This window comes from Polymorphospora sp. NPDC051019 (assembly GCF_040683055.1).
Lineage (GTDB): Bacteria > Actinomycetota > Actinomycetes > Mycobacteriales > Micromonosporaceae > Polymorphospora > Polymorphospora lycopeni.
Window position 1 is genome coordinate 309848 of the sequence record NZ_JBFBCH010000004.1, and the last position, 56468, is coordinate 366315.

General features: G+C 72.0%; 53 protein-coding genes and 4 tRNA genes (2 of these 57 running past the window's edge). 44 read left to right on the forward strand and 13 right to left on the reverse strand.

Features of this window, described 5'->3' with window-relative positions:
• From AB0M79_RS10525 to AB0M79_RS10545, 5 genes are all read left to right on the forward strand, one after another.
• Positions 1 to 92, forward strand: the 3' end of a protein-coding gene (locus tag AB0M79_RS10525; RefSeq protein WP_364210657.1) for a DUF305 domain-containing protein. The gene continues 616 nt to the left of window position 1, outside the view; 92 of the gene's 708 nt are visible here — the last part of the coding sequence; the start codon falls outside the window, past its left edge; the stop codon is at positions 90 to 92.
• A 79-nt stretch (positions 93 to 171) separates the two neighbouring features.
• Complete coding sequence (locus AB0M79_RS10530) at positions 172 to 2310, forward strand: DEAD/DEAH box helicase (protein ID WP_364210660.1); 2139 nt, start codon at positions 172 to 174, stop codon at positions 2308 to 2310.
• 68 nt (positions 2311 to 2378) lie between these two features.
• A complete protein-coding gene (locus AB0M79_RS10535) occupies positions 2379 to 2699 on the forward strand; it encodes a metal-sensitive transcriptional regulator (RefSeq protein ID WP_364210662.1) in 321 nt (106 codons plus the stop codon).
• 12 nt (positions 2700 to 2711) lie between these two features.
• On the forward strand, positions 2712 to 2930 hold the full coding sequence (locus AB0M79_RS10540) for a cation transporter (protein WP_364210665.1): 219 nt from the start codon (positions 2712 to 2714) through the stop codon (positions 2928 to 2930).
• Positions 2923 to 3921: a hypothetical protein gene (locus AB0M79_RS10545; protein ID WP_364210668.1), complete on the forward strand. Its 999-nt coding sequence runs from the start codon at positions 2923 to 2925 to the stop codon at positions 3919 to 3921. Before AB0M79_RS10540 ends, AB0M79_RS10545 begins: the two co-directional genes overlap by 8 nt.
• Positions 3922 to 3993: 72 nt before the next feature.
• Here AB0M79_RS10545 and AB0M79_RS10550 read toward each other — a convergent pair whose 3' ends face one another.
• The gene (locus tag AB0M79_RS10550) at positions 3994 to 4440 is read right to left on the reverse strand and encodes a helix-turn-helix domain-containing protein (RefSeq protein ID WP_364210996.1); all 447 of its coding nucleotides are present in this window, start codon (positions 4438 to 4440) and stop codon (positions 3994 to 3996) included.
• Positions 4441 to 4859: 419 nt separating this feature from the next.
• Between AB0M79_RS10550 and AB0M79_RS10555 the strand changes: the two genes are divergently transcribed.
• On the forward strand, positions 4860 to 5267 hold the full coding sequence (locus AB0M79_RS10555; protein WP_364210671.1) for a hypothetical protein: 408 nt from the start codon (positions 4860 to 4862) through the stop codon (positions 5265 to 5267).
• Between the two features lie 8 nt (positions 5268 to 5275).
• Here AB0M79_RS10555 and AB0M79_RS10560 read toward each other — a convergent pair whose 3' ends face one another.
• From AB0M79_RS10560 to AB0M79_RS10570, 3 genes are all read right to left on the reverse strand, one after another.
• Positions 5276 to 6580 (reverse strand): SAM-dependent methyltransferase, encoded by a 1305-nt coding sequence (locus AB0M79_RS10560; protein ID WP_364210674.1) that lies wholly within the window; start codon positions 6578 to 6580, stop codon positions 5276 to 5278.
• Positions 6581 to 6583: 3 nt separating this feature from the next.
• Complete coding sequence (locus AB0M79_RS10565) at positions 6584 to 7570, reverse strand: MBL fold metallo-hydrolase (protein ID WP_364210677.1); 987 nt, start codon at positions 7568 to 7570, stop codon at positions 6584 to 6586.
• 145 nt (positions 7571 to 7715) lie between these two features.
• Positions 7716 to 9443, reverse strand: a complete 1728-nt coding sequence (locus tag AB0M79_RS10570; protein ID WP_364210680.1) for a DEAD/DEAH box helicase — start codon at positions 9441 to 9443, stop codon at positions 7716 to 7718.
• A gap of 314 nt (positions 9444 to 9757) precedes the next feature.
• Between AB0M79_RS10570 and AB0M79_RS10575 the strand changes: the two genes are divergently transcribed.
• Entirely contained in the window at positions 9758 to 10477 is a 720-nt protein-coding gene (locus AB0M79_RS10575) for a ferritin-like fold-containing protein (RefSeq protein WP_364210682.1), read from the forward strand.
• A 103-nt stretch (positions 10478 to 10580) separates the two neighbouring features.
• Here AB0M79_RS10575 and AB0M79_RS10580 read toward each other — a convergent pair whose 3' ends face one another.
• Positions 10581 to 10805 carry a DUF3107 domain-containing protein gene (locus AB0M79_RS10580; RefSeq protein WP_364210684.1) on the reverse strand — a complete coding sequence of 75 codons (225 nt, stop codon included), beginning with the start codon at positions 10803 to 10805 and terminating at the stop codon, positions 10581 to 10583.
• Between the two features lie 64 nt (positions 10806 to 10869).
• Positions 10870 to 11508, reverse strand: a complete 639-nt coding sequence (locus tag AB0M79_RS10585; protein WP_357536532.1) for a TetR/AcrR family transcriptional regulator — start codon at positions 11506 to 11508, stop codon at positions 10870 to 10872.
• A 295-nt stretch (positions 11509 to 11803) separates the two neighbouring features.
• Between AB0M79_RS10585 and AB0M79_RS10590 the strand changes: the two genes are divergently transcribed.
• From AB0M79_RS10590 to AB0M79_RS10615, 6 genes are all read left to right on the forward strand, one after another.
• Complete coding sequence (locus tag AB0M79_RS10590; protein WP_364210687.1) at positions 11804 to 14506, forward strand: hypothetical protein; 2703 nt, start codon at positions 11804 to 11806, stop codon at positions 14504 to 14506.
• A gap of 34 nt (positions 14507 to 14540) precedes the next feature.
• Positions 14541 to 15500 (forward strand): alpha/beta fold hydrolase, encoded by a 960-nt coding sequence (locus AB0M79_RS10595; RefSeq protein ID WP_364210689.1) that lies wholly within the window; start codon positions 14541 to 14543, stop codon positions 15498 to 15500.
• A 70-nt stretch (positions 15501 to 15570) separates the two neighbouring features.
• Positions 15571 to 16452: a DUF3152 domain-containing protein gene (locus AB0M79_RS10600; RefSeq protein ID WP_364210692.1), complete on the forward strand. Its 882-nt coding sequence runs from the start codon at positions 15571 to 15573 to the stop codon at positions 16450 to 16452.
• Between the two features lie 152 nt (positions 16453 to 16604).
• Positions 16605 to 17615, forward strand: a complete 1011-nt coding sequence (locus AB0M79_RS10605) for a DUF3152 domain-containing protein (RefSeq protein ID WP_364210695.1) — start codon at positions 16605 to 16607, stop codon at positions 17613 to 17615.
• 41 nt (positions 17616 to 17656) lie between these two features.
• On the forward strand, positions 17657 to 18904 hold the full coding sequence (gene moeZ / locus AB0M79_RS10610) for an adenylyltransferase/sulfurtransferase MoeZ (protein WP_364210698.1): 1248 nt from the start codon (positions 17657 to 17659) through the stop codon (positions 18902 to 18904).
• Between the two features lie 469 nt (positions 18905 to 19373).
• Positions 19374 to 20252: a prenyltransferase/squalene oxidase repeat-containing protein gene (locus AB0M79_RS10615; protein WP_364210701.1), complete on the forward strand. Its 879-nt coding sequence runs from the start codon at positions 19374 to 19376 to the stop codon at positions 20250 to 20252.
• Positions 20253 to 20293: 41 nt separating this feature from the next.
• Here the strand turns inward: AB0M79_RS10615 and AB0M79_RS10620 are convergent, their stop codons facing one another.
• Both AB0M79_RS10620 and proB read right to left on the reverse strand, forming a co-directional pair.
• Positions 20294 to 21538: a glutamate-5-semialdehyde dehydrogenase gene (locus AB0M79_RS10620; protein ID WP_364210704.1), complete on the reverse strand. Its 1245-nt coding sequence runs from the start codon at positions 21536 to 21538 to the stop codon at positions 20294 to 20296.
• 22 nt (positions 21539 to 21560) lie between these two features.
• Positions 21561 to 22670 (reverse strand): glutamate 5-kinase, encoded by a 1110-nt coding sequence (gene proB, locus AB0M79_RS10625; RefSeq protein WP_364210707.1) that lies wholly within the window; start codon positions 22668 to 22670, stop codon positions 21561 to 21563.
• A 61-nt stretch (positions 22671 to 22731) separates the two neighbouring features.
• Between proB and AB0M79_RS10630 the strand changes: the two genes are divergently transcribed.
• From AB0M79_RS10630 to AB0M79_RS10640, 3 genes are all read left to right on the forward strand, one after another.
• Entirely contained in the window at positions 22732 to 23040 is a 309-nt protein-coding gene (locus tag AB0M79_RS10630) for an MGMT family protein (protein ID WP_364210710.1), read from the forward strand.
• Between the two features lie 227 nt (positions 23041 to 23267).
• The gene (locus tag AB0M79_RS10635) at positions 23268 to 24662 is read left to right on the forward strand and encodes an MFS transporter (RefSeq protein ID WP_364210713.1); all 1395 of its coding nucleotides are present in this window, start codon (positions 23268 to 23270) and stop codon (positions 24660 to 24662) included.
• A gap of 31 nt (positions 24663 to 24693) precedes the next feature.
• Complete coding sequence (locus AB0M79_RS10640) at positions 24694 to 26196, forward strand: aminotransferase class V-fold PLP-dependent enzyme (protein ID WP_364210716.1); 1503 nt, start codon at positions 24694 to 24696, stop codon at positions 26194 to 26196.
• 45 nt (positions 26197 to 26241) lie between these two features.
• Here AB0M79_RS10640 and AB0M79_RS10645 read toward each other — a convergent pair whose 3' ends face one another.
• The 3 genes from AB0M79_RS10645 to AB0M79_RS10655 form a co-directional block, all read right to left on the reverse strand.
• Complete coding sequence (locus AB0M79_RS10645; RefSeq protein ID WP_364210719.1) at positions 26242 to 26928, reverse strand: hypothetical protein; 687 nt, start codon at positions 26926 to 26928, stop codon at positions 26242 to 26244.
• A 268-nt stretch (positions 26929 to 27196) separates the two neighbouring features.
• Positions 27197 to 28414, reverse strand: coding sequence for a hypothetical protein (locus AB0M79_RS10650; protein WP_364210722.1), 1218 nt, complete (start codon positions 28412 to 28414; stop codon positions 27197 to 27199).
• Positions 28407 to 28973, reverse strand: a complete 567-nt coding sequence (locus AB0M79_RS10655; protein WP_364210725.1) for a SigE family RNA polymerase sigma factor — start codon at positions 28971 to 28973, stop codon at positions 28407 to 28409. The genes AB0M79_RS10650 and AB0M79_RS10655 overlap by 8 nt, the downstream gene beginning before the upstream one ends.
• 152 nt (positions 28974 to 29125) lie before the next feature.
• Here AB0M79_RS10655 and AB0M79_RS10660 point away from each other — a divergent pair, with 152 nt between their 5' ends.
• A complete protein-coding gene (locus AB0M79_RS10660) occupies positions 29126 to 29671 on the forward strand; it encodes an NADH-quinone oxidoreductase subunit B family protein (protein ID WP_357536499.1) in 546 nt (181 codons plus the stop codon).
• Between the two features lie 29 nt (positions 29672 to 29700).
• Entirely contained in the window at positions 29701 to 31011 is a 1311-nt protein-coding gene (locus AB0M79_RS10665) for a DUF2252 domain-containing protein (RefSeq protein WP_364210728.1), read from the forward strand.
• Between the two features lie 50 nt (positions 31012 to 31061).
• On the opposite strand, the gene AB0M79_RS10670 is transcribed toward AB0M79_RS10665, so the two are convergent.
• Positions 31062 to 32114 (reverse strand): glucose 1-dehydrogenase, encoded by a 1053-nt coding sequence (locus AB0M79_RS10670; RefSeq protein WP_364210731.1) that lies wholly within the window; start codon positions 32112 to 32114, stop codon positions 31062 to 31064.
• A 103-nt stretch (positions 32115 to 32217) separates the two neighbouring features.
• On the opposite strand from AB0M79_RS10670, the gene AB0M79_RS10675 reads away from it, so the two are divergent.
• The 10 genes from AB0M79_RS10675 (at position 32218) to AB0M79_RS10720 (ending at position 42673) form a co-directional block, all read left to right on the forward strand.
• The gene (locus tag AB0M79_RS10675) at positions 32218 to 32844 is read left to right on the forward strand and encodes an NADH-quinone oxidoreductase subunit C (protein WP_364210734.1); all 627 of its coding nucleotides are present in this window, start codon (positions 32218 to 32220) and stop codon (positions 32842 to 32844) included.
• Positions 32844 to 33803, forward strand: a complete 960-nt coding sequence (locus AB0M79_RS10680) for a complex I subunit 1 family protein (RefSeq protein WP_357536491.1) — start codon at positions 32844 to 32846, stop codon at positions 33801 to 33803. Before AB0M79_RS10675 ends, AB0M79_RS10680 begins: the two co-directional genes overlap by 1 nt.
• Positions 33804 to 33945: 142 nt before the next feature.
• A complete protein-coding gene (locus AB0M79_RS10685; protein WP_364210999.1) occupies positions 33946 to 34482 on the forward strand; it encodes a 4Fe-4S binding protein in 537 nt (178 codons plus the stop codon).
• A gap of 13 nt (positions 34483 to 34495) precedes the next feature.
• Positions 34496 to 35014, forward strand: coding sequence for an NADH-quinone oxidoreductase subunit J (locus tag AB0M79_RS10690; protein ID WP_364210737.1), 519 nt, complete (start codon positions 34496 to 34498; stop codon positions 35012 to 35014).
• Positions 35011 to 35388, forward strand: a complete 378-nt coding sequence (nuoK, locus tag AB0M79_RS10695) for an NADH-quinone oxidoreductase subunit NuoK (RefSeq protein WP_364210740.1) — start codon at positions 35011 to 35013, stop codon at positions 35386 to 35388. The genes AB0M79_RS10690 and nuoK overlap by 4 nt, the downstream gene beginning before the upstream one ends.
• Positions 35385 to 37271: an NADH-quinone oxidoreductase subunit L gene (locus AB0M79_RS10700; protein ID WP_364211002.1), complete on the forward strand. Its 1887-nt coding sequence runs from the start codon at positions 35385 to 35387 to the stop codon at positions 37269 to 37271. The genes nuoK and AB0M79_RS10700 overlap by 4 nt, the downstream gene beginning before the upstream one ends.
• Entirely contained in the window at positions 37271 to 38797 is a 1527-nt protein-coding gene (locus AB0M79_RS10705; RefSeq protein ID WP_364210743.1) for an NADH-quinone oxidoreductase subunit M, read from the forward strand. The genes AB0M79_RS10700 and AB0M79_RS10705 overlap by 1 nt, the downstream gene beginning before the upstream one ends.
• A gap of 52 nt (positions 38798 to 38849) precedes the next feature.
• Positions 38850 to 40316: a proton-conducting transporter membrane subunit gene (locus tag AB0M79_RS10710; RefSeq protein ID WP_364210746.1), complete on the forward strand. Its 1467-nt coding sequence runs from the start codon at positions 38850 to 38852 to the stop codon at positions 40314 to 40316.
• A gap of 107 nt (positions 40317 to 40423) precedes the next feature.
• Positions 40424 to 41305 carry a zinc metalloprotease HtpX gene (htpX, locus tag AB0M79_RS10715; protein ID WP_364210749.1) on the forward strand — a complete coding sequence of 294 codons (882 nt, stop codon included), beginning with the start codon at positions 40424 to 40426 and terminating at the stop codon, positions 41303 to 41305.
• Between the two features lie 96 nt (positions 41306 to 41401).
• Positions 41402 to 42673 carry an MFS transporter gene (locus AB0M79_RS10720; RefSeq protein ID WP_364210752.1) on the forward strand — a complete coding sequence of 424 codons (1272 nt, stop codon included), beginning with the start codon at positions 41402 to 41404 and terminating at the stop codon, positions 42671 to 42673.
• Positions 42674 to 42739: 66 nt separating this feature from the next.
• Here the strand turns inward: AB0M79_RS10720 and AB0M79_RS10725 are convergent, their stop codons facing one another.
• On the reverse strand, positions 42740 to 43234 hold the full coding sequence (locus AB0M79_RS10725) for a YajQ family cyclic di-GMP-binding protein (RefSeq protein ID WP_357536479.1): 495 nt from the start codon (positions 43232 to 43234) through the stop codon (positions 42740 to 42742).
• Between the two features lie 145 nt (positions 43235 to 43379).
• Here AB0M79_RS10725 and AB0M79_RS10730 point away from each other — a divergent pair.
• The 16 genes from AB0M79_RS10730 to AB0M79_RS10805 all read left to right on the forward strand — a co-directional run.
• A tRNA-Tyr gene (locus AB0M79_RS10730) sits at positions 43380 to 43460 on the forward strand.
• A gap of 602 nt (positions 43461 to 44062) precedes the next feature.
• Entirely contained in the window at positions 44063 to 44257 is a 195-nt protein-coding gene (locus tag AB0M79_RS10735) for a hypothetical protein (RefSeq protein WP_364210756.1), read from the forward strand.
• Positions 44258 to 44302: 45 nt separating this feature from the next.
• Positions 44303 to 46864, forward strand: a complete 2562-nt coding sequence (locus tag AB0M79_RS10740) for a bifunctional diguanylate cyclase/phosphodiesterase (protein WP_364210759.1) — start codon at positions 44303 to 44305, stop codon at positions 46862 to 46864.
• A gap of 114 nt (positions 46865 to 46978) precedes the next feature.
• Positions 46979 to 47051 (forward strand) — tRNA-Thr (locus tag AB0M79_RS10745).
• 28 nt (positions 47052 to 47079) lie between these two features.
• Positions 47080 to 47152, forward strand: a tRNA-Met gene (locus AB0M79_RS10750).
• 128 nt (positions 47153 to 47280) lie between these two features.
• Positions 47281 to 47448 (forward strand): 50S ribosomal protein L33, encoded by a 168-nt coding sequence (gene rpmG / locus AB0M79_RS10755; RefSeq protein WP_203860687.1) that lies wholly within the window; start codon positions 47281 to 47283, stop codon positions 47446 to 47448.
• A gap of 149 nt (positions 47449 to 47597) precedes the next feature.
• Positions 47598 to 48050 (forward strand): MaoC family dehydratase N-terminal domain-containing protein, encoded by a 453-nt coding sequence (locus AB0M79_RS10760; RefSeq protein WP_364210762.1) that lies wholly within the window; start codon positions 47598 to 47600, stop codon positions 48048 to 48050.
• A gap of 1 nt (position 48051) precedes the next feature.
• Complete coding sequence (locus AB0M79_RS10765) at positions 48052 to 48444, forward strand: MaoC/PaaZ C-terminal domain-containing protein (RefSeq protein ID WP_364210765.1); 393 nt, start codon at positions 48052 to 48054, stop codon at positions 48442 to 48444.
• Positions 48445 to 48568: 124 nt separating this feature from the next.
• Positions 48569 to 48641: transfer RNA gene (locus AB0M79_RS10770), tRNA-Trp, on the forward strand.
• A gap of 229 nt (positions 48642 to 48870) precedes the next feature.
• The gene (secE, locus tag AB0M79_RS10775) at positions 48871 to 49269 is read left to right on the forward strand and encodes a preprotein translocase subunit SecE (RefSeq protein WP_364210768.1); all 399 of its coding nucleotides are present in this window, start codon (positions 48871 to 48873) and stop codon (positions 49267 to 49269) included.
• A gap of 38 nt (positions 49270 to 49307) precedes the next feature.
• Positions 49308 to 50036: a transcription termination/antitermination protein NusG gene (gene nusG, locus AB0M79_RS10780; RefSeq protein ID WP_357536467.1), complete on the forward strand. Its 729-nt coding sequence runs from the start codon at positions 49308 to 49310 to the stop codon at positions 50034 to 50036.
• A 162-nt stretch (positions 50037 to 50198) separates the two neighbouring features.
• Entirely contained in the window at positions 50199 to 50630 is a 432-nt protein-coding gene (rplK, locus tag AB0M79_RS10785) for a 50S ribosomal protein L11 (protein WP_357536466.1), read from the forward strand.
• An 86-nt stretch (positions 50631 to 50716) separates the two neighbouring features.
• Positions 50717 to 51433 (forward strand): 50S ribosomal protein L1, encoded by a 717-nt coding sequence (gene rplA, locus AB0M79_RS10790; protein ID WP_357536464.1) that lies wholly within the window; start codon positions 50717 to 50719, stop codon positions 51431 to 51433.
• A 418-nt stretch (positions 51434 to 51851) separates the two neighbouring features.
• The gene (gene rplJ / locus AB0M79_RS10795; protein ID WP_357536462.1) at positions 51852 to 52400 is read left to right on the forward strand and encodes a 50S ribosomal protein L10; all 549 of its coding nucleotides are present in this window, start codon (positions 51852 to 51854) and stop codon (positions 52398 to 52400) included.
• Positions 52401 to 52450: 50 nt separating this feature from the next.
• Positions 52451 to 52837: a 50S ribosomal protein L7/L12 gene (gene rplL, locus AB0M79_RS10800; RefSeq protein WP_364210773.1), complete on the forward strand. Its 387-nt coding sequence runs from the start codon at positions 52451 to 52453 to the stop codon at positions 52835 to 52837.
• A 539-nt stretch (positions 52838 to 53376) separates the two neighbouring features.
• Positions 53377 to 56468, forward strand: partial view of a DNA-directed RNA polymerase subunit beta gene (locus tag AB0M79_RS10805; protein ID WP_364210776.1) — the 5' portion only. The gene runs 340 nt beyond the window's last position; 3092 of the gene's 3432 nt are visible here — the first part of the coding sequence; it begins with the start codon at positions 53377 to 53379; the stop codon falls past the right edge of the window.

Genomic DNA, 56468 nt, shown 5'->3' on the forward strand with positions numbered 1-56468 from the left:
AAGACAACATCATCAACGAACTGGCCAGCGGTGTCGTCGTCGAGCAGAAGGCCGAGATCGGCCGGATGCGCGAGGCGCTGGCCACCACGTAGCGGCCCACGGCGCCGCACCGCGCGCGCCCTGCGCGAAGCGGGCCGGCGCGCTGTCGGCCGGCGCTGGTAGACATGTCGGGTGGACACCGGGCGTACGGCGGTACGCGAGCAGGCCGAGGCGGTGCTGCGCCGGCTCGCCGGAGACGGTGCGCGACTGCGCGACGACCAGTGGCGGGCGATCGAGGCGCTGGTGGTCGACAAGCGCCGGGTGCTGTGCGTGCAACGCACCGGCTGGGGCAAGTCGGCGGTCTACTTCGTGGCCACCGCGCTGCTGCGCGCCGCCGACGCCGGTCCCGCCGCCGGGCCGACCGTCATCGTCTCGCCGCTGCTGGCGCTGATGCGCAACCAGGTCGAGGCGGCCGCCCGGGCCGGGATCACCGCCCGCACCATCAACTCGGCCAACCTCGACGAGTGGCAGCAGGTCACCGACGAGATCAACGCCGGTGCGGTCGACGTGCTGCTGGTCAGCCCCGAACGGCTCAACAACCCGGAGTTCCGCGACTCGGTGCTGCCCCGCCTGGCGGCGACGACCGGACTGCTCGTGGTCGACGAGGCGCACTGCGTCTCCGACTGGGGGCACGACTTCCGCCCCGACTACCGTCGGTTGCGGACCTTCCTGGCCAACCTGCCGGCCGGCACCCCGGTGCTGGCCACCACGGCGACCGCGAACACCCGGGTCACCGACGACGTGGCCGAACAACTCGGTGACGCCCTGGTGCTGCGCGGCAGCCTCGACCGGGACTCGCTGCGGCTGGCCGTACTCGACCTGCCGAGCCCGGCGCACCGGCTCGGCTGGCTGGCCGACCAGCTCGACCGGCTGCCCGGCTCGGGCATCGTCTACACCCTGACCGTCGCGGCGGCCGGCGAGACGGCGGAGTTCCTGCGCTCCCGCGGCTATCCGGTGGCGGCCTACACCGGCCAGGCCGAGGACGCCGACCGCCGCGCCGCCGAGCAGGACCTGCTCGACAACAAGATCAAGGCGCTGGTGGCCACGTCGGCGCTGGGCATGGGCTTCGACAAGCCCGACCTCGGGTTCGTCGTGCACCTCGGCGCGCCACCGTCGCCGATCGCCTACTACCAGCAGGTGGGGCGGGCCGGCCGCGCCGTACGGCACGCCGAGGTGCTGCTCCTCCCGGGTGCGGAAGACCAGGCGATCTGGCGCTACTTCGCCTCGCTGGCCTTCCCGCCGCAGGAGCAGGTCCGGTCGGTGCTCGCCGCGCTGGAGCGGGCCGACCGGCCGCTGTCGACGCCGGCCCTCGAACCCATCGTCGACCTGCGCCGGGCCCGCCTGGAGTTGATGCTCAAGGTCCTCGACGTCGACGGCGCGGTCCGCCGGGTGCGCGGCGGCTGGGTCGCCACCGGCGAGCCCTGGGTCTACGACACCGCCCGGCTGGAGCGGGTCGCCGCCGCCCGCACCGCCGAGCAGCAGGCGATGCGGGAGTACGCGGCCACCACCGACTGCCGGATGGCGTTCCTGCGCCGCTGCCTCGACGATCCCGGCGCCGCGCCGTGCGGGCGCTGCGACCGGTGCGCCGGACCGCAGTTCGCCGCCGAAGTCTCGGCGCCCGCACTCGCCGCGGCACAGACGTTCCTCGGCCGGCCCGGCGTCGAGATCCCGTCGAAGAAGCTGTGGCCGACCGGCCTGGAGGCGATCGGCGTACCGCTGCGCGGCAAACTCGGCCCCGGCGAGCAGTCGGCGCCCGGCCGGGCCGTGGGGCGACTGTCCGACCTCGGATGGGGCACCCGGCTGCGGGCACTGGTCGGACCCGGTGCGGCGGACGGGCCGGTGCCCGACGACGTCTTCGGCGCGGTGGTGGAGGTGCTCAAGGACTGGGCGCACGGCGACGACCGGTGGCCGCAGCGCCCGGCCGGGGTGGTCGCGGTCGGGTCGCGGCAACGCCCCCGGCTCGTCGGCAGCCTCGCCGAGCGGGTCGCGTCGGTGGGCCGGCTGCCGCTGCTGGGCACGGTCGCCGCGACCGGGGCCGGCGCGTCGTCCGGTTCCGGTGCGCGCGGCAACAGCGCCCAACGGGTACGCGGGCTGCACGACGCCTTCGCCGTACCGGACGGGCTGGCGGCGGCCCTCGACGGACTGGCCGGCCCGGTGCTGCTCGTCGACGACCTCGTCGACTCGGGCTGGACGATGGCGATGGTGGGTCGGCTGCTCCGCCAGTCCGGGGCGCCGGCGGTCCTGCCGCTGGCGCTCGCCGTCGCGGGCTGACGACCATGCCGGCACCGTCTCGCCCGGCGGGCGGTGGGCGGATACGCCGGGAGAATACCCTCGTCCCTATGACGGAAGCCGAGACCACGCCGCCGGGCGACGAGCCGGGCCAGTACTGGTACGCCGCCGACAAGCAGGCCCTGCTCGGTCGGCTGCGCCGCATCGAGGGCCAGGTACGTGGCCTGCACCGGATGGTCGAGCAGGACACCTACTGCATCGACGTCCTCACCCAGATCTCCGCCGCGACGCGGGCCCTCCAGGCCGTCGCCGTCGGCCTGCTCGAAGGGCACATCGCCCACTGCGTGATGGACGCCGCCCAGAACGGCACCGACCCGTCCGCCAAGGTCAAAGAGGCGTCCGACGCGATCGCCCGACTCGTCCGCTCCTAGGAGGACCCGAAGATGCCCGTGACCAACACGTACACCGTTGCCGGCATGACCTGCGGGCACTGCGTGCAGGCGGTGACCGCCGAACTCACCGCGCTGCCCGGCGTATCCGACGTGCGGGTCGAGCTGCCGACCGGCACGGTGTCGGTGACCAGCGACGCCCCGCTGGCGCTCGACACGGTCCGGGCCGCCGTCGACGAGGCGGGCTACGAACTCGCCGGCGCCGGTGCCTAAGACCGCGCCGGCCCGGCCACCGGTGGCCAGGGCGGCCGCCCCGGACCCCGACCGCTCCACGGTCCGGCTCGCCCTCTTCGTCGGCGGGCTGGTCGTCATGCTCGTCGCCGGCTTCGGGCTGGGCCGGGTCGTCGGCCGGCCCGCCGGGGACTCCACCGGCGGCGCCGGCGCCCCCGGTGCCACCAGCGACCACACCCACGCACCGGGCACCGGCGACCACACCCATCCGCCCGCCGCCGGCGGCGCCCACGACCACTCGACCGGCGGCCCGGCCACCGGCCCCGACGGCGTCAGCGGCCTGTCCCTGAGCAGTGCCGGCTACACCCTGGTGCCGGCGACGACCCAACTCGGGGTCGGCTCCGCCGTCGACTTCCGGTTCACCGTGCAGGGGATCGACCGGCAGACCGTGACCACGTTCGCGATCGTGCACGACAAGCCGCTGCACATGATCGTGGTCCGCCGGGACCTGACCGGCTACCAGCACCTGCACCCGACGATGGCGCCCGACGGCACGTGGAGCGTCCCGCTCGCGCTGACCGGTCCCGGCATCTGGCGGGCGTACGCCGACTTCACCGCCGTCGACGCGGCCGGCACGCAGACCCCGGTGACCCTCGGCGTCGACCTGGTGGCCAACGGCGACTACGCGCCGACGCCGCTGCCGGCGCCGGCCCGCGAAGCGAGCGTCGACGGGTTCGTGGTGACGTACGAGGGCACGCCGCAGGTGGGTGTCTCGCGGCCGCTGCAGTTCCGGGTGTTCCGCGACGGCAGCCCGGTCGCCGGCCTGGAGCGCTACCTCGGCGCGTACGGGCACCTGGTGACGATCCGGGACGGCGACCTGGGCTACGTGCACGTGCATCCGGAGACGGAACTCGCCGGCGGGGCGATCAAGTTCTGGCTGACCGCGCCCAGCCCCGGCCGTTACCGGCTCTTCCTCGACTTCCAGGTGGCCGGTCAGGTGCACACCGCGGAGTTCACCCTCGTGGTGGGCTGACCGCCGGCCGGCGGCGACCTGCGATGACCGGTCACGATCGGCCCCGCCGGAGGCGAAGCGGCGGTGGCCGGCTCAGCCGGCCCGGCGTACCGGGCGCTGGGCGAGGTAGCGCAACATGTCGCGGATGAGTTTCTTCTCCTCGGCGGGCACCGCCGGATCGGCGAGCCGGCCGAGGATCACCTCGACGTCGGCTTCCAGCGGCGGCTCGGCCCGGACCCGGTCGGGGGACATCTCCCGGTCGGGCAGGCCGAGCGCCCGGAAGGCGGCGGACACCGGCACGTCGAGGGCGGCGCAGAAGCCACGCACCTTGGCCAGCTCGGGATAGTCCTGCCAGTCGCCGGCGAGCCACCGGAAGACCGTGGAGCGCCCGACCCCGGTGCGGGCGGCGAGGTCGGTGACGGTCCAGCCGCGCTCGTTCTTGGCATCGTCGATCGCCCGCCGTACGAAGCGGGCGAACGCCGCCTGCGGAGAGCCCCCTGACGGGGACGGCGGGGGTGCCGGCTGAGCTCGGTCAGGTATGACCACGCGGTGGCAAACCCCCTTCCGGCCAACCCGAAGCATGTCCAGTTGGAGGGTAGACCACAACAAGGGCTCGCGAGCCGGCTGATAGAGCGATTAGTCTCATCAACGGGACGTACTAGCGTGGGTCCCACCCGTGGGACCGGCGCCCGGCGTGCCGCTTCCTTCCCGGCCGGTCCGCACACGATGGCGTCTCTCCGCCCATGTGCGGTGGCGTGGAGCACCGGCGTGATGTCCCGCTGACCGGGGGGCAGCGGGACATCACATCGGCCTGCCGAATCTGTCGGACAGCATCGCCAGTCTCACCATCCGTGATTGCGCGCATCAAATAGGATCAACCGGCCGGCGGTTCGTACCCCCGACGGCAGGTCCGCTGGCCGTGTCCACGGCGGACGAGTGATCACCCCCAGGAGCGCACGATGGCCCCGCAAGACAGCCGACCGCCGCCGCCACCGCATCGCCCCGGTGCGGTCAGCCTCTTCTTCGTCTGCAAGGCAGCGGTCTTCGCCGCAGGCTTCTGGATCTGGCTGGTGGTCCTGGCGTTCGATGAGGGGGCGGCATCCGGCATGCACCTGCTCGCCGCGACCGGAGCGATCACCACCACTCTCGTCTCGGTGATCCTCGGCGTACGGATGGCCCTGCAGGCGAACGCGGCGCAACGGCACGCCGAACTCAAGCGCCTGCTGGTCGACATCTCGTGGAACGCCTTCGCCGCCGCCGGCAACGCCGAGAGCCCGGCCAACGTCGTGCCGTTCCCGACGATGGCCTACGAGGGGCTGACCTCGGTGCGGCCCCCCGGCGCCGGCGACCGCGACCGTCGGCGCTGAGCCTCGGGTCAGGTTTCGGCGAGCAGGGCCGCCAGCTTCGGGGTGAGCTGCCACGGCCCGACCAGTGCGTCGTACTCCGCGCGTAGCTCGGGGGTCGCGGACGCCCCGGTGCGGCGGGCCCGCAGCAGCAGGTTGCGCGGGGTGTGCCGGGATTCGACGAACTCGACCACCTCGACCCGGTAGCCGTTCAACCGCAGCAGCGCGGCGCGCAACGAGTCGGTGAGCACGTCGGCGAACCGCTCCCGCAGGATGCCGTGCCGGGTGAGCAGGTCGTACGGCTCCGGCGGGGGCACCTGGCGCAGTTGGGCCGCGACGTCGTGGTGGCAGCACGGCGCGGCCAGTACCCAGCGGGCCCGCCAGCGCACCGCCCGGGCCAGCGCCTCGTCGGTCGCCGTGTCGCAGGCGTGCAGGGCCAGGACCAGGTCGGGCGCCGGGTCGACGGCGGCGTCGAGGATCGTGCCGGCGACGAACTCCACCGACTCCTCACACCCCAGCATCGCCGCGAGCGTGCTGTTGCGTTCCCGCTGGTCCTCCCGTACGTCGACGCCGACCACCCGGGCGTCGATCCCGCGGGTGGTCAGATAGCGGTAGGCGGCGAAGGTCAGGTAGGCGTTGCCGCAGCCCAGGTCGACGACCCGCAGCGGCTGGGGCAGGTCACCCTCGGGCAGGGTCGCGGCCAGCGCGCGGAGGAAGGCGTCGACCTGCCGTCGTTTCGCCGCGCTGGCGCCGGTCGTGGTGAACAGCGGATCTCCCGGCGCGAGCAGGTGCTCCTTGCGCCGGTCGTGGGCGAGGACATCCGTCGGCACCGTCGCGACCGGCCGCGCCGGGCCGCCCGGCGCCGGCCCGACCGGCGCGGTGCCGGCCTCCGGTGCCGGTGCGGTGGCTGCCGGTGCGGCGGGAGCCGGCGTGGCGGCCGCCGGTGTGTTGGCCGCCGGCCCGGCGGGTGCCGCCATGGGCCGGGCGGGCACCGGGCCGGCCCGGTGCACCTGGGCGTCGCCCTTCTTGGTCACCCGGACCTGCACCGTGCCGTCGGAGGTCTCCACGTGCCAGTTGCCGAACGGCTCGGTCAGCAGGGCGTCGACCGCCGCCTCGGCCTCCGCGCCCGCCGCCACGTTGCGGGTGTACGGCCGGACGCCGTCACTGGTGACGATCTGTAGACGGGGACCGGCCTTGATCGCGACCGGGCGCAGTTCGGCGCGCACGACCGACGGGGTCTGTCCGCGCCGGCGGCCGGCGGCCACCGCCCGGGTCAGGTGCGGGGCGAGCAGGAGGGTCCGTACCTCGGCGAGCACCGCCGTCAACTCTTCGGGCATGGATCAGATCTTCCTCGACCCGCCGACCGGGAGGTCCCACAGGTCCTCGCGGGGCCGGCCGGCGGCCGCCCACTCCGTCACCGTGCGTTCCAGCGGCTCCAGCACCGGCTCGGCGGACAGCACGAACGTCCCCCAGTGCATCGGTGACATCCGCCTGGCGCCGAGGTCGAGACAGGCCCGGACCGCCTCCGGCGGGTTCATGTGCACCGGCTTCATGAACCAGTTCGGCTCGTACGCCCCGACCGGCAGCAGCGCCAGGTCGATGCCCGGATAGCGGGCCGCGATCTCGGCGAACCAGTGCCCGTAGCCGGTGTCGCCGGCGAAGTAGACCCGGGACCCGTCGCCGGCGGTGAACATCCACCCGCCCCACAGGCTGCGGTTGGTGTCGGTCAGGGTACGGCGGCTCCAGTGGTGGGCCGGCACGAAGTCGAACCGCACACCACCGATCTCGCGCGACTCCCACCAGTCGAAGTCGGTGACGTCGCCGAAGCCGCGCCGCCGGAACCAGCCGGCCAGGTTGGCGGGCACGAGGATCGGGGTGTCCTTCGGCAGCCGCCGGATGGTCGGTGCGTCGAGGTGGTCGTAGTGGTTGTGGCTGATCACCACCGCGTCGACGCGGGGGAGGGCCGCCCAGTCGAGACCGGCCGGGGTGATGCGGGGCCGTACGCCGGGAATCCGGTCCGTCCAGACCGGGTCGGTCAGCACGGTCAGCCCGCCGATCTGCACCACGTAGGTCGCGTGGCCGACCCAGGTGACCTGCACCTCGTCGGCGGTCACCGGCGGCAGTGCGGTCGACCGTTCGACCGGGATGCGCGCCACGTGGTCGGGATGGGTCATCCGCGGACCGCTCTCCCGGAACATCCGCACCATGTCGCGGAACGTGGGCAGTGGCGCGGTGAGCCGGTCGTCGAAGCGGGCCGGCCGGCGTGCGGCATCGCGGGAGCGCCGCGCCCCGTCGAGGTCCTTACGGACCCGGTGCAGGCTGAACATCGGTGTCTCCTTCGCCGCCGGCGGAGCTGCGCAGCGTGCGGCGGGCCGGCGGTTCCAGCCTATCCATCCCGGTGTGCCGAGGCCCGCCGGCGGAGATGGATCAGGGGACCGGCATGGCCGGTCCCCTGATGGTCGGGTTGTCGAATCAGGCGTCGACGGATCCGGCGCCGGCCTCGGCGGCACCGGCCGCCGAGCCGTCCCGGCCGGTCCGCCCGCCCCGGCGCCGCCGCCTGCGGGCACGCGGCTTCGCCACGTCGCCGTCGCCGGCCGGTTCGCCGGCGTGGACGCTCTCGGCCGGGCCGTTCTCGGTGGCCGTGTCGGTGCCGCCGGTCGTCTCACCGGAGACGAGCTGCCCGGCCCGGCGGCGGCGGCGCTGCCGCTGGGCGCGTGGCGCCTCCTCGGTTTCCATCGGCACCTCGTTGCGCGGCCCGCCACCGCCACCGCCACCGTCACCGTCGCCGGCCCGGCGCCGGTTGCGGGTGGTGCGGCCGCGGCCGGCGCTCTCGCCGCGACGGTTGGTGCGCGAGCGGCCACCGCCGAGGTCCTCCTCGACCTCGGCGGACAGCCCGGCCCGGGTCCGGTCGGCGGTCGGCAACGTGCCGGTGACCTCGGTCGGGATGTCGAGGTCGGCGTAGAGGTAGGGCGAGGTGTGGTAGGTCTCCGGCGGCTCGGGCATGTCCAGGCCCAGCGACTTGTCGATCAGTCGCCAGCGGGGCATGTCCTCCCAGTCGACGAAGGTCACCGCCACCCCGGTCGCCCCGGCGCGGCCGGTGCGGCCGATCCGGTGGGTGTAGGTGTCCGGGTCTTCCGGACAGTCGTAGTTGATTACGTGCGTGACGCCGGAGACGTCCAGCCCACGGGCTGCCACGTCGGTGGCGACCAGTACGTCGATCTTGCCGGCCCGGAACGCCCGCAGGGCCCGTTCCCGGGCGCCCTGCCCGAGGTCGCCGTGCACGGCGGCGGCGGCGAACCCACGGAAGTCGAGATCCTCCGCGACCCGGTCGGCGGCCCGCTTCGTGCGGGTGAACACCATGGTCAGGCCACGTCCCTCGGCCTGCAGGATGCGGGCCACCACCTCGATCTTGTTCATCGGGTGGGTGCGGTAGACGACCTGCTTGGTCAGCGGCGACGGGCCGGTCTCGGCGGTGTGTCCGGCGTGGATCGTCACCGGGTGGCGCAGGAAGCGCCGGCTCAGCGCGACGATCGGGTCGGGCATCGTGGCCGAGAACAGCATCGTCTGCCGGTCCTCGGGCAGCATCGCCAGGATCTTCTCGACGTCGTCGAGGAAGCCGAGGTCCAGCATCCGGTCGGCCTCGTCTAGCACGAGCGCGCGGATCCGGTCGAGCCGCAGGTGCTTCTGCTTGGCGAGGTCCATCAGCCGCCCGGGCGTGCCGACAAGGATCTCCACGCCGCGCCGCAGCGCGTCGATCTGCGGCTCGTACGCCACCCCGCCGTAGATCGGCAGCACGCGTACGCCGCGGGTCTTGCCGGCCGCGGCCAGGTCCTTGGCGACCTGCAGGCCGAGTTCGCGGGTCGGGACGACGACCAGGGCCTGCGGGAGGCCCTCGCCGCCCTCGGCGGGCGCGAAGACCCGCTCCAGTAGCGGGATGCCGAAGCCGAGCGTCTTGCCGGTGCCGGTCGGGGCCTGGCCGATCAGGTCGGTGCCGCGCAGCCCGATCGGCAGCGCGTATTCCTGGATCGCGAAGGCGCGGGTGATGCCGACCGCCGCCAGTGCGTCGACGGTCTCCTGCCGGGCGCCGAGGTCGGCGAAGGTCGGGGCTTCCGGACGGACCGGTACCGGGACGATGGTGGCTTCCTCGACCGCTGTCGCTGCGTCTTCGTCGACCGGTGTTTGTACGTTGTTGTCACTCATCAGGTTTTAGGGGTGCCCTCTCGTGGTGCGCCCGTCTGACCTGGGGCGCGGTATGGGTCGGGGCGCGGGCCACACGGACCGACGGCTTGCGCTCGCGTCGTTCCGGGCCGCACGCGCGTCGTGGGTGAGGGGGTGATTACCTGAACGCCCACGACAACTCCCCTATGTTACCTGACTTGCTCAAACGTCGCCTCGGTTCTTTGCCGGCGGGTGTCCGGGGGCGTCCCGTCGTGACGTGGGTCACCATTTGGCGCCCGGCGGCGGTGTCGCTCGGCTGTCCGGCCGCAACCAGGTCCAGGCGGTAGCCTGCGCACGTGTCCGATCCCTCACCCGGAGCCGGCCCGTCGGCCGGCCGTACCGCCTCCGGGGCGGTCTCCGCGCCGGTCGACCCGACCCGGTTCGCCGCCGTCATCGACCTGCTCGGCCTGGTCGCGTACGGCGAACTGCTCGCCTTCGACCGGATGGCCGCCGACGCGCGGCTCGCCCCCGACCTGCCGCGGCGGGCGCTGCTCAGCGAGATGGCGGCGGTGGAGATCGTCAGCTACCGCCGGCTGGCCGACCGGCTGACCGAACTGGGCGTGGAGCCGGGCGCGGCGATGGCGCCGTACGTCGAGGCACTCCAGGGCTACCACGACTCGACCGAGCCGAAGGACTGGCTGGAGGCGCTGGCCAAGGCGTACGTCGGCGACGCCATCGCCGACGACTTCTTCCGGGCGGTCGCCGACCTGCTCGCCGAACCGGATCGGCAACTCGTCCTCGACGTGCTGCACGACTCGCAGTACGCCGACTTCGCCGCCGGTGAGATCCGGGCCGCGATCGCCGCCGATCCCAAGCTGGCCAATCGTCTCTCGATGTGGGCCCGCCGGCTGGTGGGGGAGGCCCTGTCGCAGGCCGGCCGGGTGGCCGCCGAGCGGATCGCGCTCACCGCCCTGATCGTGGCGGAGGTCGAGGACGAGACCGGGGTGCAGGGTCTGCTTCGACGGCTCACCGCGGCGCACACCGCCCGGATGGCGGCCGTCGGACTGAACAACTAGCGCATATCGGCACAAAACTACCGACGCCAGACAGCATTACGGCCGGGAGACGGTCAGCGGTGCGAACAACGCACCAGACCGCTCCCGGCCGGCAGCCGGTGGATCAGCGGGCGGTGAAACCCACGACCCGGGGCGACGACTCGGCGATCTCGACGTAGGCGATCTTGCTCACCGGGACGATGATCCGCCGGCCCTTCTCGTCGGTCAGTGAAAGAGTGCCCTCGTTGGCGATGGCATCGGTCACGATCTGCTCGATTTCGGCCGGCGACTGCGCGCTGTCGACCACGAGCTCTCGCGGCGCGTACTGCACACCGATCTTGACCTCCACGGGCCCTCCTTATCCGGGCGAAAACTGCGCCGTTGCGAGGCTAGCCGATTCCGGGAGGCGATGGTCAGGCCGACTCGCCCTGGAGCGGAAAGCTGGCGATCCCGCGCCACGCGAGAGCGGTCAGCAAGGCCTCGGCCTCCGCCTTGGGCACCTGCCGTCCACTTGCGAGCCAGAACTTCGCCGCCGTCTCGGCGGTCCCGACCAGACCCGAGGCCAGCAACTCGGCCCGCGCCCGGCTCACCCCGGTGTCCGAGATGATCGTGTCGGTGATCGCCGCGATGCAGCCGCTCTCCACCTTGGCCATCCGCTCCCGCACCGCCGGGTCGTTGCGCAGGTCCGACTCGAAGACCAGCCGGAACGCCTCGCTCTCGTGGTCGACGAAGTCGAAGTAGGCCCGTACGGCGCCACTGACCCGTTCCTTGTTGTCACTGGTCGCGGCCATCGCGGCCCGGACCTGCGCGACGATCGCCTCGCAGTGCGTGTCGAGCAGTGCCAGGTATAGGTCCATCTTGCCGGGGAAGTGCTGGTAGAGCACTGGTTTCGACACCCCGGCCCGTTCCGCGATGTCGTCCATCGCGGCCGCGTGGTAACCCTGGGCGACGAACACCTCCTGCGCCGCAGCCAGCAACTGCTTCCGGCGCGCCGAGCGCGGCAGCCGTGCCGGCCGGCCAGCCGTTTGTGCGCCGCTCGACGGTGCGGTCATTGAGCACCTCTCCTTCGGCTGGCGGAGCTTCCGGCCGGCGGGCGACCATGCCCGACGGGAACCGAGGGTGTACGCCACCCGACCTCCGAATTACCCAGCCGTTGCAACTTATCGCCCCTGATCCCACACGGTAGCCTCAGCGGGGGCGACGGAGGAGCGCACGGTGGACGAAGCAGGGCAACCCGGCGGCACCACGCCAGGCGATGGCGCAGACAGTGCAGGTCCGCGGGGTGATCGCGCCCGGCGGGCCGGCGGCTGGCCGGGCGCCGACGCCCGGTGGTCCGACCGGGCGGAAGTGACGTCGGACGGTGATGCCGATCACTCCCCCTGGCACCGATCGGGCGAGGCGGCGCTGCGCGGCTGGTCCGAGTCCACCGTCCGTTACGACGACCCGATCCGGCCCGTCCACGAGATCCGCCGGCCGGTCAACGGCTCCGGACCCGGCCACCACGCGGGCGACGCCGCCCCGGTCGCCGTCCGCGCGCCGGCGAGCGCCCCGCCCTACCCGTACGAGGGTGACCTCGAAGACGCCCTGCGAGAACAGCGGACGGTCATTCCCGCCGCCCGCCCCGGCCCGACGAGCCGGCGGCCCGACCCGGAGCCACCCGCCGAACCCGACCCGGCCGAGCAGGCCCGGCACGCGATCGGGGAGCCGACGCCGTCCGGCGGGCTGCCGGCGGTGCCGCGCTGGCGGTCCGACCGCGGCACGCCGGGCGAGAACCACGACGAGACGGCGCCGCCGGACGCTCCGGCCGCGCCACCGACGAGCCGGCAGGACCGGCCCGGCGGCGACCGCCCGGGACCGGCACCCCGCTACGGCGACCGTCCGCAGCCGGGTGACCGCGACCCGGCCGACCGCTACCCCGGCCCCACTCTGGACCGGTCTCGCGAGTCGGGCGAGCCCGACGTCGACCGGCCCGACGGGGCCGAGCCACTCGCCGACCGGGACGCCCCCACCTCCGGCGGCCAGGTCGGTCCGACCGCCCCCGGCCGTCCCGATGGATACGGCCGGCGGCGCGGTCCCGCACCCCGGCTGTTCGGCCCGTCGCCGGACGAACGCCCTGACCCAGGCAGCGACGAGCGGCCGGCCTTCGGACGCCGCGCCGAGGCCGAAGCACCGGCGCACTGGGCCGACTCCCCGGCGCCGGCCGGCCGCTGGACCGGTGAGCCGGCGGCGGCCACCCGCTGGCCGGGCGAGCCCGCGGAGGACGGCCGCCGCTCCGGCGACCCCGCCCCGACCAGGCACGACAGCTCCCGCACCGACCCGCAGGACAGCGACCCGGGCGCCCGGGAGACATACCCGACGGGCCGACGGGCCGACCCGGCCGGCCCCAGCCCGTGGCGGACCGACTCCCGGCGGACTGAGCCCGGTACGCCCGCCTCGCGGCGGACTGAGCCCGGTACGCCCGCCTCGCGGCGGACCGAGCCCGGTACGACCGCCTCGCGGCGGACCGAGCCCGATGCGCCCACCGCTCGGCGGGGCGGCGCCGACGACCTGGGCGACGACCGGCGGACCCGGGCCGACTGGGCGCCGACCTGGCCGGAAACCTGGCGTCCCGGGGCGTCCCGCGACGACGACGCCACCCGCCCCGACGGCCCCCGCCGGGACACGGGACCGGACGGCACGCCGGCCGGCATCCCCGACGACCAGGCGGCCACCGAGCGGCCCGGGGTAACCCGCCCCTGGTCGGCCGGCTGGCCCGGTCGGGCCAGCCGGCCGAGCTACGACCCGCCGTCCGACGGGCCGGCCACGCGGGCCGGCTACGAACCGCCGGCACGGGACACCGCCGGCCCGGGCGCCCCCGGCAATCGGGACGACCGGTTCCCGGCGGCAGGGCGGCCCACCCAGGCGGGCCAACCGGTGAGCGGGTCCACCCCGGCTCCCGGCCCGCCGAGCCGCGCGATCAACCCGCCCACCGCCGTGCTTCCGCAGCGCGTGCCCGCCGAACCCGACGTGCCCACCGTGCCGGAGCAGCAAGCCGTGGAGCCGCCCCCCGCCGAAACACCGGAGTTGGCGCGTATCGCCACGCATCTGCGCCGCGAGGACGGGCCGCCCACGACACACGAGCCCCCCGAGGAATTCGACGTCGCGGCGATCGTCGCCGCCGTGCGCGAGGTCGCCGGCGTACGTGACGCCTCGCTGCGCACCACCCCGGCCGGCGCGCACAGCCTGCGCCTGGACCTGCACGACGGCGCCGACCCGGCCGAGGTCAGCCGGCTCGTCGCCCGGCTGCTCCAGGACCGGATGGGGCTGGCCGCCGCTCCGCCGAGCCCGCCCCAGCCGGCACCGGCCGAGCCGCCCCCGGTGCCACCAGCCAGCGAGATCGGCCCCGACGTGCCGCGTCGGCGCCGGCAACCTGCGCCCCACCGGGGCCGGGCGCAGGTCGAGGAGCCGGCCCGCGCCCCCCGGTTCCCCGAGCCGGGCGTCGCCGCCGGTGTCATCGGCACGGTCGGCGGCTACCCGGTGGCCGCGAGCAGCCGGGGCACCGTCGAGCCGACGACCGCCGGTGTCTCGTACCAGGGTGGTCAGATCACCACCACCGAGTCCGCGCCGTCCCGGCCGCTCAATCCCGGTGTCAACCCCGGCCCGCGGGTGGTCATCGACCACGTCCAGGTCAGCACGTTCGGGCTCGACGCCACGGTCGAGGTCCGGCTCGCCGCCGGACCGAAACAGGCCGCCGGAGTCGCCACCGGACCGGCCGTCGACGGCTACGTGTTGCGGCTGTGCGCCGTTTCGGCCGCCCTGGCGATCGACGAACTGCTGCTCACCTCGCAGCAGGTGAGCGGCCGGGGGCGGTGTTTCGTCGAGCACGCCGCGGTGGTTCCGTTCGGCAGCAGCGAGGTCGCCGTCGTCGTGGTGCTGCTGGTCTGCGGCGGCTGGGTCGAGCAGCTCGCCGGCTCGGCACTGGTCTCCGGCGACCCGCGCCAGGCCGTCGTACGGGCCACCCTGGCCGCGGTCAACCGCCGCCTGGAGGCGTTGCTCTCCGACGGACAGTGAGCCGGCCGGTTTCCCGGCGACGCACACTGGAGGTATGAGAGACGCACTCCTGGCGGCCGACGACCTGTTGCCGGAGGACCGGATGCCCCCGCCGTGGCTCGGGCGCCGGGTGGGCCCCGAAGGCTCGACCGTCTACATCCGGGACACCCCGGCGACCACGGCCGACGCCGAGCCGGCGTTCTACGTGCACGGCCTCGGCGGCTCCTCGCAGAACTGGACCGACCTGGCCGGCCTGCTCGCCGGCCGCCTCGACGGCGAGGCGATCGACCTGCCCGGCTTCGGCAACAGCGACCCCGGCGACCGCTACACGATCGCGTCGTTCGCCGACCGGGTGATCGGGCACCTGGACCAGTCCGGCCGTGGCCCCGTCCACCTGCTCGGCAACTCGCTCGGCGGGGCCATCGCCGTACGCGTCGCGGGGCGCCGCCCCGACCTGGTCCGTACCCTCACGCTCATCTCGCCGGCCATGCCGTTCCTCGACCCCCGGCGCTCGCTACAGGGGCGGATGCTGCCGCTGCTGGCGATCCCCCGCGCCGAACGCCTGATGGCCCGCCGGCTGGCGCAGATCCCGCCGGAGGAGATGGCCCGGCAGGTGATCGAGGCGTGCGTGGCCGACACCTCGCGCATCGGTGAGCAGCGGCGGCTGGAGACGATCGAGGAGATCCGGATCCGGGGCACGGCGGCCCACTACGCGAGCGCCTACCTCGGCACGCTGCGCGGCATCGTCTCGGAGTTCGTGCGGGCGTACCTGCCCGGCGACCGGTCGCTGTGGCGGACCGCGGCCCGGATCACCGCACCGACCCTGGTCATCGGCGGCCGGCAAGACCGGCTGGTCGACGTACGGGTCGCGCCGCAGGTGGCCGGGGTGATCCCGGACAGCCGGCTGCTGATGCTCGACGGGGTCGGGCACGTGGCGCAGATGGAGGTGCCCCGTACGGTCGCCCGGGCCGTGCTCGCCCTCCTCGACGAACACCGGGACCCGGTCGGGGCCTGACCGCCGGCTGCCCCGACAGTCGTGATCTTCACACCCGGCCCCGGCGGGCGGTGTGGCAAGCTGTCCGGCGATGCGTACCTCGTCACCGATCCGCCCCTCCGCGTCGCCGCCACAGGTCGGTAGGTCCGGCCGTAGCGCGCCCGGCCGGCGACCGGTCGCCCAGCTGGTGTCCCTGGCCACCCTCGCGGTGGCGGCCGGACTGGTGCTGGTCGGACTGGCGGTGCCCGGGTTCACCGGAGGGGAGAAGACCCCGACGGCCGAGGTGCCGCTGGCCGCCGAATCACCGATCGCGCTGCCGCCGTCCACCGAGCCGGCGCCCGAGCCGTCCACCGAGGCGCCGCCGGTGCTCCAGTTGCCGGGTCCGGTGCCGTCGAAGGGGGAGGGCACCTTCGACTACGGCACCACGCAGGGCGAGGTGGCCGGCACCGCGGGCACGCTGCGCCGCTACCGGATCGCGGTCGAGAAGGGCGCGGGCGAGGACGTGGAGGAGGTCGGGGCGATCGTCGACGCGGCACTGGCCGACAAGGGAAGCTGGACCGGCAGCGGCCGGCTGCGGTTGCAGCGGGTCCCGGACCGGGCCGGGCACGACTTCACCGTCTACCTGGTCACCCCGCAGACGGCGTACACGATGTGCCAGGCGGGCTGGGTCGACATCCGGGTCGACGGCAAGCCGTACACGTCGTGCCGGGCGCAGGGCAAGGTGATCCTCAACCTGGACCGGTGGCGGACCTCGGTCCCGCACTACGTCGAGGCCGAGGTGCCGCTCGACGTCTACCGCGAGTACGTCGTCAACCACGAGGTCGGCCACGAACTCGGCTACAACCACGAGCGCTGCCCCGGCCGGGGCAAGCCCGCACCGGTGATGATGCAGCAGACCCTCTTCCTCAACGGCTGCGTCGCCAACCCGTGGCCGTTCCTCGACGGCAAGCGGTACGCGGGTCCGCCGCTCTGAGCCGTTCGGCCGGATGCGCGGGTCCGCCGGTCCGGTGGACGGTGCCGCGAGGGACGCCGTACCGGTTGGTCGTGCCAAAACACTCCCAATCTGGACGATAAGGCGTGGCGTAGTGCGCCCCGGGCACCTGGTACGTGGCAGGGTCGAAAGGCATGACGACGCCAGAGACCGACTCACCGCGCGTCCCGGCCCCGGGCGGGCGGGCCAGCGCCCCGGACCCCGGGGCGCCGATCAGCCCCGGCCCGGGAGCCGGCGGTACGGGCGGCCGGGGCGCCCGCCAGCGGCACTGGAAGCGGCGGCGCCGACTCCTCGTGCTCCTGCTGGTGCTGGCCGCCGGCGTTCTCGTCGGGGTCGACCTGGCCCGCAACGGCAACCGCTCCGGTGCCGAGCCGGCGGCCGCCGCCCGGGACGGCATCGCCGCCGGGCTACCGGCCACGGCCGCGACCGGCGCGTCCGCCGAACCGGCGCCCGCCACCGCATCACCCGCCACCGCATCACCCGCACCGGCACCTGCGGCCGCATCCGCATCCGCACCCGCCAGCGGCGCGTCGGCGGCGGCACCCGCGCCGTCCACGCCCACCCCCGGCCCGGGGTATCCGACGGCCGGGCCGGGCACCTTCGGGTTCGCCGCCGACGAGGGCGCCGTACTCGGCACCGCCGGAACGCTGCGCCGCTTCCGGGTCGCGGTCGAACACGGCATGGGACAGGACACGGCGGCCTTCGCCAGCGCCGCCGACACGATCCTCGGCGATCCGCGGAGCTGGACCGCGTCCGGCCAGCTACGGCTGCAGCACGTGCCGCAAACGGCGGCCGCCGACTTCACCCTCTACCTGGCCACCCCCGCCACGTCGGAGCGGATGTGCGCCGCCGGCGGGCTGCGGACCGAGGGCTACACCTCCTGCCGGCTGCCCGGCCAGGTGATCATCAACGTGGCCCGCTGGCAGGAGGCGGTACCCGACTACGGCGCCCCGCTCGACACCTACCGGGCCTACGTGATCAACCACGAGGTCGGTCACGAACTCGGGTACGGCCACGAGGCGTGTCCGTCCGCCGGCGGCCCCGCCCCGGTGATGCAGCAGCAGACGTACGGCCTGGAGGGGTGCCTGGCCAACGCCTGGCCCTACCTCGACGGCCGCCGGTACGTCGGCCCGGCCCTGCCCTGAGATATTCCCCTGTTCCGCATCGTGGTCGGGTGTTGCACCTCATGGTCGAACCTGTCAGGAACGAGCAACAATGGCCCGACACCACTGTCGATTCCGGGGAGTTCACCGTGTCGCTGCCCCCGCTCGTCGAGCCCGCCGCCGAGCTGACCGTAGACGAGATCCGCCGCTATTCCCGCCACCTGATCATCCCCGACGTGGGGGTCGAGGGGCAGAAGCGACTGAAGAACGCCCGCGTGCTCTGCGTCGGCGCCGGCGGCCTCGGCTCCCCGGCCCTGATGTACCTCGCCGCGGCCGGTGTCGGCACGCTCGGCATCATCGACTTCGACACCGTCGACGAGTCCAACCTCCAGCGGCAGATCATCCACGGCCAGTCCGACGTCGGCCGGCCCAAGGCCGAGTCGGCCGCCGCCTCGATCCGCGAGATCAACCCGCTGGTCAAGGTGGAGATCCACAACACCGCGCTGGACCGCGACAACGTACGCGAGATCTTCGCCCAGTACGACCTGATCGTCGACGGCACCGACAACTTCGCCACCCGCTACATGGTCAACGACGCGGCCGTCCTGCTCGGCAAGCCGTACGTCTGGGGCTCGATCTACCGCTTCGACGGCCAGGCATCCGTCTTCTGGGCCGAGCACGGTCCCTGCTACCGGTGCCTCTACCCGGAGCCGCCGCCGCCCGGCATGGTCCCGTCCTGCGCCGAGGGCGGCGTGCTCGGCGTGCTCTGCGCGTCGGTCGGCTCGATCCAGGTCACCGAGGCGATCAAGCTGCTGACCGGCATCGGCGAGCCGCTCGTCGGCGCGCTGACGGTCTACGACGCGCTGGAGATGACGTACCGCAAGATCAAGGTCCGCAAGGACCCGGCCTGCGTGCTCTGCGGCGACAACCCGACCGTGACCGACCTGCTGGAAGACTACGAGGACTTCTGCGGCGCGGTCTCGCCGGAAGCCGAGGCGGCGGTCGTCGACGCCACCATCACCGCCCGCGAACTCAAGGAATGGCAGGACGCCGGCAAGGACGTCTTCCTCGTCGACGTGCGCGAACCCGCCGAATACGAGATCGTCCGCATCCCCGGCGCCACGCTCGTCCCCAAGGGCGAGATCATGTCCGGCGAGGCGCTGGCGAAGTTCCCGCAGGACCGGCAGATCGTGCTGCACTGCAAGACCGGAGTACGCTCCGCCGAGGCACTCGCCGCCCTCAAGGCGGCCGGGTTCCGCGACGCCGTACACGTGCAGGGCGGCGTGATCGCCTGGGTCAACCAGATCGACCCGTCGCTGCCGGCGTACTGAGTTGGCTGGCCTCGCCTCCGGCGGGGCTGGCTCGCTCCGCTTCGCGCCGCCCAAGTGCACCGTCTTCGCTCTGCGGGCCGCGACCGCTTCGCGGCGCGGTCCTCGGGCTCCAGACGGTGCGGCGGCGCTCGGTCGACTCGCGGTGTTGGCTGGCCTCGCCTCCGGCGGGGCTGGCTCGCTCCGCTTCGCGCTGCCCAAGTGCACCGTCTTCGCCCTGCGGGCATGACGGCTTCGCCGCATGTCCTCGGGCTCCAGACGGTGCGGCGGCGCTCGGTCGACTCGCGACTCTGGTCGCGGTCTGCTGCTGTCCGTCGCCTTGTTCGTCGAGGGGTGGGCGGTGGGTTGGTTGTTGATCTGGGCGTTAGGGACCTTATTGGGCTTGTGTTAGGTCTCTGCCGCTCAGATCAACTATGCGGCGATTGGTGCCCGGACACGTAAAGGTTGGCAGGTCAGCCCGCCGGGCGGACAGATGACCTTGACTGTCCTACCGAGGCGGGGGCGGTTCGGCGGCGGTAGCGTCTCGACCGTGATCGACATGGATGCCGCGATCGGCTTCGTGGTCGCGCACGGCGACCTGGTCGACCGGGCGCGGCTCTCGTGGCTGCGTACCGGGGCCGCCCCGCAGCCGGGCGTGCTCGACGAGGCCGAGGTGGGGCAGACCGCCGAGGGCGGATGGCCCGCCTTCTGGGCCGGCGAGGTCGCGTCCGTCGACGCGACCTGCTTCCGGCTCGCCGAACTCGACGACCTCGGTGCCCTCGGCCGGCCGGCGGCACGCAAGGCGCTGGACTGGCTGGCCAGCCGGCAGCTGCCGGACGGTAGCTGGGAGGAGGACGCGGCGCTGGCCAACCAGGCGCCGTCGTGGGCACAGCCGGGAAACCCGGAGGCGCGGCTCTACCTCACCGCGAACGCCGGATTCTGGCTGACCGTCGCCGGCCACGACGCCCGGTCCGCCGGGCCGCTCGACCACCGGGTCGGCGGCGTGTACGCCGGCGTCGTGCTCGCCGCCGCGCAGGCCGTGGCCTACCGGATCAACCCGGACGGGACCTGGCCGTCCTTCCTCGCCGCCGGCTGGCTCGGCGCGGCGGTGCTGCACCGGCAGGAGATGTTCCACGAGTCGGCCCGGATGCAGGTCGTGCTCGGCGAGCGGCTGCCCGGGATGACGCCGGCCGACGTGGCCACCATGGCGGCGGCGCTGCGCCGGGTCGGCGTCGCCACGCAGGACTGGCTGCTCACCGCCGCCCGGCGCCGGCTCGCCGAGACACAGCGCAGCGACGGCGGCTGGACCAGCGACGACGGTGACGCGTTCGACGTACACACCACGCTGGCCGCGATCCGCGCCTGCCGCTGAGCGCCACGCGCCCGCCGGACCGGCCCGGCGCCGGACCCCGGTCAGGTGCGGACGTGGCCGTCGCCGGTGACGACGTACTTGGTCGAGGTCAGCTCGGGCAGGCCCATCGGGCCGCGGGCGTGCAGCTTCTGGGTCGAGATGCCGATCTCGGCGCCGAACCCGAACTCGCCACCGTCGGTGAAGCGGGTCGAGGCGTTGACCATCACCGCCGCCGCGTCGACCCGGGCCACGAACTCGCGGGCCGCCGTCGTCGAGTCGGTCACGATCGCCTCGGTGTGCCCGGTGCCGTACCGGCGGACGTGGGCGACCGCGTCCGACAGCGACGGTACGACGGCGGCCGAGATGTCGGCGGACAGGTATTCGGTGCCGAAGTCCTCGTCGGTGGCGGGCACCACGTCGGGGGAGTACGCGGCGACCTCGGGGGTGCCGTGCACGGTCACCCCGGCCTGCGCGAACGCGGCCAGCACCCGGGGCAGGAACGCGTCGGCGACCGCCGCGTGCACCAGCAGCGACTCGGCGGTGTTGCAGGTCGACAGCCGCTGCGTCTTGGCGTTGAGCACCACGGCCAGTGCCTTGTCGAGGTCGGCGTCCGCGTCGACGTACACGTGGCAGTTGCCGACCCCGGTCTCGATCACCGGAACCGTCGACTCCTCGACCACCGTCCTGATCAGTGACGCGCCGCCGCGCGGGATGAGTACGTCGACGAGCCCGCGGGCCCGCATCAGCTCCTTGACCGAGTCGCGGGACGAACTGTCCAGCAACTGGATCGCGTCGGCGGGCAGGCCGGTGTCGGCGACCGCCGCGCGCAGCACCGACACGATGGCGGCGTTGGAGTTGGCGGCCGACGACGATCCACGGAGCAGGGCCGCGTTGCCCGACTTCAGGCAGATGCCGGCGGCGTCGGCGGTCACGTTCGGTCGCGCCTCGTAGATGATGCCGACGACGCCGAACGGCACCCGGATCTGGCGCAGTTCGAGCCCGTTGGGCAGGGTCGAGCCGCGGACCACCTCGCCGACCGGGTCGGGCAGCGCCGCCATCTCGCGCAGCGCCTCGGCGATCGCGGCGATCCGGGTCCCGGTCAGCGTCAACCGGTCGATGATCGCCGTCGACAGGCCGGCCGCGCGGCCCGCCTCGATGTCACCGGCGTTCGCGGTCACGATCTCTTCCGTACGGGCGACCAGCGCGTCGGCCATCGCGTGCAGCGCCGCGTCCTTGACCTTGCGGGGCGCGGTCGCCAGTTCGGCGGCCGCCTCGCGGGCCCGGCGCGCCTGTTCGATGACGCTCATGATTCCTCCAGCACGGTAGCCGTCACAGCAGTACCAGGTCGTCGCGGTGGACGACCTCTCGTTCGTATCCGGGGCCGAGCGTCGCGGCGAGTTCGACCGTGGACCGGCCGAGCAGTCCGGGCAGCTCCACCGCGTCGTAGTTGACCAGCCCGCGGGCCACCGGGGAGCCGGCCGCGTCGACCAGGTCGACCGGGTCACCGGCGGTGAAGGTGCCGTCGACCGAGGTGATTCCGGCGGGCAGCAGCGACTTGCGGCGGTTGACCACCGCCTGCACGGCGCCCGGGTCCAGGTGCAGCCGGCCACGCGGCGAGGTGGCGTGGGCGAGCCAGAACAGCCGGGCGGCCGGGCGTTTCGGCATCCGGTGGAAGAACGTGCCGACCGGCTCGCCGGCCAGTGCCGGTGCGGCCAGCGGTGCGGCGGTGAGCACGACCGGGATGCCGAACCCGGTGGCGATCTTCGCCGCCTCGACCTTGGTGACCATGCCGCCGGTGCCGACGCCGGCCCGCCCGGCCCGGCCCACCGCCACCCCGGCGAGGTCGGCGTCGGTACGTACCTCGTCGATCCGCCGGCTCTCCGGCCGGGCCGGGTCGCCGGTGTAGAGGGCGTCCACGTCGGAGAGCAGGACCAGCAGGTCGGCGTCGACCAGGGCGGCGACCAGGGCGGCGAGCCGGTCGTTGTCGCCGAACCGGATCTCGTCGGTGGCGACCGTGTCGTTCTCGTTGACGATCGGGATGGCCCGCAGGTCGAGCAGCTTGCGCAGGGTCCGGTAGGCGTTGCGGTAGTGCGCCCGCCGGGTGACGTCGTCGACGGTGAGCAGCACCTGGCCGACGGTCCGGCCGTGCCGGCCGAAGCTGGCCGTGTAGTGGCCGATCAGCAGCCCCTGCCCGACGCTGGCGGCGGCCTGCTGGGTGGCGAGGTCGCGTGGCCGGCGGGGCAGCCCGAGCGGGGCCAGGCCGGCGGCGATGGCGCCGGACGAGACGAGTACGACCTCCCGGCCGCCTCCGGCCAGCCCGGCGAGTACGTCGGTGAGGGCGTCGACCCGGCCGGTGTCGAGTCCGCCGAGGGCGGTGGTCAGTGACGACGAACCGACCTTGACCACGATCCGCCGTGCTGACAGGACTGCTTCGCGCACCCGCCCATTCTGCGCGGTTCGGGTGCGCGCGGGCGTCGCGGCTCCCATATCGTGGCGGGTCGTGACGCCTGAGGAGTACGTCGAAGAGGTCCTGACGCTCGTCGAGCGCATCCCGCCGGGTCGGGTGATGACGTACGGCGCGATCGCCGACTACCTGTCCGACCGGTCCGGGCGGACGTCGGCGCGACTCGTCGGCGGGATCATGTCCCGGCACGGCTCCGGCGTGCCGTGGCACCGGGTGGTCGGCGCCGGCGGCCGGCTCCCGCCGGGCCACGAGGCCGAGGCCGCCGCCCGCCTGATCGGCGAGGGCGCCCGCCTGAACGGCCTGAAGGTCGACATGCGCGCCTCCTCCTGGTACCCCACCCCTTGATCCGCGTGATCAGGGAGTAAGTCCGGCGTGTCGTCGGCGCGCCGCACGACGGGCTCCCTGATCACCCGGATCATGGCCGGCCGGACGCTGTCCAGCGGGACCGGTGCCGGCTAGCATGCCGATTCATGAATGCGTCTCATGTCCGGGGCGCCGGGACCGGCGTCGGAAGCGGCGGTGGGACCGGCGCCGGGACCGGCGGTGGGAGCGGTAGCCCGGCCGGTGGCGGTGTGGCATCGGGTGGCACGGCATCGGGTGGCGGGCTGCCCCGCCGGGTGCACGGCGGGTACGCCCTCGGCTCGCTGGTGACCGGTGCGTTCGGCACCGTCCCCGGGCTGTTGCTGCTGCCGTACCTGACCGACACGCTCGGCATCGCCGCCGGGCTCGCCGGCCTGCTCGTGGTCCTGCCGAAGGCGTGGGACGTACTGGTCAACCCCGTCGCCGGCCGCATCTCCGACCGCACCCGCACCCGGTGGGGCGCCCGGCGGCCATACCTGCTGGTCGGTGGGCTGGCCCTGGCCGTGCTGTTCGCCGCGATCTTCGCCGCGCCGTTCGGCAACGGCCCGGCGGCCGGCGGGTACGTCGCCGTCGCCTTCCTCCTCACCGCCACCGCGTTCGCGTTCTTCCAGGTGCCGTACGTCGCCATGCCGGCCGAGCTGACCGACTCGTACAGCGAACGCACCCGGCTGATGACCTGGCGGATCGCCGTACTGGCGCTGGCCATCCTGGTCTCCGGGGCGGTCGCGCCGGCCGTGGTCACCGCCGGCGGCAACGGGATCGCCGGACATCGCCTGATGGGCCTGTTCGTCGGGGCGCTGATCGTGATCGGCACCCTCGGCGTCTTCTTCGGCACCCGGGGCGCCCCGACCGGTGCCGTGCAGGAGAGCGAGCCGAGCCTGCGCGCCCAGCTCGCCGTCGCCACCGGCAACCGGCCGTTCCGGGCGCTGCTGATCTGCTTCGTCGTCCAGTCCGTCGGCATCGGCACGGTCCTTGCCGGCGTCGCGTACTTCGCCGGCCAGATCCTGGACAGCCCGGACACCGGGCCGACCGTGCTCTTCGCCTGCTTCGTCGGCCCGGCGCTGCTGGTCATGCCGGTGTGGAGCCGGGTCGGCGCGCGGCTCGGCAAGCTGCGGGCGTTCGTCGCCGCGTCGCTGCTCTTTGCCGTCGCGGCGCTGCTGCTGGTCGCCGCGCCGGTGCTGCCGGCCGTGGTCGTCTACCTGCTGGTCGCGGTGATCGGCTGCGGGTACGCCGGCCAGCAGGTCTTCGCCCTGGCGATGCTGCCGGACTGCATCGCGTACGACACCGCGCGAACCGGCCGCCGCCAGGCGGGGGTGTTCACCGGCCTGTGGACGGCGGGGGAGACGTTCGGCCTGGCCCTCGGCCCCGGCGTGTTCGCGTTGGTGCTGCAACTGTTCGGCTACGTGTCGTCGGACACCGGGGTCGCCGCCGCGCAGTCCGACACCGCCCGGCTCGGGGTGCTGCTCGGCTTCACCGTCCTGCCGGCGCTGGCGGTCGGGCTGGCGGTGCTGCTGCTGCGCGGCTACGACCTCACCCCGCAGCGCCTCGCCGCCGCTGGCCCGACAAAGCCGGTTGACCAGGCACGACCCGCCGAGCCGGTAGCGTGATCGACATGAGCGAGCGGAGTGAGTGGACGGCATGAGCGAGCGGGATGATCGCGTGGCGTGGGCGTTGCCGGCGCGGGGCGTACCGGCGGACCAGGTCCTCGACGAGATCCGGGCGCTGCGGTCCGCCGACCGGCCCACGCACGGCGGCCGGCTGTTCGCCTACGTCTACGACCCGGCCGTTCCCGGCCTCGACGACCTGGCGATGTCCGCGTACGCGCTGTCGGCGCACGTCAACGGCCTCGATCCGACCGCGTTCCCGTCGCTGCTGGCGATGGAGAACACCCTGGTCGGCGCCGCCGCGTCGGTGCTCGGCGGTGGCCCGGGCACGTCCGCGCCCGATGCTGTCGGCAGCGTCACGGGCGGCGGCACCGAGTCGCTGATCCTGGCCGTGAAGGCGGCCCGCGACGCCCGGCCCGAGGTGGCCACGCCCCGGCTGGTGATCCCGGTCAGCGCGCACGCCGCGTTCGCGAAGGCGGCCCACTACCTTGGCGTCGCCCTGGATCTGGTGCCGGTGTCGGCGACCACGCTGCGCCCCGATCCGGCCGCCGTCGCCGCCGCGATCGGCCCCGACACCGTGCTCGTCGCCTGCTCGGCGCCGTCGTACGCGCACGGCGTCGTCGACCCGGTCACCGAGATCGCGTCCGTCGCGGCGGCGGCCGGCGTACGCTGCCACGTCGACGCCTGCTTCGGCGGCTGGACGCTGCCCTACCTGCGCCGGCTCGGCGTCGACGGGCCGGCGTTCGACTTCTCCGTACCCGGCGTCACCTCGATCTCGGTCGACCTGCACAAGTACGCGTACTGCCCCAAGGGGGTCTCGGTCCTGCTGCACCGCGACGCCGCGCTGCGGGCACCGCAGTACTTCGCGTTCGCCGACTGGCCCGGCTACACGATGATCAATCCGGTGATCTCGTCGACCCGGTCCGGCGGCCCGATCGCCGCCGCGTACGCGACCCTGCGACACATCGGCGACGACGGCTACCTGGCGCTGGCCGGCCGGACCCTGGACGCCGTACGCGGCCTCGCCGCCGCCGTCACCAAGGTCGACGGACTGCGGCTGATGGCCGAACCCGAGTCCACGGTGGTCGCCTTCACGTCCGATGACCCGGCGCTGGACCTGTTCGTCCTCGCCGACGAACTCACCGTCCGTGGCTGGCACACCCAACCCCAGATGGCGTACGGCGACCTGCCCGCCTCCATCCACCTGACGGTGACCGCCGCGGTCGCGCCGCGGGTGGCCGAGTTCGGGCCGGCCCTGGAAGCCGCCGCCACCGCCGCGCGGGATCACGGTCCGGTACGGCTGCCCGACGAGGTGGCCGCCCTGCTCGGCGCCCTCGCCCCGGAGCAGTTGACCGCGGAACTGGTCGAAGGGCTCGCCGGCGGGCTCGGCCTCGGCTTCGGCGATCCGCAGGCGGGGGCCGCGTTGCCGGACCGGTCGGCGGTGGTGAACACCGTGCTCAACGTCGCCCCGCCCCGGATGCGCGAACGCCTGCTGATCGAGTTCGTCGGCCTGCTGCAACGGCCCACGTACCGCTGATGGCCGCCGGTTTCCCGGCGGCCATCACCCCCGTTCCGCGGTGATTCAGCGGAGGCTGAACCGCGTGAAGTTGTCGTTCTCGTTGCGGTCGGGCGCGTGGTCGACGCGCCGTACGGTGGCCATCGCGGTGTCGCCCACCGACTGCTTGAGGTAGCCGATGCCCAGCACCATCGTCCGCTGCTGGCCGGCGCGTAGCGGGCCGAAAACGCAGGTCGGGTCCTTGGCGCCCCTGCCGTCGCGCCCTGTGCAGGAGGACCAGCCCGTTCCCGTCGCGTCCAACATCGACCCACCGACCGTGTACAGGTTGAGGTGCACCTCGTCCACGTCGCGCGGGCCGGTGTTACGGATCGTGACCTTGACGGTGGCGCGCTGGGTCGTGGGGTCCGAACCGTCGACGACGGTCACGTCGGTGACGCTGATCCGTAGGTCGGCGCTCTGCGGGTGCGGGCCGAAGGACGTCGGGCCACCGGTCTGGCGGAACTGGCCGTTGCCGAACGAGTACGTCCGCCACTGCCGCTGGATCCAGTCCTCCGGATAGTTGCAGCATCCGCCGTGGTCGCCGACCTGCACCCGGATCGAGCCGTTCCTCTGCGGATCGATCGCGAACATGTTCTGCACGCCGCGCTCCCCGGTGCCGACGACCCGACCCAGGGTGACGATGACCCCGGAGGCGTTCCGGTCGAAGGCGACCACCTGGGCCGGACCGGGCTCGCCCAGGTTGCACCGCAGCATCACCAGTGTCTCGGTCGCCCCGTCCCGGTCGACGTCGCCGTACTCGACTCCGAGCAGGACGTTGGTGGGCGATCCTGATCCCTTGGCCGCCAGCCGCGCCTGGGAGGTCGACGGGGGGTGGGTTCGTGGTCGATGGCTGCCATGTCGGTCCTCCCTAACTGTCTCGTACCGTCTTCCCGCGACTGCTGTCGGCCTGCTGAAACGGCCCAGCTGCCGTGGGATGGTGTCCGGCCGGACGGCGCCCGGCCGGACCGCGCTCGGCGTGCCGTCAGCGGTAGGCGAATGGGGCCTGGTTGTCGGCCGGCCTGCGGTCGGGCAGCTCGTTGGTCCGCTCGACCACGGCGGTGCCGGTGCCGGCCGCCGCCCAGTCCTTGTTGTAGCTGATGCCCAGGACGAAGGTCCGCTGCTGGCCGGCCCGCAGCAGGCCGAACTCGCAGACCGGATTCTCCGCCGGAGTGATGCCGACCGGGTCGCCGCGGCCGGTGCAGGTCGACCAGCCACCGCCCTCCGCGAACAGGGTCACCCCGGTGTCCCAGTCGAAGCGGAGGCGGACGCCGTTCGCGTTGGCCGGTCCGGCGTTGCGGACCGTCACGGTGACCGTGCCGTGCCGCATCATGTCGCCCGGCTGCTCGGTGAACTGCACATCGGTCGCGGTGACCTGCAGGTCGGTGAGAAGCGGGTTCGGCCCGAACTCGGTCTCGCCGGCGGTCTGGACGAATCCGGCGCCGTTGAACTCGTAGGTTCGCCACTGGTTCTGGATCAGGTCAGGTATGTAGCCGCAGCAGTCCCGGTGGTCGGACACCAGCACCAGGATCCTGCCGTCCGGATGGGGGTTGATACCTGGAATGTGTTCGATGCCCCGCTGGCCGGTGGCCGCGACCTGTCCCATCGTGACGATCCGGCCAGTGGCGTCCCGGTCGAAGGCGACCACCTGTTCCGGCCCGGGTTGGCCGTCGTTGCAGCGCAGGATCACCAGTGTCTCCTGTGCCCCGTCGCGGTCGACGTCGCCGTACCGGATGTCGCGCAGCGCGGTGGCCGGCGGGCGCGGGTCGTTCTCGGCCAGCCGCGCCTGGTTCGTCCGGCAGGAGCCGCCGGGCCAGGGCGGCAGGTCGACCCGGGTGGCGAGCAGGTCCGCCAGGCTGATCCGCCCGTCCGGTACGCCGGCGCTCGGGCTGACCGAGGCCGGGGCCGAGGCCGATGGGCTGGGCGACGGGCCGGGCAGGGTCGTGGGCGGAGCGGTCGGGTCGACGGTGACCGCGGGTTCGGGCTTGGGCGCCGAGTCCCGTTTGAGGGTGGCGTAGCCCGCTATCGGGCCCGCGACCAGGAGCAGGGCCAGCACGGAGCCGGTGGTGACGGCGACGCGGCGTCGGTGCTGCCGCACCCTGGCGCGTACGGCGGTCGGGCCCGCCGCCGTCACCCGGGGGAGGACTTCGTTGCGGAAGGCAGCGAACTCACGTTCCAGGTCAAGGTCGTCGTGGTCAGCCATGGTTCTCCTCCTTACGCTCGGTGAGTTGGGTGGCGAGGGCGGTGCGGCCGCGGTGCAGCCAGGATTTGACCGTTCCGTCGGCGACTCCTTCCTGGTGGGCGATCTCGGCGATGGTGAGGTCGGCGAGGTAGTGCAGGAGGATGGCCCGGCGGTGTTTTGGTGGTAGTTGGGCGAGGGCGGCGGCCAGTACGACCCGGTCCGGGCTGGGCTCGGGTACGTGTTCTTCGGTGCGTTGCCGGCGCAGGAACGCCTGTGCGGTGCGTAGTCGGCGCCACCGGCTGGTGGCGAGGTTCCAGGCGACCCGGCGTACCCAGGCGAGCGGGTCGTCGTACCGGATGACCTTGTCCCAGCGGGCGAATGCCCGGCAGAACGCCTCCTGTACGAGTTCCTGGGCCTGGCCGAGGTCGTTGGTGTAGGCGTACATCTGCACGGTCAGTGCTCGGTAGTGGGCGTGGTAGAACTCGTCGAACCCGATCGCGTCGGTCTCGGCTGCCGCTGGTTCGGCACGGTCCGGTTCGCCTGGTGGCTCGTCGAGGCGCGGATCTATCGTCACCGTCACTTTGTCCTCCCCCGTGGCCCTTCGGGCGCGCGTCCCAGATTGCTGGTAACACGTCCCGTCCGAGGCGAAGGTTGCGCACGTCCGGTGCCGGCGGACTGTGGTTCACTGTCGGTTGGCCGACCGAGGAGCCGGCGTAGCCGAGAGGGGGCGACGTGCAACTGCCCGCGGTGCTGGGTGAGCCGATCCGGTTCGTGCTGAACTGGGGCCGCCGATACTCGCTCTGGGTCTTCAACTTCGGGCTCGCCTGCTGCGCGATCGAGTTCATCGCGGCCAGCATGTCCCGGCACGACTTCATGCGGCTCGGGGTGATCCCGTTCGCGCACGGGCCGCGCCAGGCCGATCTGATGGTGGTCTCGGGCACCGTCACCGACAAGATGGCCCCGGCGATCAAGCGTCTCTACGACCAGATGCCGGAGCCGAAGTACGTCATCTCGTTCGGCGCCTGCTCCAACTGCGGCGGGCCGTACTGGGACTCGTACTCGGTGACCAAGGGAGTCGACCAGATCATCCCGGTCGATGTCTACGTGCCGGGCTGCCCGCCCCGGCCGGAGGCGCTGCTGCACGGCATCCTGCGTCTCCAGGAGAAGATCGCCGCCGAGCAGTCCGGGCCCGGCGGCGTGTCCCGACCCGACCCGCTCGCGTCGCCCGCCGACACCGCCGCGCTCACCGCGGCCCCCGTACGTCCGCCGGCCACCTAGGCTGGCTCCCGGCGGCTAGCCTGCCGGGCATGACGACTGAGCAACGCGCCGAACGCCTCGTCGAGGTGCTGATCGCCGAGTTCGGGGAGCTGATCGCCCTCGATCCGGCGGCGTTCCGGCGCAAGTTCCGCAAGATGGCCGCCTCGCCGTTCGCGTTCTACCGGGGCAGCGCGTCCGTCTTCTACGCCGACCTGACCGGCGACTTCGCCGACGACCGCTTCCTCGACGGGCGGACCAGCCGGGTCTGGATCCACGGCGACCTGCACGCCGAGAACTTCGGCACCTACATGAACAGCTCCGGTGAGCTGGTCTTCAACGTCAACGACTTCGACGAGGCGTACGTCGGCCCGTTCTCCTGGGACCTGAAGCGGTTCGTGGCGAGCGTGGCGCTGATCGGCTACGCCAAGGCGCTGTCCGACGACGTGATCACCGACCTGGTGACCCGGTTCGCCACCTCCTACCTGACCGAACTGCGGGCGATCGCCACCGGCGGCGACGACGCGATCGGCTCGATCACGCTGGCGAACGCCGACGGGGTGCTGCGTACGGTGCTCCAGCAGGCCCGGCTGAACACCCGCGTCGACCTGCTGCGCGAGCAGACCACGATCGACAACTACGAGCGGCGGTTCGCCATCGGCGACGGCGTCTTCGAGATCGACGACGAGACCTGGGAGCAGGTCGCCTACGCGTACCACCGCTACCTCGGCACGCTGCCGGCGTCGGGCGCCACGCTGCGCCCGGTCGCCACCCACATCAAGGACATCGTGCTGCGCAAGGGGGTGGGCATCGGCTCGGCCGGCCTGCCGTCCTACAACCTGCTGCTGGAGGGCAGCACGCAGGCGCTGGAGAACGACGTCATCATCTACATGAAGCAGGCCCAGGTGCCGGCGGTGGCCCGCCACATCGACGACGAACGGGTCCGTGGCTACTTCCGCCACCAGGGCCACCGGACGGCCGAGTCGCAGCGGGCGTTGCAGGCGCACGCCGACCCGTGGGTCGGGTTCACCGAGCTGGGCGGCGTCGGGCAGCTCGTGGCCGAGGTGTCGCCGTACGCGGCCGACCTCGACTGGGCCGACGTCAACGAGCCGGAAGACCTGGCCGCGGTGGTCGCCGACCTCGGCCGGGCGGTCGCCCGGATGCACTCGGTGGCCGACGACGAGTCCAGCCACGACCTGGTCGACTACTCGACCGAGGAGGCGATCGTCGCCGCGGTCGACAAGGACGAGGCCGTGTTCGTCCCGCACCTGGTCGAGTTCGCCCACTCGTACGGCCTGCGGGCCCGCGAGGACCACCAGATCTTCGTCGATCTCTTCCGCAACGGCCGGTTCCCGGGACTCTGAACGCCCGCGACCCGTGCCGGCCGCCCGGGGCCGGCACGGGTCGCGGTGGGTCAACGGGCGGCGGGAAACTCCAGCACGACCTTGATGTCGTCCGGCTGCCCCTCGTACGCCTCGGCGTAGTGGTCGAGGTCCTCGCGGCGGGTGATCAGCCCGGCGAGCCAGCCGACGTCGGCCCGGGCCAGCGCCTCCGCGGCCTGCAACCAGTGCCGGCGGTTGGCGTTCACCGAGCCGAAGACGACGTTGTTCTCCAGGACCAGCGAGTGGTTCAGCGCACCCGCGTCGATCTCGATGGTCCGCCCGCCGGTGGACACGCCGGTGAGGCAGACGATGCCGTTGCGGCCCACCTTGTCCATCACGTCGATGACGACGGTCGGCGCGCCGGTGCACTCGAGCACGATGTCCGGCTCGAAGTCCAGCGCCATGACCGGTCCGGCGTGGTACGTCGCACCGAGCCGGTCGACCAGCGCCGGCTTGTGCCCCACCTCGGCCCGGTCGAGTACGTGCACCTCCAGCCCGCGTTGCTGGCCGAGCAGCGCGGCGAGCAGACCGATGGGGCCGGCGCCGGTGACCAGCACCCGGCGTGGCCGCCACACCGACCGGGCACCGATCCGGTCGACGTGCTCCCATCCCTTGGCCACCACGCTCGCCGGTTCGAGCAGCACCCCGACCTCGGCGAGGCCCGGCGCGAGCGGTACGGCGAACTCGGGCTGGGTCCGCCACCGCTCCCGGGCGAACCCCTGCCGGGCCTTGATCCCGTGTTCGGTGTAGAGCCCGTTGCGGCACATGTCCCACTCCCGGGCGGCACAGTTCGGGCACGGCACCGGGTCGGGATGGCGCACGATCCCGGCGATCAGGTCACCGGCGCGCAGCTGCCCGGTCGGGTCCTCGATCACCCGGCCCAGCGACTCGTGGCCGAGGACGAGGGTGTCGCTGCCCGGCGGGGCCTCGCCGAACGCACCGTCGATGATCTCCCGGTCGGTGCCGCAGATCCCGACCGACAGCGTCTCGACCAGGACCGGGCCCTCCTGCGGGGATGGTTCCGGGAAGTTGTCGACCAGCCGGAGCGAGTCCGCTGTGCCGGGTATCACGGTGACTGCGTACACGGACGCCATTGTCGCCCGGCCCGGGCCGCGGCACACCGGAAACGCCGCCGGCCCGGCAGCTCAGGGCTTCGCGGCGGCGCCCGACCACCATAGGATCGCGGGCATGACGCCCGAAGAGGTCGGTGCGCGGCTGGCCGCGGTGTGCGGGGCCGCCGGCATCGGCGACGTCGCGGTCAGCGTGTCCGGTGGCGGACCCTACGCCCGGGCCACCGTCGACGTGCCGCCGGAAGACTGGCACGCGGCCGTCCGGTCGGCCCGCGACGACACCGAACTGGCCCTCGACTTCTTCGACTGGCTGTCGGCCGTCGACGAGCTGCCCGACGGCTTCACCCTGGTCGTGCACCTGTGGTCGACCGGCCACCGGCACGGCGTACTGCTGCGGGCCCGGCTGCCCCGCGACGCGGCCGCCGCGCGGTCCGTCGTGGATCTCTTCCCGGGTGCGGCGTGGCACGAGCGGGAGACGCACGAGATGTTCGGCGTCGGCTTCACCGGCCATCCCGATCTCGCGCCCCTGCTGCTGCCCCCGGAGTTCGAGGGGCATCCGCTCCGCAAGGAGTTCGTGCTCGCCGCGCGGGTCGCCAAGGCGTGGCCGGGGGCGAAGGAGCCCGGCGAGTCCGAGGCCGGTGGGGGCCGGCGGGCACCGGTGCGGCCGCCCGGCGTGCCCGATCCGGCCGAGTGGGGGCCCAACCGGCGGCAGCCCTCGGCGACCGACCCGGACGGGGACTCCTGATGCCGCTGTGGGTGGAACTGGCCATCCGGATCGTCGGTGTGGTCGTCGCCTTCCTCGCCCTGCCGCTGATCGTCGGCCAGGTCGAGCACAAGGTGATGGCGCACATGCAGGGCCGGCTCGGTCCGATGTACGCCGGCGGCTTCCACGGCTGGGCGCAGCTCGTCGCCGACGGGGTCAAGTTCGTGCAGAAGGAGGACGTCACGCCGCGCGCGGCCGACGGGCCGGTGTTCCGGCTCGCACCGGTCGTGGCACTGGTGCCCTACCTGCTGGTGCTGCTGGTCATCCCGCTCGGCCCCGACGACCTGGTCGCCCAGCCGCTCGACATCGGACTCTTCTTCGTGCTGGCCGTCGTCGGCATCGGGGTGGTCGCGGTGCTGATGTCGGCGTGGGCGTCGGCCAACAAATACAGCCTGCTCGGCGGGCTGCGCGGCGCCGCGCAACTGCTCGGCTACGAGCTTCCGCTGGTGCTGGCCGCGGCCAGCGTGGCGATGGCGGCCGGCACGCTGTCGCTGCCCGGCATCGTCGAGGCGTGGCGGCCGTGGTGGCTGCTGTGGCAGGCACCGGCGCTGTTCGTCTTCTTCGTGGCCGGGCTCGCGGAGATCCGCCGGCCGCCGTTCGACATGCCGATCGCCGATTCCGAGCTGGTCTTCGGCTACCTGACCGAATACACCGGGCTGCGGTTCGCGTTCTTCCTGCTCGCCGAATACGTCGGCATCGTGGTCATCGCCGCGCTGACCACCGTGCTGTTCCTCGGCGGGTGGCAGGGCCCGTTCGACGACCAGCTCGGTTGGCTGTGGACGCTGGTCAAGGTCTTCGCGGTGTCATTCGTGATCATCTGGGTGCGGGTCAGTTATCCCCGCCTGCGCGAAGACCAGTTGCAACGGCTGTGCTGGCTGGTGCTGGTGCCGGTCGCGCTGGGCCAACTGGTGCTGACCGCCGCGGTCCGGGTCGCCCTCTGAGGCGGCCCGGGGTGCTCGCGTACGGCGGGACGAAGGGGGAGGATGTGGGCCATGCACAGCGAGGTGGCGGCATGAGCGGGGTGACGCCGTGAGCGTGCCCGGTGAGGGACTGGCCAAAGGGCTCGCGGTCACGCTCAAGACGATGACCCGCCGGGCCGGCACCCAGCAGTATCCAGACGTCGAGCCGGACCTGCCGCCCCGCAGCCGGGGTGTGATCGCCCTGCTCGAGGAGAACTGCACGGTCTGCATGCTCTGCGCCCGGGAGTGTCCGGACTGGTGCATCTACATCGACTCGCACAAGGAGGAGGTCGTGGTGCCGGGGGCGGCCCGGGCCCGGCAGCGCAACGTCCTCGACCGGTTCGACATCGACTTCTCGCTGTGCATGTACTGCGGGATCTGCGTCGAGGTCTGCCCCTTCGACGCCCTCTACTGGTCGCCGGAGTTCGAATACGCCGAATACGACATCCGGGATCTCCTGCACGACAAGGACCATCTCGGCGGGTGGATGGCCACCGTCCCGCCGCCGCCGGCCCACGACCCGAACGGCGAACCCTCCAAAGAGGAGGCCACCGCGGCCCGCAAGGCCGCCGGCGGCCCCGCGCCCGGCCGGGCCGCGGGCGGTCCGGCCACCCCCCGGGTACGTCCGCAGCGGCCCACCGGCACCGCCGATCCGTCATGACCGGGCCCTGCGCATGACCGGGGCGGATGTGTTGCTGATCGCGCTCGGGCTGGTGGCGGTGGGCGCCGGGCTGCTGGTGGTGACCACCCGGCACCTGGTCCGCGCCGGTCTCTACCTCGTGGTGTGCCTCGGCGCGGTCGCCGGCCTCTACCTCGTGCTGACCGCCGAACTCGTCGCCTGGGTGCAGGTGCTGATCTACGTCGGCGCGGTCGTGGTGCTGCTGCTGTTCGCCGTGATGCTGACCCGGGCCCCGATCGGCGCCTCCGACGACCTCGACCGCCCCGGCTGGCCGGCCGTGCTGATCGGCGCCGGGACCGGCCTCGGCCTGTCGGCCCTGCTCGTCGACGCCTTCCGCTGGTCGGTGGTGGAGCTGCCGGAGCCGGGCACCGCCGAGCGGCTGGGCACCGGGATCTTCGGCTCGTGGGTGCTGCCGTTCGAGCTGCTGTCGGTGCTCCTGCTGTCCGCACTGGTCGGTGCCATCGTCATCTCCCGGCACGACATCGGCGCCCGGGGCGGGGAGGAGCGCCGGTGAGACCTGTCATCCCGTACGTCGTGGCCGCCCTGCTCTTCGGCATCGGTGTCTACGGCGTACTGCGCCGCCGTAACGCGATCCTGGTGCTGATGGCGGTCGAGTTGATGCTCAACGCGGTCAACCTGCTCCTGATCACCGCCGACACCACCGTGCGGGCCGCGCTGCCGCACACCGGCCAGACCTTCGCGCTGTTCATCATCGTGATCGCCGCCGCCGAGATAGGTGTCGGCCTGGCGATCGTGTTGCAGCTCTACCGTCTGCGGGCCACCGTCTCGGTCGACGACGTACGCCTCGACACCGCACCGGGCCTCGCCCCGGCCGCCGACGAGGGCTCGACGGCGCTCGCCGACCCGGGCCGGGCGGCGGTGTCCTGATGGCGCCGGAGACGCTCGGCCCACTGCTGCCGCTGGCCCCGCTGCTGGCGGCCGCCGTCGGCCTGCTGCTGCCCCGCGGGGCGCGTACGGCCGCCGCCGCGCTCGGCATCGGCGGGTCGGCGCTGGCGCTGCTGGTGGCGGTCGGCCTCGCCGTGACCGTCGACGGCCCGGTCGAGGCGAGCACCCGCTGGGTCGAGTTCGGCGGGCTCACCGTCACCCTGGGCATCCGCCTCGACGGCGCCGCGGCCCTGGTCGCGCTGGCGGTGACCGTGGTCGCGCTGGCGGTGCAGGTCTATTCGGTCGGCTACCTGCACGACGACAGCCGCTACGCCCCGTACGCCGCCCAGGTCAGCCTCTTCACGGCCGCGATGCTGATCGTGGTCGTCGCCGGTGACCTCATCCTGCTGCTGGTCGGCTGGGAGGTGATGGGCATCTGCTCCTACCTGCTGATCGGCCACGACCGTCGGCTGCCGGCGGCGCCGGCAGCCGCGGTCAAGGCGTTCCTGGTGACCCGGGTCGGCGACGTCGGATTCCTGCTCGGCATCGCGCTGCTGGGCATCGCCGCCGGCAGCTTCCGGATCTCCGACGTGCTGGCCGCGGTCGGCTCGGGCGAGATCGGCGGCGGCACGCTGACCGCCGCCGCGCTGCTGCTGCTCGCCGGCGTAGCCGGCAAGAGCGCCCTCTTCCCGCTGCACACCTGGCTGCCGGACGCGATGGCCGGCCCGACGCCGATCTCGGCGCTGATCCACGCGGCGACGATGGTGGCCGCCGGGATCTACGTGGTGACCCGCCTCGACCCGGTCTTCGCCGCCGGTGATCCGGCGCTGCTGGTGCTCGGCGTGCTCGCCGTGGTCACCATCGTGCTCGGCGGCCTCGCCGCGACCGCGCAGGACGACATCAAACGGGTCCTCGCCTGGTCGACGGTGTCGCAGATCGGCTACATGGCCGGCGCGCTCGCGGTCGGCGCGACCGGCGCGGCCCTGTTCCACCTGCTCACCCACGCCGCCTTCAAGGCACTGCTGTTCCTCGCCGCCGGCTCGGTGATCCACGCCGTCGGCAGCAACTCGATGGGCGAGATGGGCGGGCTGCGGCGCCGTATGCCGGCGACCTTCTGGTCGATGACGGCCGGGCTGGCCGCCCTGGTCGGGCTGCCCCCGCTGGCCGGGTTCTGGAGCAAGGAGGCGGTCCTGCACGCCGCCTCGTCCGCCGGGGCAGGCTGGCTGCCGCCACTGGTCTACGCCGTGGGGCTGGTGACCGTGGCGATCACCGCCTGGTACGCCACCCGGCTGTGGCTGCGTACGTTCTTCGGCGCACCCCGCTCGTCGGGGGCCCGGACCGCCCACGAACCGCCGGCCGCGATGGCCGGTCCGGTCCTGCTGCTGGTGGTGCCGAGCGCGCTGCTGGGGCTGGCCGGATACACCGACTGGCTCGCCGGCCGGCTGCTGCCACCGGCGACCGCCGAACACCCGTCCGACCTGCTGCCGGCCCACACCAACCTCATGCACCTCGGCCCCGAGGTGGCGCTGCCGCTGGCCGCGCTGCTGGTCGGCGGGGTCGGCGCGTGGCTGCTGTGGCGGCGCGACACGGCCGCCGACCCCGCGACCGCGCTCGGCCCGGCCCGGCGGGTGTTCGCCGCCGCGTTCGGGCTGGACGCGCTCCAGCGGGCCGTGGTCGTACGGCCGGTCGTCGCACTGGCCCGGGCCGCCCGCCGCACGGACGAGACCGCGGTCGACGGCACCGTCACGGGCACCGGGCGGGCGACCGTGGCACTCGGCCGGGGCCTGGCGGTGCTGCACCGGGCCGGGTTGCCCCGGGCCGCGTCCGCGGTCCTGGTCGGCGCACTGCTCGTCGCCGTGGCCGCCGCGACCCTGGGAGTGCTGTGATGACGACCGGTCAGGTGACGCTGGTTGCGGTCCTCGCCATACCCGCCGTAGGTGCCGTAGCCGTCGCCGGGCTCACCCGGCGCGCCGACCGGGCGGCCCGGATCGTCGCCACCGTCGTGGCCGCGATCGCCTTCCTGGTCAGCCTGTCGCTCTACGGGACCGGTGACCGGGGATGGTTCCGGTACCAGGCGGCGACGGCCGGCCCGGGCATCCTGCCCTGGCACGAATTGGACCTCACCTGGGTACCCGGGCTCGACCTTCGGTTCCATCTCGGGGTGGACGGGATCTCCTACCCGCTGGTTGTCCTCACCACGCTGCTGACGCTGCTCTGCTGCGCGTACTCGATCCGGCACGTCCCGGCCGGCGGACCCGGCGGATACCTGGTCGCCCTGCTGCTGGTGATCGAGGTCGGGATCGTCGGCACCTTCCTCGCCCTCGACCTGGTCCTCTTCTTCGTCTTCTTCGAGGTCGTACTGCTGCCGATGTTCGTGGTCATCGCCGGCTGGGGCGGCGATGACCGGGGCCGGGCGGCCCGCAAGTTCGTCCTCTACACGCTCTTCGGCTCGGTGCTGCTGCTGGTCGGGGTGGTCACCGTCGTCTCCGCCGCCGGCACCGCCGACATCGTGGCGCTCACCGGCGGGGGCAACCTGTCGCGGACCACCCAGCTCGCCGCGTTCGTGCTGCTCGCGGTCGCGTTCGCGGTTAAGAGTCCGCTGTGGCCGCTGCACACGTGGCTGCCCGACGCGCACACCCAGGCACCGACCGTCGGCAGCGTGATCCTCGCCGGGGTCCTGCTCAAGATGGGCACGTACGGCATCATCCGGGTCGCGGTCGGGGTCGCGCCGGAGGGCGCCCGGTGGGCGGCACCGGTGCTCGGCGTCCTCGCCGTGGCCGCGGTCGTCGTCGGTTCGCTGGTGTGTCTGCGGCAGACCGACCTGAAGCGGCTCATCGCCTATTCCAGCGTCGGTCACATGGGCTTCGTGCTGCTGGGCGTGGCGACCCTGACCGCGACCGGTATCGAGGCGGCGTTGATCGGCAACGTCGCGCACGGCGTCATCACCGGGCTGCTGTTCTTCCTGGCCGGCGCGATCAAGGACCGGCTGCACACCGGCAGCCTGACCGAGTTGGGTGGTCTGCGGGAGCGGATGCCGGCGTTGTCCGGCCTGTTCGCGTTCGCCGCCGTCGCGTCGCTCGGCCTTCCCGGGCTGGCCGGTTTCTGGGGCGAGGCGTTCGCGGTGGTCGCTGCGCTGCAACGGGGCGGCCCGCTGTGGACGACGCTGGCGGTGGTCGCGGCGGTCGGCGGCGCGCTGACCGCCGCCTACTTCCTGCGGCTGCTGCGCCGGCTCACCCACGGCCCGGCCAGTCCGGTCGTCGCCGCCGCTCCGGCCAGCCGGTTCGGGGCGGGTGAGCTGGTCGCCTGGTCCCCGCTGATCGTCCTGGCGCTGGCCGTCGGCCTGGTACCCGCCCTGGTGATCGGCTTTGCCGGCGCCCCGGTGGAGGCGTTGACGGGGGTGCTCGATCGGTGAGCGCGAGGAGTGCAGCGCAGCGGAGCCCCGCAGTCGCGAACGGAGGGGCGACATGACCCAGACCATCGACCACGTCGCGCTGCTGCCCGCATACCTCGCGGCCGGCACCGCCGTACTCGTGCTGCTGGCCGACCTGCTCGTCGGCCGGCGCGGCCCGACGCTCGCGGTCGCCATGATCGGTGCCGCCGGCACGGCGGTCGGTGCGGTGCTGGTCGGTCGGGGTGCCGACCGGGAGACGTTCTGCACCTTCGACGGCTGCTCCTGGCTCGCCACCAGCCGGGGGGCGCTCGTCGCCACCGTCTTCGCGGTGCTCACCCTGGGCGTGCTCCTGCTGTCCGGGCCGCTGCTGCGGGCCGGGGCGGTGCCGGCGGGGGAGTACTGCTTCCTGCTGGCCTGCTCGATGACCGGCGGTGTCGTCCTCGGCGCGGCCGGCGATCTGATCACGCTGATCGTGGCGCTGGAGACCCTCACCATCCCGCTCTACATCCTGGTCGGCCTGCGCCGCCGGACCGTCGCCAGCGCCGAGGCGGCCATGACCTTCTTCCTGGTCAGTGTCGTGGCGACGGCGGTCACCCTGCTGGGGGCGGCGCTGCTCTACGCCGTACGCGGCACGCTGCACCTGGCCACGCTCGCCGCCGCCCCGGCGCTCGACGCGGGCGCCGAGGCCCGGCTGGGCCGGGTGGCGGTCGTCCTGCTGCTCGCCGGCCTGGCGTTCAAGGTGGCGGCCGTGCCACTGCACGCCTGGGCGCCGGCCACCTACGACGGGGCACCGCTGCCGGTCGCCGCCTACCTCTCCACCGCGTCGAAGCTCGGCGGGGTCGTCGCCGTGATCGCGGTCGTCGTCGACGGCCTCGGGCCCTGGCTGGCCGTCAGCGGCCCGGCGCTGGCCGTGCTCGCCGTACTGACGATGACTGTCGGTAACCTCGTCGCGTTGCGGCAGACCCGGATGGTGCGGCTGCTGGCGTGGTCGTCGGTGGCCCAGGCCGGCTACATCCTGGCTCCGCTCGGGGCGGCCGCTGCCATCGCCGGGCGCGACGCTGACGCGCTGTCGGTGGCCGTCGCCGCGACCGTCGCGTACGCGGTCTTCTTCGTCGTCCTCGAACTCGCCGCCTTCGCGTCGGTGGTGGCGCTGCGTCCGCCGGACGCCGACGGCGGCGAGATCGCCGCCTACCGGGGGGCCGGGCGGCGGCACCCCGTGGTCGCCGCCGCGTTCGTGTTGGCCCTGGTCGGGCTCGCCGGGCTGCCGCCCGGCCTGGCCGGTCTGTTCGCCAAGGTGGTCGTGGTCCGCTCGCTGCTCGACGGCGGTGCCGGCTGGCTGGCCGTCGTGGTGGCACTCAACGCGGTGGTCGGGCTCGCCTACTACCTGCGCGTCTGCGGCACCCTCTACGCCGCCGGTGAGGCGGCCGGAACCGCCCGGCGGGTGCCCTGGACGGTCGGGCTCGCGTTGGCGGGTGCGACCGCGGTCGCCGTGGTCGTCGGGTTCGCCCCGCAGACGGTCCTGGACGCCGTCCAGCTCTGACCAACCTACTTTCAGGTAACTCACAGTGATAACCAGGATGGTTGCTGGGTAGTTCGGTGTTGTACCGGTCAGCGGGTCCACGAGACCCGTGCACCGAAGGAGTGATCGTGCACAACCACCGCAACGGACTCAAGACAGCCGCTCTTCTGGGCCTGCTCACCGCGATGATCCTGGGCGTCGGCTACTGGTTCGGCGGGAGTTCCGGTCTGGTCATCGCCGTGGTCGTCTCGCTCGCCATGAACGCCGGCACCTACTTCTGGTCGGACAAGCTGGCGTTGCGTGCGATGCGTGCCCGCCCGGTCAGCGAGGCGGAGTTCCCGGCCCTCTACCAGATGGTCCGGGAGCTTTCGACCGAGGCCGGCCAGCCGATGCCGCGCCTCTACGTGAGCCCGACCGCCCAGCCCAACGCTTTCGCCACCGGCCGTAACCCGCGCAACGCCGCCGTCGCCGTCACCCACGGCATCACACAGATCCTCGACTACCGGGAGCTGCGCGGAGTCATCGGCCACGAACTGTCCCACGTCTACAACCGGGACATCCTGATCTCCAGCGTCGCCGCGGGTCTGGCCGGCATCATCACCACGCTGGCCAACCTGGCATTGTTCCTGCCGCTCGGCGGCAACGACGAGGACTCGCCGAACCCTGCTGTGCTGCTGATGATGCTGATCCTCGGCCCGCTGGCCGCGACGGTGATCCAACTCGCGATCAGCCGGAACCGCGAATACCAGGCCGACGCGTCCGGCGCCCGCCTGACCGGCGACCCGCTCGCGCTGGCCAGCGCACTACGCAAGATCCACGCTGGTACGCAGCAGATCCCGCTGCCGGCGCAGGGCCAGCTCGCCAGCACCGCCCACCTGATGATCGACAACCCGCTGCGTGGTGGCGGCCTGGCCGGGCTGTTCTCGACCCACCCGCCGATGAGCGAGCGGGTGAGCCGGCTGGAGCGAATGGCGGCCCAGTCCGTCGGCCCGGTGCGTTACCAACGCTGAGACGGCGATCACCGGTAATCTCCTCCCGCCCCCGCGGCCCTCACGTTAGGGTCGCGGGGGCTTTCGCTCGTTACGTCACGGAGGGGGAAGACGGCTGTGGCCGCGTTGCGTCAGTACGTGGAAGTGTGGCGGATTCCGGGTGCACCCCTGCTGCTGACCGCGGGGGTGCTGGCCCGGCTCGGGATCGGCATCACCCCGCTAGCCCTCCTCCTGGTCGTCGAGAGAGTCACCGGCAGCTACGCGCTCGCCGCGGTCGCCGGCGGGATCTACGCCCTCGCCGGGGCCGCGTTGAGCCCGATCGCCGGGCGGATCGCCGACCGGGTCGGCCCGACCCCGGTGCTGCTGGTCACCGCCGTCGCCCACCCGCTGGCCCTGGTCGGCCTGCTGATCGCCAGCGGCTTCGGCGCCGACGCGCTGACCGCCATCTACATCGCCGCGGCGCTGGCCGGTGCGACGTACCCGCCGCTGAGCGCCGCCATCCGCGGTGCCTGGAACGACCACACCGAGCCCGCCTCCGGCCGCTACCACCTGCGCAACACGGCACTGGCCGCCGAAACCTCCCTCTTCGAGGTGGTCTTCGTGCTCGGCCCGCTCCTGGTGGCCGCCTTCGTGCTGTTCGCCGACGCCGCTGCCGCGCTGGTCGGGGCGGCGGTGGTGACGCTGGTCGGCACCATCACCGTCGCGCTCGGCCGGGCGATGCGCGGCTGGCGGCCGCACCCGGCCGACGGCCACGCCCGTGGGCTCGGACCGCTGCGGCTCACCGGCTTCCCGGCCCTGCTGCTCTGCGTCGGCGGGCTGGGCATCGCGTTCGGCGCCGCCGGGGTCACCGTGCCGGCGTACGCCACCTCGCACAGCGCCGGTGACGCGGAGAGCCTCGCCGGCGTGCTGCTGGCCGTCTGGGGCGTCGGCAGTGCCGCCGGCGGCATCTGGTTCGGCACCCGGCGACCGGCGCGACGGATGGCCCGCCAGTTCGCCTGGCTGCTCGCCGCCGTCGCCGCCAGCTTCCTGGTGTTCGCCGTCATGCCCGACCCGATCGCACTGGGGATCGCGCTCGTCATCGGTGGCGCGGTGATCGCACCGGCGCTCACCCTGGAGAACACGATGGTCGGCCGGATCTCGCCCGGGAGCATGCTCAACGAGGCGTACACCTGGGTCGTCACGACCGCGGTCGCGGCGAGCGCGGTCGGGGGCTCCGTGGCCGGCCTGATCGTGGACCAGCGCGGGGGAGTGCCGTGGGCGTTCGTCTTCGCCGGTACGGCGGTCGCGTTCGCCGCCCTCGTCGCGGCCCTGCCGGCCGGCTCGATCGCCCGTGCCGACGCGCTCGCGGTCGCCCGGCTGGAGCAGACGCTGGCGACCGACCCGGTCTGATCCCGGTCGTGCGAACCGCCGCCCGTCCGGCCCTCCGGCCAGGCGGGCGGCGGCGGTCGTACGGCGCTACCGGTAGTTGGTGAACTGGAGCGCGACGCCGAAGTCCTCGGCCTTGAGCAGGTTGATGACGGCCTGGAGGTCGTCCTTCTTCTTGCCGGTGACCCGGAGTTGGTCGCCCTGGATCTGCGCCTGCACGCCCTTCGGGCCCTCCTCGCGGATCTTCTTGCTGATCGCCTTCGCCTTGTCGGAGTCGATGCCCTGGATGACCTTCGCGTCGATCCGGTAGGTCTTACCGGACGCCCGCGGGTCGCCGGCGTCCAGCGCCTTGAGCGAGATGTTGCGCTTCACCAGCTTGTCCTTGAAGACGTCGAGGGCGGCCTTGACCCGCTCCTCCGTCTCGGCCTGGAGACTGATCGCCTCCTCACCGGCCCAGTTGATCTCCGCTCCGGTGCCCCGGAAGTCGAAGCGTGTGGAGAGCTCTTTCTCGGCCTGTCGGAGGGCGTTGTCGATCTCCTGCCGGTCGACCTTGCTGACGATGTCGAACGACGGGTTCGCTGCCATGATCATGCTCCTGCGTCTGGCGATATGAAGGTGTTTTGGGCTGTTCGTCGGTGCTGCGACATGCCGACCGTACCCGGTTGCGTTGGGGTCGGGTGGTACCGCTATCCTTGCTTCCGCTGCCGCATGAAACACGGCGGCACGCCCAGGCGGGTTGCCCGAGCGGCCAATGGGAGCGGACTGTAAATCCGTCGCGAAAGCTACAGAGGTTCGAATCCTCTACCCGCCACAGGAACAGGTGACACGGCCCCGGTCCAGCAGAGCTGGACCGGGGCCGTTGCCGTTGGGGATGGTCGCCGGTTCGTCGGGCGACCAAGGCGGCCACCGGGTCGCCCGCTCCGGTGCCACCGTGCCAGTCGGGGGCACCGGGGTCGCCCGCAGCCGGGGCCGGTCGGTCCGTAGCCGCCGCGTGGGTGGCTCGGCTAGGGGCGGGAGACCCTGGGCGGAAGAGCTGCGCCATGTTACATAGGTGAGTATCGAAATTCTCCGAAGGCTGCGTCCGCGAGCCCTGGATTGCCCCGGCTCGTTGGTCGCCCGCTTCGGCGATCGGCGAAAACCGGCACGAAGGTTCGACAGGGACTAAAATCCGAAAGATGTCGTTTGTCAGACCAGCAGAGGTTTGAGTGAGAGGTCTTATTGGACGAACCACGAATGATCGCTGACGGGCGGCGGACCTCGTACGTTGCGTCCGGGCGGGTCATCCGTGCTGCCGAACGGTTAAAGTTCGGCGCACTGTTCGGTTGACACCGCGCAACGGCTTTGCCGGTTCACCAGGCTGTGGCACCATCATGGAACCTTCACCTTCCTTGGCCTTTTCGATAGGAGCAGCAGATGCGTGCAAAATGGTCGGGCCGCCGGATCGGCTCGGGCTTGGCGCTCGTTGCGCTCGTCGGTGGCATCGTCGGTGCCCAACTTGTCAACAGGCCCCAGGCCGGCTACGACTGGGCCGGCTACGACTGGGCGAAGGTCACCGACACGGTCGTCGACACCCCCGCTACGCCTCAGAGTCTCACCATCGCACCGTAATCCGCGTCCGCGCGGACACTCCGGCGCGAGTGGCGAAGGAGCCGGATGCCAAGGCCCCAGCCGTCACCCCGGCGTTCCCCTGACCACGCCTGGTTGATCACGGGGCCGCTGGCGCTTCTCGCTGTGGTGATGTCGACAGCCCTCGGGCTGATCGACGACCAGGAGGCGGGTCGAGTCGCCCGGGATTCCGGCACCGAACTGTTCCTTTCCCTCCTACTACTCGCCGTCATGGTGGCGGTGGCGATCCCGAATCTCCATTTCGTGATTCGCCGCCAGGCGTTCGTTCTCACGCTGACCGAGATCTCCTTCGTCCTGGCGCTGTTCTACTTCCGGCCGCTGACGGTCGTGGTGATCGCCACCATCGCGGCCTTCGTCACCCAGATCAGACGCCGGGTCAGCCCGACGAAGCTCTGGTTCAACGTGGCCAAGGAGGCCGCCAGCACCTCGCTGGCCGGCCTCGTGCTCTACGCCTTCCCGCCGATCGAGGGGGTCGGACCGGGCACCTGGGGAATCCTGTTCGCCGCCGTGAGCACCCACACCCTGGTCGGGCTCGCGGCCGTGATCGGGGTCATCACGGTGGTCCAGGGGTCGCCGGCCGGGCTGGAGGTCGCCCGCACCGCCGCGCCGACCCTGGTCACCGCGGCGATCAACGTGTCGCTCGGGCTGGTCGTCCTCATCGCCCTGGAAACCACCTGGTGGGCGATCGTGCTGGTCATCGTGCTGACCGGCGCGCTCGGGCTGGTCTACCGCTCGTACGCCCAGTTCTTCCGCCAGCACCGCACCCTCGCCGACATGTACGACCTCACCCGGGCGATGAGCGAGAGCGGTCAGGACGGAACGCTCGCCGACTCGCTGCTGGGCCGGGTACGCGTCCTCATGCAGGCCGAATACGCGACGCTGTGGCTGCCGGCACAGGGGCGGCACCCCGAGGTGCTGCTGACCGCCCGGGTCGACGATCCGGGTCTGCTCGACCTGGCGCGTACGCCGGCCGTCGCCCGGGCCCGGGCAATCAAGGCGAAGAAGACGGTGGCGGTCGGCAGCCGGCTCGGCGGCGACGAGGAACTGCGGGCCGGCCTGCGGGAGGCGGACGGCGTCAAGGACGTCATCGTCGTACCGTTGCGGTCGGGCCAGGCCGTGATCGGCTCGCTGGAGGTGGTCAACCGGCTCGGCGAGACCACCCACTTCCTGCCCGGCGACGTGCCGATCTTCGAGACGATCGCCGCGCACGCCGCCGTCGCGCTGGAGAACTCCCGGCTGGTCGACCGGCTGCGGTACGACGCCTACCACGACGGGCTGACCGCCCTGCCGAACCGCCGGCGGGTCCTCGGCGCGCTGGAGGAGGCCGTACAGGTCTGCGCCCCCGACGAAGTGGTGGCGGTCCTGCTGTTCGACGTCGACGCGCTACGTCAGGTGAACGAGTCCCTCGGGCACGCCGCCGGTGACCGGGTGCTGGTCGAGGTGGCGGCCCGGTTGCGGTCGTCGTCGTCGCCGTCGGCGGCGCTCGTCGGCCGGATCGGCGGCGACGAGTTCGTGGTGACCCTGCGTGCGGAGAGCGCCGAGGCGGCGCTCGCGCTGGCGACCGAGCTGCGCGAGCAGACCCACGACCAGATGGTGTTCGGCACCCTCACCCTCGACGTCGACACCGCGGTCGGGGTGGCGATCCATCCGGACCATGGCAGTGACCCGGCGACCCTCGTGCAGCGGGCCGGCCTGGCCGCCACCGCGGCCAAGTCGATGCCCGGCAGCGTCCAACTGTTCAACGCCGGCCTGGAATCCCGGTCCGTACGCCGTCTCGGGCTCGCCGGCGACCTGAGCCGCGCGCTCGACAACGACGAGTTGAAGGTCTACTTCCAGCCCAAGGTGACGCTGGACGGCGACCGGCGTCTGGTGGGCGTGGAGTGCCTGGCCCGCTGGGAGCACCCCGCGCACGGCGCGGTCTCGCCCGAGGACTTCGTGGCGGTGGCCGAGCACACCGGGCAGCTCGGCCGGTTGACCGAGTCGGTGCTCCGCGAGGGGCTACGCCGGTCCCGGGAGTGGAGTGATCCGAATCACCCGCTGGCGGTGGCGGTCAACCTGTCGGCGCGCACGCTGACCGACCCGTACTTCCCAGCCCGGGTCCAGGAGCTGCTGGCCGAGTTCGAGGTCGCGCCCGAGCTGCTGACCTTCGAGATCAAGGAAGCCGGCGTCCTGGACGGCACCGACCGGCCGATGCCCACCCTGCGCCGGTTGCGCGACATCGGGGTACGCCTCTCCGTCGACGACTTCGGCACCGGCTACTCGTCGCTGTCCTACCTGCGCCGGCTGCCGGTCCACGAGGTCAAGGTCGACCGTTCGTTCGTGCAGGGGATGGCGACCGACCCGGGGGACCTGGCGATCGTCAACGCCGTGGTGACGCTGTCGCAGCAGTTCGGGCTGACCGTCGTGGCCGAGGGGGTGGAGAGCGAGCTGACCCTGGAGCTGCTTCAGGACATCGGCTGCCAGATCGGGCAGGGGTTCCTCTTCAGCCGGCCGCTGCCGTACGAGCGGCTGGAGGCGTGGTTCGGCGCCCAGTCCGAGTCGGACCTGTCGCTCACCAGCGACGTACGCCGCCTGCGGGCAGTGCCCTGACCTGCGGCTTTGTCCTCCGGTCGGCCCGCCGGCAGGGGACCGGGGGATCTGATTTCTCCTCCCGCCGGGGGCCGTGTATTCTTCTCCTGCGCGCCTTTCGAGGAGATAGCGTGCGCCCCCTTAGCTCAGTCGGCAGAGCGTCTCCATGGTAAGGAGAAGGTCTACGGTTCGATTCCGTAAGGGGGCTCAGAGGGTTCTCGTTGGGACCCGCCCACAGCGGTGTAGCTCAGTTGGTAGAGCAAACGGCTCATAATCGTTGTGTCGCCGGTTCAAGTCCGGCCACCGCTACTTTCGGTGCCGGACGACTCCGGTGACCGGATCTGCGGGTGCCACGGGCACCCGCTTTGCGTGTCCAGGTAGGCAAGGTCTACGCTGGCTCGTCGTAGTTGTTTCGCTAGCGAGGAAGGCACCCCGCCGTGGCCAAGGCGACCGACGTCCGTCCAAAGATCACTTTGGCGTGTGTGGAGTGCAAGGAGCGCAACTACATCACGCGCAAGAACCGCCGCAACGACCCGGACCGCATCGAGATGAAGAAGTTCTGCCCCCGGGACGGCAAGCACACCCTGCACCGCGAGACCCGCTGATCCCGCGCCGGCAGTAGGCCGGCGCAGGGAGGCGCCGCGGAGCCGTACAGCTTCCGTCAGGATCGCCGTTTCGAGACCGGACAGTCTGGGATTACCAGCGACACCGGCCCCGAAACGGCGATCCTGCTTTGCGCGTGTAGGTTCGCCGCATGCCCTTGGACCCGTCGTTCGTCGGCCGTACGTACCCGCCGACCGCCCCCTATCAGGTGGGCCGAGAGAAGATCCGTGAGTTCGCCACCGCGATCGGTGCGACCGACGCCGCGTACCACGATCCGGCGGCCGCCCGGGCGCTCGGGCATGCCGACGTGGTCGCTCCGCCCACCTTTCCGGTGGTCGTCACGATGGAGTCGAGCCGCAGTCAGATCGTCGATGATCCGGCGCTCGGCGTCGACTACAGCCGCGTCGTCCACGGCGACCAGCGCTTCCGCTACACCCGCCCGATCGTGGCGGGTGACGAGCTGGTCTGTGTGAGCACCATCGAGGAGATCACCTCGCGGGGTGGGCACGACTTCCTGACCATCCGCAGCGAGGTCTCGACGGTCGCCGAGGAGCCGGTGGTGTCGGTCTGGTCCAAGCTCGTCGTACGTGGAGAGGGCGGCTGAGATGGATCTGCCGGTCAAGACCTACCGGGTGACCCGGGCCGACCTGGTCCGCTACGCGGGCGCCTCGGGCGACTTCAACCCGATCCACTGGAGCCAGCGGTTCGCCACCGGGGTCGGCCTGCCCGGGGTGATCGCGCACGGCATGTTCACGATGGCGCTGACCGGCCGGGCGGTCACCGAGTGGGCCGGCCGGCCGGACGCCGTGGCGGAGTTCAGCGTCCGCTTCGCCCGTCCGGTGCCCGTCCCCGATGACGACGAGGGGGTCGAGGTCCAGGTGGCGGCGGTGGTGAAGGGCGTCACCGACGAGGGCCTGACCCAGCTCAACCTGACCGTGACCAGCCTCGGGGAGAAGGTGCTCTCGCAGGCCAAGGCGCTGGTCAGGCTGCCCGGATAGCGGTTCGCCGACGGGTGATGGCCGACCGGTTGGGAAAGTCCGGGGTCTACCCGTACACTGGTCCGCCGTGGGGTAGTGGCCCCTACCCAGGCGTCTGCGCCTGAGTGGGTGCACCTGCCTGCACAGGGGTGTAGCTCAATTGGCAGAGCAGCGGTCTCCAAAACCGCAGGCTGCAGGTTCAAGTCCTGTCACCCCTGCGCCTAAGGCCTGACCGGCCCCGGGGGTCGGAGTCGTCTCACGGGGCGGCAGCCGTCCCGTGGCGGTGGTGTCCGGCGGAAGCCGCCCGTGGCGCGATGCGCCGGTCGGGCGATCTCCGTCCGGTCCGCCGGCCGCGGCCAGCCCCGGGATCGGTCCGGGCGGCCGGCGTGACCAGCGCAGCGTGCGTCCACCGACGTGCGATCCGACCATCCCGCGACGGAGGGCGAAGTGGCCGACAAGAATCGGCGCGGCGAGGATGCCGCGGACGACCACCTCGATGACGAGGCGTTGGACGAGGCAGCCGAAAAGGACTCGGACGTCGACGACGAGGAAGAGCCGGTATCCCGGGGCGGCACCGCCACCCGGGCCCGCCCGAAGGCGGAGTCGGCCGACAACAAGTCGAAGGCCCGTACCGAGGGCGGTCGGGTCGGCATCTTCGGACGGATCGTGCGGTTCGTCCGCGAGGTCGTGGCCGAGCTGCGTAAAGTCATCTGGCCTACCCGCAAGGAGCTGTTGACCTACACCGCCGTGGTGGTCGTGTTCGTGTCCGTGATGCTGGCGATCGTGGCCGGGCTCGACTTCGCCTTTGCCAAGGGCGTGCTGTGGGTCTTCGGCAACCCCAGTTGACCGCAGAACCGAGCTGACAGTAACGGAAGTGAGCGAGCGTGCCTGAGTACGACGAGACCGCCGGACGAGCCGCCGACGAGCAGTCCGCGGTGGCGACGGCGGCCAGTGACGAGTCGGTCGAGGCCGCCAGCGAGCCGGATTACGCGCCCGTCGCGACGCCGGAACCAGACGAGGAGTACGACCCGGTCGCGGAGCTGCGGCAGAAGCTGCGCTACGCGCCGGGCGACTGGTACGTCGTGCACTCCTACGCCGGATACGAGAACAAGGTCAAGACCAACCTGGAGACCCGGATCACCAGCCTCGACATGGAGGACTACATCTTCCAGGTCGAGGTGCCGACCCGCGAAGAGGTCGAGGTCAAGAACGGCAAGCGCCTCCAGGTGCAGAACAAGGTCTTTCCCGGCTACATCCTGGTCCGGATGGAGTTGACGGCGGAGTCCTACTCCTGCGTCCGGAACACCCCGGGCGTGACCGGCTTCGTCGGCGCGACCGACCGGGCCGACCGTCCCGCGCCGCTCTCGCTCGACGAGGTGCTCAAGTGGCTGGCGCCGGCCGTCGAGACGGAGCAGAAGAAGGCCAAGCCGGAGGTCAAGGTTCTCGACTTCGAGGTGGGTGACTCGGTCACCGTCACCGACGGGGCGTTCGCTTCGCTTCCTGCCACGATCAGCGAGATCAACGCCGACCAGCAGAAGCTCAAGGTGCTGGTGTCGATCTTCGGTCGGGAGACTCCGGTGGAACTCAACTTCAACCAGGTCGCCAAGATCTGAGGATCCGGCCCCGGCAACCGCCTCGGTGAACAGCCGGGCTGCCTGTTGCGTTAACCTAGAACGTCGGCCCGCAGGCCGCGCTGACCGTGCGCGCGCTCTGCGGGCAGCGTCAGGTGCAATCCACCCCGGTGCAATCCACCAGAATCAAGCCCAGGAAGAGACATGCCTCCGAAGAAGAAACTGGTCAAGACGTTCACGCTGCAACTGCCGGCGGGCCAGGCCACGCCGGCGCCGCCGGTCGGTCCGGCCCTCGGTCAGCACGGTGTGAACATCATGGAGTTCTGCAAGTCCTACAACGCGCAGACCGAGTCGCAGCGCGGTGACGTCGTCCCCGCCGAGATCAGCGTCTACGAGGACCGCTCCTTCACCTTCGTGCTGAAGACGCCGCCGGCCGCCCGCCTGCTGCTCAAGGCCGCCGGTGTGCAGAAGGGTTCCGGCGTGCCGCAGAAGGACAAGGTCGGTTCGGTGTCCCGTACCCAGCTCCGGGAGATCGCCGAGCGGAAGATGGCCGACCTCAACGCCAACGACGTGGAGCACGCCGAGCGGATCATCGCTGGCACCGCCCGCTCGATGGGCATCACCGTCAAGGACTGAGGCTTCCGGGCCTTTCCGAGCACGACCCGACCGTGGGAGGGTGCGCGCGCCGCGCGTCCCGCCAGACACCACAGGAGTAGACAGAAATGCAGCGCAGCAAGGCTTACCGCAAGGCCGCCGAAGCCATCGACCGGGACCGGCTCTACACCCCGGCCGAGGCCGTGAAGCTGGCCAAGGCGTTCACCGCCGTCAAGTTCGACCCCACGGTCGAGGTCGCGATGCGCCTCGGGGTCGACCCGCGTAAGGCGGACCAGATGGTCCGTGGCACGGTCAACCTGCCCCACGGCACCGGCAAGACCGCCCGCGTGATCGTGTTCGCGGCCGGCGCGAAGGCCGAGGAGGCCGTTGCCGCCGGCGCCGACGAGGTGGGCACCGACGAACTGGTCGCCCGCATCCAGGAGGGCTGGCTGGAGTTCGATGCGGCCATCGCCACCCCGGACCAGATGGCCAAGATCGGCCGGATCGCGCGGATTCTGGGCCCGCGCGGCCTGATGCCGAACCCGAAGACCGGCACCGTGACCATGGACGTCACCAAGGCCGTCTCCGAGATCAAGGGCGGCAAGATCACCTTCCGGGTGGACAAGCACTCCAACCTGCACCTCATCATCGGCAAGGCGTCGTTCTCCGAGGCGCAGCTGATCGACAACTACGTCGCGGTGCTCGACGAGGTACTGCGGGCCAAGCCGTCGGCGGCCAAGGGCAAGTACCTGAAGAAGGTGACCCTGACCACCACGATGGGCCCGGGTGTCCCGGTCGACCCGAACCTGGTGAAGAACCTCCAGGAGGCCGGCGCCGAGGCGTGACGCCGACCGCCGCAGCGGATCACGAACCGGGTGCCCCGATTTCGGGGCCACCCGGTTCGTCTTTGCCGCCGGATGCTCGCCGATCGGGGTCAGGGAGCAGGTCGACGGGCCGGGTGACACTGTGGGCCGGACCCCGATTTGGTGGTCGGGCATCAGGTCGCGTACTGTGTCGAATGCGTCTGGCCGTGAGTCAGACGGTAAATCGTAACCACCCAGAGACCGCTGGTAGCCGTGCTTCGGCACGGTCGAAGGTCCCGCTTCGGCGGGCGGCCCGCGCAGGGGGAGACGGCAGCGTACCGGTCATGTTCGCATGATCTTGTCCGCCCCGTGCGCCCTGCGCCGGGGCGTTTCCCGTTTTCGGGTCCCTTCTCCACGGACTGTGAAGTCGACCAGCCTGGAGTAACGAGAGAGGAGGGACATGGCGGACAAGCCGGTTCGGGCCGACAAGGCCACCGCCGTCGCTGAGCTCACCGAGCAGTTCCGTAGCTCGGGCGCGACCGTGCTGACCGAGTACCGCGGTCTCACTGTCGCTCAGCTGACCAAGCTGCGGCGCGCGCTGGGTCGGGAAACCACCTACGCGGTCGCGAAGAACACGCTCGCGAAGCGTGCCGCGGCGGATGCTGGCATCGAGGGCCTCGACACGCTGTTCACCGGTCCTACCGCGCTCACCTTCGTCTCCGGCGATGTCGTGGAAGCGGCGAAGGGCCTGCGCGAGTTCGCGAAGGCCAACCCGCTGCTCGTCATCAAGGGCGGCGTATTCGAGGGCAAGGCCATCTCGGCCGAAGAGGTCAACAAGCTCGCCGACCTCGAGTCCCGTGAGGTGCTGCTGGCCAAGCTGGCCGGTGGGATGAAGGCCAACCTGAGCAAGGCCGCGGCCCTGTTCCAGGCGCCGCTGTCCAAGACCGCCCGCCTGGCGGCTGCCCTGCAGGAAAAGCGCGAAAAGGAGGGTGTGGAGGAGGCCGCCTGAGCCTTCCCGCATCCGTACCCAGTCATTCAAAAGTAGGAAGGACGCCAGACATGGCGAAGCTCAGCACCGACGAGCTGCTCGACGCGTTCAAGGAGATGACGCTGATCGAGCTGTCGGAGTTCGTGAAGCAGTTCGAGGAGACCTTCGACGTCACCGCCGCCGCGCCGGTCGCCATCGCTGCCGGCCCGGGTGGTCCGGCCGCCCCGGCCGCGCAGGAGGAGGAGAAGGACGAGTTCGACGTCGTCCTCGAGGCCGACGGTGGCAAGAAGATCCAGGTCATCAAGGTCGTGCGTGAGCTGACCGGCCTGGGCCTGAAGGAGGCCAAGGACGCCGTCGAGGGCGCGCCGAAGGCGATCCTGGAGAAGGTCAACAAGGAGACCGCCGACAAGGCCAAGGCCAAGCTCGAGGCCGAGGGCGCGAAGGTCACCCTTAAGTGAGCTGACGCACACCGCGTTCGAGGCGGGCGGCGATCCAGGTTTGGATCGCCGCCCGCTTTCGTCTGCTGACAGCGTGCAACCACGCGGTGAACAGGCAATCAGCGCGGTCTGTGGACCCACGGGGCCGCCGGAGGCACCCGTCCGTCACACAAACACCTGGCCCGACCCGCGCGACAACCCTTGACGCGGCTCCTGGTGCCAGGCACGCTGACACCAGCAAGACCTTCCGCGCTTGCAACGGCCCTCATCCGGGTAACGCAACGGCAGCCCGCCTGTCGCTGCGGCATTCGGGTGACCCCAGCGGGATCCGCCGCGTTCTGAGCGGCCCGGAGGCACCGGTCCAGGTGCTCCGAGGCACGTTCCGCGACGGCCTGCCCGGCGGGCTGGACAGCGGTTAGCCTCTCGGCTACACTGCTAGTTTGCGCTGCCTTCCGACTTGACCCCTGCCCGGAATGTCCGAATGTGGACGTTCAGAGTGGGGTCCATTGGAGTGCACGCGTAACAGCCGTTTTGCAGCACGGTCCTCGGAAGGACGCATCTTGGCAGCTTCCCGCCCTGCGAAGACCAGCCGTACGTCGAGCGCATTCGCTCCTCACCGAATTTCATTCGGTCGGATCACCGAACACCTCGAGGTCCCCAACCTCCTCGCCATCCAGAACGAGTCCTTCGACTGGCTGGTCGGCAACGAGGCTTGGCAGGGCCGGTCGTCTGACGACCCGCACGCCCGTTCGGGTCTCGCGGAGATCCTCGATGAGATCAGCCCCATCGAGGACTTCTCCGGCACCATGTCGCTTTCTTTCTCCGCGCCACGCTTCGACGAGGTCAAGGCCTCGATCGAGGAGTGCAAGGAGAAGGACCTGACCTACTGCGCGCCGCTGTTCGTGACGGCGGAGTTCACCAACAACACCACTGGCGAGATCAAGAGCCAGACGGTGTTCATGGGGGACTTCCCGATGATGACGCCCAAGGGCACCTTCATCATCAACGGCACCGAGCGCGTCGTGGTCAGCCAGCTCGTCCGCTCGCCGGGCGTCTACTTCGACAAGCAGCCGGACAAGACCTCCGACCGTGACCTCTCCAGCGTCAAGGTCATCCCGAGCCGGGGTGCCTGGCTGGAGTTCGACATCGACAAGCGCGACACCGTTGGTGTCCGCATCGACCGTAAGCGCCGGCAGGCGGTCACCGTCCTGCTCAAGGCGATCGGTTGGACCGGCGAGCGGATTCGCGAGCGGTTCGGCTGGTCCGAGCTGATGATGACGACCCTGGAGAAGGATCACATCGCCGGGGCCGACGAGGCGCTTCTCGACATCTACCGCAAGCTCCGCCCGGGTGAGCCGCCGACGCGCGAGAACGCCCAGACCCTGCTCGACAACCTCTTCTTCAACCCGAAGAGGTACGACGTCGCCAAGGTCGGTCGTTACAAGTTCAACAAGAAGCTCGAAGTCGACGTCCCCATGAACAAGGGCACGCTGACCGAGGACGACATCGTCGCCACCGTGGAATACCTCTGCCGGCTGCACGCCGGTGAGGAGGGCTACGAGGCCGACGACATCGACCACTTCGGCAACCGTCGCCTGCGTACCGTCGGCGAGCTGATCCAGAACCAGGTCCGGGTCGGGCTCTCCCGTATGGAGCGCGTGGTCCGCGAGCGGATGACGACCCAGGACGTCGAGGCGATCACGCCGCAGACCCTGATCAACATCCGCCCGGTGGTGGCTGCGATCAAGGAGTTCTTCGGCACCTCGCAGCTCTCGCAGTTCATGGACCAGACCAACCCGCTGGCGGGCCTGACCCACCGGCGCCGGCTGAGCGCGCTCGGCCCGGGTGGTCTGTCCCGGGAGCGGGCCGGCTTCGAGGTCCGTGACGTGCACCCGTCCCACTACGGCCGGATGTGCCCGATCGAGACCCCGGAAGGCCCGAACATCGGCCTGATCGGCGCCCTGTCGACCTTCGGCCGGGTCAACCCGTTCGGCTTCATCGAGACGCCCTACCGCAAGGTCGTCGACGGTCGGGTCACCGACCAGATCGACTACCTGACGGCCGACGAAGAGGACCGGTTCGTCAAGGCGCAGGCCAACGCTCCGCTGATGAGCGACGGCCAGTTCGCCGAGGACCGCGTCCTCGTCCGCCGGAAGGGCGGTGAGGTCGACTTCGTCGCCCCGGCGGCGGTCGACTACATGGACGTCTCGCCGCGCCAGATGGTGTCGGTCGCGACCGCCATGATCCCGTTCCTCGAGCACGACGACGCCAACCGCGCACTGATGGGCGCCAACATGCAGCGCCAGGCGGTGCCGCTGGTCAAGGCGGAGTCGCCGCTGGTCGGCACCGGCATGGAATACCGGGCCGCGGTCGACGCCGGCGACGTCGTCGTCGCGGAGGTCGGCGGTGTGGTCGAGGACCTGTGCGCCGACTACGTCACCGTGCACCAGGACGACGGCCACCGTCGCACCTACCTGCTGCACAAGTTCCGCCGCTCCAACGCCGGCTCCTGCGTCAACCAGAAGCCGGTCGTCTTCGAGGGCGACCGGGTCGAGGCCGGCCAGGTCATCGCCGACGGTCCCTGCACCGACGAGGGCGAGATGGCGCTCGGGCGCAACCTGCTCGTGGCGTTCATGACCTGGGAGGGCCACAACTACGAGGACGCGATCATCCTGTCGCAGCGCCTCGTGCAGCAGGACGCCCTCACCTCGATCCACATCGAGGAGCACGAGGTCGACGCCCGCGACACCAAGCTGGGCCCGGAAGAGATCACCCGCGACATCCCGAACGTCAGCGAGGAAATGCTCGCCGACCTCGACGAGCGCGGCATCATCCGGATCGGTGCCGAGGTCGTACCCGGCGACATCCTGGTCGGCAAGGTCACGCCCAAGGGCGAGACCGAGCTGACCCCGGAAGAGCGGCTGCTGCGGGCGATCTTCGGCGAGAAGGCGCGTGAGGTACGGGACACCTCGCTGAAGGTGCCGCACGGCGAGACCGGCACGGTCATCGGCGTACGCACCTTCTCCCGTGAGGACGGCGACGAGCTGCCGCCGGGCGTCAACGAGCTGGTCCGGGTCTACGTCGCCCAGAAGCGGAAGATCCAGGACGGCGACAAGCTCGCCGGCCGGCACGGCAACAAGGGCGTCATCTCCAAGATCCTGCCGGTCGAGGACATGCCGTTCCTGGAGGACGGCACCCCGGTCGACATCGTGCTCAACCCGCTCGGCGTGCCGAGCCGGATGAACATCGGCCAGGTGCTGGAAACCCACCTCGGCTGGGTCGCCAAGACCGGTTGGAAGGTCGACGGGGACGACGCCGAGTGGAAGAAGGCCCTCCGCTCGATCGACGCCCACGAGTCCGAGCCGGACACCAACGTGGCGACGCCGGTCTTCGACGGTGCCAAGGAAGAGGAGATCACCGGTCTGCTCAGCAGCACCCTGCCCAACCGGGACGGTGTGCAGCTGGTCGGCGGCTCCGGTAAGGCGCAGCTGTTCGACGGCCGGTCCGGCGAGCCGCTGCCGGACCCGATCGCGGTCGGCTACATCTACATCCTCAAGCTCAACCACCTGGTCGACGACAAGATCCACGCCCGGTCGACCGGACCGTACTCGATGATCACGCAGCAGCCGCTGGGTGGTAAGGCGCAGTTCGG

Coding starts and splice junctions, on each gene's coding strand:
- AB0M79_RS10765 (WP_364210765.1), top strand. CDS start 48,052: ATGGATCTGCCGGTCAAGACCTACCGGGTGACCCGGGCCGACCTGGTC.
- rplK (WP_357536466.1), top strand. CDS start 50,199: ATGCCTCCGAAGAAGAAACTGGTCAAGACGTTCACGCTGCAACTGCCG.
- AB0M79_RS10665 (WP_364210728.1), top strand. CDS start 29,701: ATGACGACTGAGCAACGCGCCGAACGCCTCGTCGAGGTGCTGATCGCC.
- AB0M79_RS10620 (WP_364210704.1), bottom strand. CDS start 21,538: ATGAGCGTCATCGAACAGGCGCGCCGGGCCCGCGAGGCGGCCGCCGAA.
- rplJ (WP_357536462.1), top strand. CDS start 51,852: ATGGCGGACAAGCCGGTTCGGGCCGACAAGGCCACCGCCGTCGCTGAG.
- AB0M79_RS10690 (WP_364210737.1), top strand. CDS start 34,496: ATGACCGGGGCGGATGTGTTGCTGATCGCGCTCGGGCTGGTGGCGGTG.
- AB0M79_RS10735 (WP_364210756.1), top strand. CDS start 44,063: ATGCGTGCAAAATGGTCGGGCCGCCGGATCGGCTCGGGCTTGGCGCTC.
- AB0M79_RS10685 (WP_364210999.1), top strand. CDS start 33,946: ATGACCCGCCGGGCCGGCACCCAGCAGTATCCAGACGTCGAGCCGGAC.
- rplA (WP_357536464.1), top strand. CDS start 50,717: ATGCAGCGCAGCAAGGCTTACCGCAAGGCCGCCGAAGCCATCGACCGG.
- AB0M79_RS10570 (WP_364210680.1), bottom strand. CDS start 9,443: ATGAGTGACAACAACGTACAAACACCGGTCGACGAAGACGCAGCGACA.
- AB0M79_RS10535 (WP_364210662.1), top strand. CDS start 2,379: ATGACGGAAGCCGAGACCACGCCGCCGGGCGACGAGCCGGGCCAGTAC.
- AB0M79_RS10555 (WP_364210671.1), top strand. CDS start 4,860: ATGGCCCCGCAAGACAGCCGACCGCCGCCGCCACCGCATCGCCCCGGT.
- AB0M79_RS10585 (WP_357536532.1), bottom strand. CDS start 11,508: ATGACCGCACCGTCGAGCGGCGCACAAACGGCTGGCCGGCCGGCACGG.
- AB0M79_RS10710 (WP_364210746.1), top strand. CDS start 38,850: ATGACCCAGACCATCGACCACGTCGCGCTGCTGCCCGCATACCTCGCG.
- AB0M79_RS10600 (WP_364210692.1), top strand. CDS start 15,571: ATGCGTACCTCGTCACCGATCCGCCCCTCCGCGTCGCCGCCACAGGTC.
- AB0M79_RS10740 (WP_364210759.1), top strand. CDS start 44,303: ATGCCAAGGCCCCAGCCGTCACCCCGGCGTTCCCCTGACCACGCCTGG.
- AB0M79_RS10615 (WP_364210701.1), top strand. CDS start 19,374: ATGACCTTGACTGTCCTACCGAGGCGGGGGCGGTTCGGCGGCGGTAGC.
- AB0M79_RS10540 (WP_364210665.1), top strand. CDS start 2,712: ATGCCCGTGACCAACACGTACACCGTTGCCGGCATGACCTGCGGGCAC.
- AB0M79_RS10675 (WP_364210734.1), top strand. CDS start 32,218: ATGACGCCCGAAGAGGTCGGTGCGCGGCTGGCCGCGGTGTGCGGGGCC.
- AB0M79_RS10645 (WP_364210719.1), bottom strand. CDS start 26,928: ATGCTGCGGTGCAACCTGGGCGAGCCCGGTCCGGCCCAGGTGGTCGCC.
- AB0M79_RS10650 (WP_364210722.1), bottom strand. CDS start 28,414: ATGGCTGACCACGACGACCTTGACCTGGAACGTGAGTTCGCTGCCTTC.
- AB0M79_RS10640 (WP_364210716.1), top strand. CDS start 24,694: ATGAGCGAGCGGGATGATCGCGTGGCGTGGGCGTTGCCGGCGCGGGGC.
- AB0M79_RS10725 (WP_357536479.1), bottom strand. CDS start 43,234: ATGGCAGCGAACCCGTCGTTCGACATCGTCAGCAAGGTCGACCGGCAG.
- AB0M79_RS10760 (WP_364210762.1), top strand. CDS start 47,598: ATGCCCTTGGACCCGTCGTTCGTCGGCCGTACGTACCCGCCGACCGCC.
- AB0M79_RS10605 (WP_364210695.1), top strand. CDS start 16,605: ATGACGACGCCAGAGACCGACTCACCGCGCGTCCCGGCCCCGGGCGGG.
- rplL (WP_364210773.1), top strand. CDS start 52,451: ATGGCGAAGCTCAGCACCGACGAGCTGCTCGACGCGTTCAAGGAGATG.
- moeZ (WP_364210698.1), top strand. CDS start 17,657: ATGGTCGAACCTGTCAGGAACGAGCAACAATGGCCCGACACCACTGTC.
- AB0M79_RS10595 (WP_364210689.1), top strand. CDS start 14,541: ATGAGAGACGCACTCCTGGCGGCCGACGACCTGTTGCCGGAGGACCGG.
- AB0M79_RS10565 (WP_364210677.1), bottom strand. CDS start 7,570: ATGTTCAGCCTGCACCGGGTCCGTAAGGACCTCGACGGGGCGCGGCGC.
- AB0M79_RS10560 (WP_364210674.1), bottom strand. CDS start 6,580: ATGCCCGAAGAGTTGACGGCGGTGCTCGCCGAGGTACGGACCCTCCTG.
- AB0M79_RS10705 (WP_364210743.1), top strand. CDS start 37,271: ATGACGACCGGTCAGGTGACGCTGGTTGCGGTCCTCGCCATACCCGCC.
- AB0M79_RS10680 (WP_357536491.1), top strand. CDS start 32,844: ATGCCGCTGTGGGTGGAACTGGCCATCCGGATCGTCGGTGTGGTCGTC.